Annotated in this window: 37 protein-coding genes, 1 tRNA gene and 1 pseudogene (1 of these 39 cut by a window edge); 31 read left to right on the top strand and 8 right to left on the bottom strand. The window is 71.6% G+C overall.

The features are described from left to right. Positions 1–393: 393 nt before the first annotated feature. Together GA0070561_RS34840 and GA0070561_RS28430 are read left to right on the top strand one after the other, a co-directional pair. Positions 394–1,446 (top strand): tetratricopeptide repeat protein, encoded by a 1,053-nt coding sequence (locus GA0070561_RS34840; protein WP_244166473.1) that lies wholly within the window; start codon positions 394–396, stop codon positions 1,444–1,446. Beyond that, positions 1,443–2,474, top strand: coding sequence for an HAD-IIA family hydrolase (locus GA0070561_RS28430; RefSeq protein WP_091407291.1), 1,032 nt, complete (start codon positions 1,443–1,445; stop codon positions 2,472–2,474). Before GA0070561_RS34840 ends, GA0070561_RS28430 begins: the two co-directional genes overlap by 4 nt. A 12-nt stretch (positions 2,475–2,486) precedes the next feature. On the opposite strand, the gene GA0070561_RS28425 is transcribed toward GA0070561_RS28430, so the two are convergent. Then, entirely contained in the window at positions 2,487–2,825 is a 339-nt protein-coding gene (locus tag GA0070561_RS28425; RefSeq protein ID WP_088947517.1) for an SCP2 sterol-binding domain-containing protein, read from the bottom strand. 111 nt (positions 2,826–2,936) lie between these two features. Between GA0070561_RS28425 and GA0070561_RS28420 the strand changes: the two genes are divergently transcribed. The 5 genes from GA0070561_RS28420 to GA0070561_RS28400 all read left to right on the top strand — a co-directional run bounded on the left by GA0070561_RS28420 (position 2,937) and on the right by GA0070561_RS28400 (position 9,641). Continuing rightward, complete coding sequence (locus tag GA0070561_RS28420; RefSeq protein ID WP_091407288.1) at positions 2,937–3,527, top strand: phasin family protein; 591 nt, start codon at positions 2,937–2,939, stop codon at positions 3,525–3,527. Continuing rightward, positions 3,524–3,871 carry a hypothetical protein gene (locus GA0070561_RS34805; protein ID WP_244166474.1) on the top strand — a complete coding sequence of 116 codons (348 nt, stop codon included), beginning with the start codon at positions 3,524–3,526 and terminating at the stop codon, positions 3,869–3,871. The genes GA0070561_RS28420 and GA0070561_RS34805 overlap by 4 nt, the downstream gene beginning before the upstream one ends. Before the next feature lie 38 nt (positions 3,872–3,909). Next, positions 3,910–4,770, top strand: a complete 861-nt coding sequence (locus GA0070561_RS28410; protein ID WP_091407285.1) for a TlyA family RNA methyltransferase — start codon at positions 3,910–3,912, stop codon at positions 4,768–4,770. A gap of 109 nt (positions 4,771–4,879) precedes the next feature. Continuing rightward, positions 4,880–5,764, top strand: coding sequence for an NAD kinase (locus GA0070561_RS28405; protein WP_091407282.1), 885 nt, complete (start codon positions 4,880–4,882; stop codon positions 5,762–5,764). A gap of 157 nt (positions 5,765–5,921) precedes the next feature. After that, positions 5,922–9,641: a S8 family serine peptidase gene (locus GA0070561_RS28400; protein ID WP_091407280.1), complete on the top strand. Its 3,720-nt coding sequence runs from the start codon at positions 5,922–5,924 to the stop codon at positions 9,639–9,641. Between the two features lie 78 nt (positions 9,642–9,719). Here the strand turns inward: GA0070561_RS28400 and GA0070561_RS28395 are convergent, their stop codons facing one another. Beyond that, positions 9,720–10,739 (bottom strand): helix-turn-helix domain-containing protein, encoded by a 1,020-nt coding sequence (locus tag GA0070561_RS28395; protein WP_091407277.1) that lies wholly within the window; start codon positions 10,737–10,739, stop codon positions 9,720–9,722. 89 nt (positions 10,740–10,828) lie between these two features. Here GA0070561_RS28395 and recN point away from each other — a divergent pair, with 89 nt between their 5' ends. The 9 genes from recN to GA0070561_RS28350 all read left to right on the top strand — a co-directional run bounded on the left by recN (position 10,829) and on the right by GA0070561_RS28350 (position 23,574). Then, on the top strand, positions 10,829–12,586 hold the full coding sequence (recN, locus tag GA0070561_RS28390; RefSeq protein WP_091407273.1) for a DNA repair protein RecN: 1,758 nt from the start codon (positions 10,829–10,831) through the stop codon (positions 12,584–12,586). A gap of 119 nt (positions 12,587–12,705) precedes the next feature. Then, a complete protein-coding gene (gene steA, locus GA0070561_RS28385; RefSeq protein ID WP_091407271.1) occupies positions 12,706–13,884 on the top strand; it encodes a putative cytokinetic ring protein SteA in 1,179 nt (392 codons plus the stop codon). Positions 13,885–13,911: 27 nt separating this feature from the next. Next, on the top strand, positions 13,912–14,853 hold the full coding sequence (locus GA0070561_RS28380; protein ID WP_091407269.1) for a copper transporter: 942 nt from the start codon (positions 13,912–13,914) through the stop codon (positions 14,851–14,853). A gap of 67 nt (positions 14,854–14,920) precedes the next feature. Next, the gene (locus tag GA0070561_RS28375) at positions 14,921–15,787 is read left to right on the top strand and encodes a hypothetical protein (protein ID WP_091407266.1); all 867 of its coding nucleotides are present in this window, start codon (positions 14,921–14,923) and stop codon (positions 15,785–15,787) included. A gap of 1 nt (position 15,788) precedes the next feature. Beyond that, positions 15,789–17,477, top strand: a complete 1,689-nt coding sequence (gene murJ, locus GA0070561_RS28370; RefSeq protein WP_091407263.1) for a murein biosynthesis integral membrane protein MurJ — start codon at positions 15,789–15,791, stop codon at positions 17,475–17,477. Then, positions 17,474–18,643, top strand: a complete 1,170-nt coding sequence (locus tag GA0070561_RS28365) for a glycosyltransferase family 4 protein (protein ID WP_091407261.1) — start codon at positions 17,474–17,476, stop codon at positions 18,641–18,643. Before murJ ends, GA0070561_RS28365 begins: the two co-directional genes overlap by 4 nt. Continuing rightward, complete coding sequence (locus GA0070561_RS28360) at positions 18,643–21,057, top strand: hypothetical protein (RefSeq protein WP_091407258.1); 2,415 nt, start codon at positions 18,643–18,645, stop codon at positions 21,055–21,057. The genes GA0070561_RS28365 and GA0070561_RS28360 overlap by 1 nt, the downstream gene beginning before the upstream one ends. Positions 21,058–21,220: 163 nt before the next feature. Continuing rightward, positions 21,221–22,972, top strand: a complete 1,752-nt coding sequence (locus GA0070561_RS28355; RefSeq protein ID WP_091407255.1) for a CTP synthase — start codon at positions 21,221–21,223, stop codon at positions 22,970–22,972. Further along, positions 22,969–23,574 (top strand): NUDIX domain-containing protein, encoded by a 606-nt coding sequence (locus tag GA0070561_RS28350; RefSeq protein ID WP_091407253.1) that lies wholly within the window; start codon positions 22,969–22,971, stop codon positions 23,572–23,574. The genes GA0070561_RS28355 and GA0070561_RS28350 overlap by 4 nt, the downstream gene beginning before the upstream one ends. 84 nt (positions 23,575–23,658) lie before the next feature. Here GA0070561_RS28350 and GA0070561_RS28345 read toward each other — a convergent pair whose 3' ends face one another. After that, entirely contained in the window at positions 23,659–23,934 is a 276-nt protein-coding gene (locus tag GA0070561_RS28345; protein ID WP_181539390.1) for a TM2 domain-containing protein, read from the bottom strand. Positions 23,935–24,226: 292 nt separating this feature from the next. On the opposite strand from GA0070561_RS28345, the gene ald reads away from it, so the two are divergent. From ald to GA0070561_RS28300, 9 genes are all read left to right on the top strand, one after another. Continuing rightward, positions 24,227–25,342, top strand: a complete 1,116-nt coding sequence (gene ald / locus GA0070561_RS28340; protein ID WP_091407248.1) for an alanine dehydrogenase — start codon at positions 24,227–24,229, stop codon at positions 25,340–25,342. A gap of 38 nt (positions 25,343–25,380) precedes the next feature. Then, positions 25,381–26,346, top strand: coding sequence for a site-specific tyrosine recombinase XerD (locus GA0070561_RS28335; protein WP_091407245.1), 966 nt, complete (start codon positions 25,381–25,383; stop codon positions 26,344–26,346). Positions 26,347–26,525: 179 nt separating this feature from the next. After that, positions 26,526–27,449 (top strand): ParA family protein, encoded by a 924-nt coding sequence (locus GA0070561_RS28330; RefSeq protein ID WP_030487987.1) that lies wholly within the window; start codon positions 26,526–26,528, stop codon positions 27,447–27,449. 41 nt (positions 27,450–27,490) lie between these two features. Next, positions 27,491–28,549 carry a segregation and condensation protein A gene (locus GA0070561_RS28325; RefSeq protein WP_425255914.1) on the top strand — a complete coding sequence of 353 codons (1,059 nt, stop codon included), beginning with the start codon at positions 27,491–27,493 and terminating at the stop codon, positions 28,547–28,549. Next, entirely contained in the window at positions 28,542–29,669 is a 1,128-nt protein-coding gene (gene scpB / locus GA0070561_RS28320) for an SMC-Scp complex subunit ScpB (protein ID WP_091407408.1), read from the top strand. The genes GA0070561_RS28325 and scpB overlap by 8 nt, the downstream gene beginning before the upstream one ends. After that, positions 29,656–30,426, top strand: a complete 771-nt coding sequence (locus tag GA0070561_RS28315) for a pseudouridine synthase (protein WP_091407240.1) — start codon at positions 29,656–29,658, stop codon at positions 30,424–30,426. Before scpB ends, GA0070561_RS28315 begins: the two co-directional genes overlap by 14 nt. 198 nt (positions 30,427–30,624) lie before the next feature. Then, a complete protein-coding gene (gene cmk, locus GA0070561_RS28310; RefSeq protein WP_091407238.1) occupies positions 30,625–31,305 on the top strand; it encodes a (d)CMP kinase in 681 nt (226 codons plus the stop codon). Next, a complete protein-coding gene (der, locus tag GA0070561_RS28305; RefSeq protein WP_091407237.1) occupies positions 31,302–32,708 on the top strand; it encodes a ribosome biogenesis GTPase Der in 1,407 nt (468 codons plus the stop codon). Before cmk ends, der begins: the two co-directional genes overlap by 4 nt. 244 nt (positions 32,709–32,952) lie before the next feature. After that, a tRNA-Pro gene (locus GA0070561_RS28300) sits at positions 32,953–33,026 on the top strand. Positions 33,027–33,095: 69 nt separating this feature from the next. Here the strand turns inward: GA0070561_RS28300 and GA0070561_RS28295 are convergent. Then, positions 33,096–34,172 (bottom strand): annotated as a pseudogene (locus GA0070561_RS28295) (site-specific integrase). Between the two features lie 390 nt (positions 34,173–34,562). Here GA0070561_RS28295 and GA0070561_RS28290 point away from each other — a divergent pair. The 3 genes from GA0070561_RS28290 to GA0070561_RS28280 all read left to right on the top strand — a co-directional run bounded on the left by GA0070561_RS28290 (position 34,563) and on the right by GA0070561_RS28280 (position 43,382). After that, positions 34,563–34,889, top strand: a complete 327-nt coding sequence (locus GA0070561_RS28290; protein WP_091407236.1) for a hypothetical protein — start codon at positions 34,563–34,565, stop codon at positions 34,887–34,889. Between the two features lie 451 nt (positions 34,890–35,340). Beyond that, positions 35,341–38,457 (top strand): hypothetical protein, encoded by a 3,117-nt coding sequence (locus GA0070561_RS28285; RefSeq protein ID WP_141710483.1) that lies wholly within the window; start codon positions 35,341–35,343, stop codon positions 38,455–38,457. Then, positions 38,454–43,382, top strand: a complete 4,929-nt coding sequence (locus GA0070561_RS28280; protein WP_091407233.1) for a DEAD/DEAH box helicase — start codon at positions 38,454–38,456, stop codon at positions 43,380–43,382. Before GA0070561_RS28285 ends, GA0070561_RS28280 begins: the two co-directional genes overlap by 4 nt. 259 nt (positions 43,383–43,641) lie before the next feature. On the opposite strand, the gene GA0070561_RS28275 is transcribed toward GA0070561_RS28280, so the two are convergent. The 3 genes from GA0070561_RS28275 to GA0070561_RS28265 are packed head-to-tail and all read right to left on the bottom strand — an operon-like array spanning position 43,642 to position 45,877. Then, positions 43,642–44,622, bottom strand: a complete 981-nt coding sequence (locus GA0070561_RS28275) for a hypothetical protein (RefSeq protein ID WP_244166470.1) — start codon at positions 44,620–44,622, stop codon at positions 43,642–43,644. A gap of 53 nt (positions 44,623–44,675) precedes the next feature. Next, a complete protein-coding gene (locus tag GA0070561_RS28270; RefSeq protein WP_091407228.1) occupies positions 44,676–45,452 on the bottom strand; it encodes an ATP-binding response regulator in 777 nt (258 codons plus the stop codon). Continuing rightward, positions 45,449–45,877, bottom strand: coding sequence for a hypothetical protein (locus GA0070561_RS28265; protein ID WP_091407225.1), 429 nt, complete (start codon positions 45,875–45,877; stop codon positions 45,449–45,451). Before GA0070561_RS28265 ends, GA0070561_RS28270 begins: the two co-directional genes overlap by 4 nt. A gap of 684 nt (positions 45,878–46,561) precedes the next feature. Between GA0070561_RS28265 and GA0070561_RS28260 the strand changes: the two genes are divergently transcribed. From GA0070561_RS28260 to GA0070561_RS28250, 3 genes are read left to right on the top strand one after another with little or no spacing between them, the layout of a single operon-like run. Beyond that, entirely contained in the window at positions 46,562–47,044 is a 483-nt protein-coding gene (locus tag GA0070561_RS28260) for a hypothetical protein (protein WP_091407223.1), read from the top strand. A gap of 60 nt (positions 47,045–47,104) precedes the next feature. Then, a complete protein-coding gene (locus tag GA0070561_RS34380; protein WP_091407221.1) occupies positions 47,105–47,587 on the top strand; it encodes a transposase in 483 nt (160 codons plus the stop codon). After that, the gene (locus tag GA0070561_RS28250; protein WP_091407218.1) at positions 47,548–49,854 is read left to right on the top strand and encodes a vWA domain-containing protein; all 2,307 of its coding nucleotides are present in this window, start codon (positions 47,548–47,550) and stop codon (positions 49,852–49,854) included. Before GA0070561_RS34380 ends, GA0070561_RS28250 begins: the two co-directional genes overlap by 40 nt. A gap of 354 nt (positions 49,855–50,208) precedes the next feature. Here GA0070561_RS28250 and GA0070561_RS28245 read toward each other — a convergent pair whose 3' ends face one another. Continuing rightward, positions 50,209–51,366: the 3' portion of a DUF262 and DUF1524 domain-containing protein gene (locus GA0070561_RS28245; protein ID WP_091407215.1), read on the bottom strand. 942 nt of this gene lie beyond the right edge of the window; the window shows 1,158 of its 2,100 coding nt (coding positions 943–2,100); the start codon falls outside the window, past its right edge; it ends in the stop codon at positions 50,209–50,211.

The raw sequence follows: 51,366 nt of genomic DNA, 5'->3' as shown, positions 1-51,366 counted from the left end.
CCCCGTGAGGGTGGCTTCCGGGGCGGCGACCGGGACGGTTCGCGCTCGGGCGCTCCCCGTGAGGGTGGCTTCCGGGGCGGCGACCGTCGCGAAGGTGGTTTCCGGGGCGGGGACCGTGATGGCTCGCGCTCGGGCGCCCCGCGTGAGGGTGGTTTCCGTGGCGGTGACCGCGAGGGCGGTTACCGGGGCGGAGAGCGTACCGGGGGTTTCCGGTCCGACGAGCGGCCGCGCCGCGACGGGGAGTTCCGTCGCGATGACCGCACGGGTGGCTCCGAGTCGTCCGAGGGTGGGCGTAGCTCGGCCCCGGCGCTGCCGGACGACATTGTCGCGACCGACCTCGACAAGGACGTCCGCGCTGAGTTGCTCTCGCTGAACAAGCCGGTCGCCGAGACGGTGGCCCGGCACCTGGTCGCCACCGGGCAGCTGATCGACGAGGACCCGGCCGAGGCGTTGGCGCACGCGCTGGCCGCCCGGCGGCTCGCGTCGCGCATCTCCGCTGTCCGTGAGGCGGTCGGCCTGGCCGCGTACCGCGCGGGGGAGTGGCAGTCGGCGATCGCCGAGCTGCGCACGTACCACCGGATGAGCGGATTGCAGAGCCACCTGGCCGTGCTCGCGGACTGCGAGCGGGCTCTCGGCCGGCCGGAGCGGGCCATTGACCTGTTCCGTGGCGCGGACCGGGAGAAGCTGGACCAGGCCGTGGCGATCGAACTGCTGATCGTCGCCGCCGGCGCGCGGGGTGACCTCGGGCAGAAGGACGCCGCGGTCGCGATGCTCCAGGTTCCGGACCTCACCAACGAGGCCACCGTGCCGTGGACGGCCCGGCTGCGGTACGCGTACGCCGACGCGCTGCTCGCTGTGGGCCGGCGCGAGGAGGCCCGCGAATGGTTCTCCCGCGCTGCCGACGTGGACACCGAGGGCGAGACCGACGCCGCCGAGCGGCTGCTCGAACTCGACGGCGTGGTCATCGAGGGTGACGAAGAGGACGAGGCCGCCGAGGAGATCGCCGCAGGCCCGGGCGCTCCCGGCGCGGTGCCGGCCCGACCCGACGCCGACCTGGCCGGCGAGGCGAACGACGACGACGATGACGACGACGACGACGATGACGACGACGACGACATCGACGACGACGATGACGACGACGACGACGACGATGACGACGTCGACGACGACGACGACGATGACGATCACGACGACATCGACGACGACGACGATGACGACGAGGACTTCGACGACGACGAGGAGGACGACGCTGTCGGCCGCCCCGCTGACGACGAAGGCTTCGACGACGAGGACGAGGACCGTCACCCCACCGAGAGCGGCAACGCCGACGCGGCCACCACTGGCGACAGCGGCGTGACGGACGGGGACGCGGCGAACGGGGACGCGGCGAACGCCGACGGGACCGTGCCGGCCCGGGACGACGAGTCGGGGTCGGCGCAGCGGTGAGCGCGGGCGTGGGGGAGCGGCTGGTCGACGGGTACACCCTGGTCGTCTTCGACCTGGACGGCGTGATCTACCTGATCGACCGGCCGATCCCCGGCGCCGTCGAGACGGTGGCCCGGCTGCACGCCGAGGGACGGGCGGTGGCGTACGCCACCAACAACGCGTCCCGCCGGTCCAGTGAGGTCGCCGACCTGCTGACCGGGATGGGCGTGCCGGCCCGGCCGGAGGAGGTCCTCACCTCCGCGGCCGCCTCGGCCGAGTTGTTGCGCGACCGGCTGCCCGCCGGCGCGTCGGTGCTGGTGGTCGGCGCGGAGGCGCTGCGCGCGGAGCTGCGCGCGGTTGGTCTGAACCCGGTCACCCAGGCCGATGAGAAGCCGGCCGCGGTGGTGCAGGGGTACGGCCCGCAGGTCGGCTGGGCCGAGTTGGCTGAAGCGTCGGTGGCGGTGCGGGCGGGTGCGATCTGGATCGCCACCAACACCGATCGGACCCTGCCCAGTGGGCGGGGACCACTGCCCGGCAATGGTTCGCTGGTCGCCGTGCTGCGTACGGCGCTGGAGCGGGACCCCGACGTGGTGGTCGGCAAGCCGGAGCCGGCGCTGTTCGAGACCGCCGCCAAGCGCAGCGGCGGTGGGCGGAGCCTGGTGGTGGGTGACCGGCTGGACACCGACATCGAGGGCGCCCGCCGGGCCGGGCTGGACAGCCTGCTCGTGCTCACCGGCGTCAGCGGCGTACCGGAGCTGCTGGCCGCCGAGCCGCGGCGACGTCCCACGTACGTCGCGAAAGACCTGGCGGGGCTCTTCGACCCGGCTGCCGCCGTGCGGGTCCCGGGCCCGGCGGACGCCGGCGGCTGGTCCGTGACCGACCGCGACGGCACGCTGGAGCTGACCGGGGCCGGTCAGCCCCTGGACGCCCTGGCGGCGCTCTGCGGGGTGGCCTGGTCGGCGTCGGTGCCGGCGCTGCCGAAGATCCGTCCGGTGGGCCCGGACGCGGTCCACGCGGTGGAGAGTTTCGGTCTGACCGCGGCGGCGTGAGCCGGGCGGCCGTCAGAGCAGCTTGCGCAGCTTGAGCAGGTCGAACGGGTTGGCCTTGATCGACACCCGGCGGGAGGTCACCGCGCTGGTGACGTCCAGGTCGCCCCGGACCAGGGCGAGCAGGTCGTCGCTGGACGTGCTCAGCGCGATCTTGGCCTTGGGGTCGTCGCCGTCGGTCAGCTCGACCAGTCGGCCGCCGGTGATCCGGCCATGGAACGCGGTGTCCAGGTCGGTGATCCGGCAGGCCAGCGTCCGGTCCAGGTCGATCCGTTCGCGTACCGTCTCGGCGTTGCGATCCAACCGGGCGGCCAGCTCCTGCAACGCCTGCCGGCACTCGTCCACGCTGGCCACATCTCCCCCTTGTGATCGCCACGCCGTCCTCGGCACCGTACCGCACGGGTCGGTCCGGGGTGCCCGGTAGCGTGACACCTGCACACCCCCGCCCCGTGGAAGGACTCAGGCATGCAGGACGCGTGGCGCGCCTACCTCGAGCTGGCCATGGGCCTTGCGGAGGCGCCCCGGAAGAAGGCCCAGGACGTGGCACGTCGCCTCGTCGGCTCCGGCGGCGCAACCGCCGCCCAACTCCAGGCCCTCGGCGAGGAACTGGTCACCACCGGCGCCGCCAACCGGGAGGCGCTGACCAAGCTGGTCCGCTTCGAGGTCGACCGGGCCCTCGGCGCGGTCGGTCTGGCCACCGCCGACGAGGTGGCCGAGCTGACCCGGCGGGTGCACGACCTGGAACGGCAGTTGCGGGAGGCGCGGTCCACCGAGCCGGCCGACGCGCCGAACGCCGGCCCAACGCCACAACCCGACCCGACCGTCGCCGCGCGGCCCGGCACCGGTCTCGTGCCGTCCGACGGCTCGGCCGGTGCCCCGGTCTCCGCGCCGGTGGCGAAGAAGGCCGTCGCGAAGAAGGCGGTCGCCAAGAAGGCCATCGCCAAGAAGCCGCCGGCGACGATCAGCCGGACGGCCGACGAGGACGTGCCGACGCCGGCCGTGATGCCCGCCAAGAAGGCGGCGGTTCGCCGGCAGCGGCCGGACGACGCCGAATGACCCGGCCCGGTCCACCGCCCGGCGGCTCGTTCTCGGCCCGGCCCGGCCCGCCGGCTGGCGGGTCCTTCTCGGCCCGGCCCGGCCCGCCGGCTGGCGGGTCCTTCTCGGCCCGGCCCGGTCCGCCGGCTGGTGGCTCGTTCCCGGCCCGGCCCGGTCCGCCGGTGGGTGCCCGCCCCGGGCCGCCGCCGGATCTCGGGGACGACGAGGCGCGGCACCCGGCGGTGGACGCCGCCGTGCGGGCCATCGCCAACGCGGCGACGCTCGCTCCCGCCGACCAGATCGCCCAGTACGAGGCGGCCTACGAGACGCTGCGGGAAACCCTCGCCACCATCGACCAGACCTGAGCGGGACGACCAGGCCTGAGCAGACCGGAGAACCACCCATGGCACGTCGTAACCGGCTGGACGCCGAACTCGTCCGCCGCGGTCTGGCCCGCTCCCGTGAGCAGGCCGCCGCGTTGGTGGAGGCCGGCCGGGTCCAACTGCGGGGCGTGGTCGCCCGCAAGGCGGCCGCGATGGTCGACCCCGCCGACCCGCTCCTGGTGACCGGTGCGGACCCCGCTGAGGAGTACGTCTCCCGAGGCGGGCACAAGCTCGCCGGCGCGCTGGCCGCGTTCGCCCCCGGTGGGCTGCACGTGGCCGGGCGGCGTTGCCTGGACGCGGGAGCGTCGACCGGTGGGTTCACCGACGTGCTGCTGCGCGCCGACGCGGCCGAGGTGGTGGCCGTGGACGTCGGCTACGGGCAGCTCGCCTGGCCGCTGCGTACCAACGAGCGGGTCCGCGTCCTGGAGCGCACGAATGTCCGTACCCTCGATGCTGACGCGATCGGCGGCCCGGTCGACCTCACGGTGGCCGACCTGTCGTTCATCTCGCTGCGACTGGTGTTGCCGGCGCTGGCCGGCTGCACCCGCGACGACGGTGACCTGGCACTGATGGTCAAGCCGCAGTTCGAGGTCGGCAAGGACCGGGTCGGCGCCGGCGGTGTGGTCCGCGATCCGGAGCTGCGCGCCGAAGCGGTGCTGGACGTGGCCGCGGCGGCCGCGAGGCTCGGCCTCGGACTGGCCGACGTGGCGGCCAGCCCGCTGCCCGGGCCGAGCGGCAACGTGGAGTTCTTCGTATGGTTGCGCCGGGGCGCACCAGCGGCCGACCCGGAGCGGGTGCGGGCCGTGGTGGCGGCCGGGCCGGACGGCTCGACGACGGCCGGCGGGGTGCCGGACGTGGCGGCGGAGGAGGTCGCAGGGTGAACGCGCGCAGTGAGGGAGCCGCAACGGGTCGCGCGGTGACACGCGGCCGTGCCGAGGCGACGGCGACGGTGGCGCGACGCCGCCCGGTCCGGCGTGGGCGGGCGGCCCGATGAGCCGGACCGCTCTGCTGGTGACCCACACCGGCCGTCGGCGCAGCACGGAGCACGCCCGGTCGGTCGCCGCCGACCTGATCGACGCCGGTTTCGAGGTACGGGTGGTCGCCGACGAGGCCGACGACCTCGACCTGCCCGGCGTGGTGCCGGTCGCCGGCCCGCAGGCCGCCGAGGGCGCCGAGATCGTCTTCGCGCTCGGTGGGGACGGCACGTTCCTGCGCGCCGCCGAGCTGGCCCGGCCCGCGAAGGCGCCGCTGCTCGGCATCAACCTCGGCAAGGTGGGCTTCCTGGCGGAGGCGGAGATCGACGACCTTGACACGGCTGTCCGGGACGTCGTCGGCCGCAACTACACGGTCGACGAGCGGCTGACCCTGGACGTCACGGCCGAGTTCGATGGTGGGCCGACCATCGAGTCCTGGGCGCTCAACGAGATCAGCATCGAGAAGGGCGAGCGGGCCCAGATGCTGGAGCTGCTCGTCGACGTGGACGGCCGCCCGCTGTCGCGTTACGGCTGCGACGGTGTCGTCTGCGCCACCCCCACCGGCTCCACCGCGTACGCGTTCTCCGGTGGCGGCCCGGTGGTGTGGCCGGAGGTGGAGGCGCTGCTGCTGGTGCCGATCAGCGCGCACGCGTTGTTCAGCCGCCCGTTGGTCACGGCCCCGACGTCCACCTTCGTGATCACCGTCGACCCGTTCACCACCCTCGCTGTGCTCTCCTGCGACGGCCGGCGCGTCTACGACCTGCCACCCGGCGCGCGGGTGACGGTGCGTCGGGGCGCCCTGCCGGTACGCATCGTGCGGCTGCGTCCCCGCCCGTTCACCGACCGGCTGGTGGCCAAGTTCGGCCTTCCCGTGCACGGTTGGCGTGGCAGCCGCCGGTGACCGTGGCGAACACGGTCGGTGGATGTCAGTTGTCCACCTGACGACATGTCGCCGCTGCGGCGGCGGGCGACTAGTGACCTGGTGACACGCTCCGACGCAGACTCCGATCGGCCCTCATCTACGGATGGCGGCCTGGAGGAGTAGAGGAGTCCATCGCATGCACTGGTCCCCACGCTGGCTAGCCGTCGGCGCGGTCGGCGCGTTGGTGGTCGGCGTCGCCGCACCGGCGTCCGCCGACCCGCCCGCCCGGCCCACCGGCCCGACGTCGGGCACGCCCGCCCAGCACGCACCCGTCCGCATCACCCTGATCACCGGCGACCAGGTCGAGCTCGCGCCCGCGGCGCCGGGCCGGGTCGCCGCCACTGTCCGCCCGGGACCCGGGCGCGAGCGCGTCATCTTCCAGACCCTGGAGGTCGACGGCCGGCTGCGGGTGCTGCCCAGCGACGCCCTGCCCTACGTTTCGAGCGGGGTCCTCGACGCCAACCTGTTCGACGTGCAGGAGTTGGCCGCCGACGGATACGGCGACGCCGCGCAGGGCGCGTTGCCACTGATCGTGCGCTACCAGGAGCAGGCGGCCGGGCGGGTCAAGCCGCTTGCCGGTGCCACCGACGCCCGGCCGCTGGAGAGCATCAACGGCGCGGCGCTGCGGGTCGGCAAGGGCGCCCTCGGCAACCTGTGGACCACGCTCGCCGGTACGCCGGCCAGCCGGACCACGACTGCCGCCGCGCCCCGGCTGGGTGCTGGCATCGCCCGTATCTGGCTGGACGGGCGAGTCCGTCCGGCGCTGGAGCACTCCGTGCCGCAGATCGGCGCCCCGACGGCCTGGGCGGCCGGGCGGGACGGTGCCGGCGTGAAGGTGGCGGTGCTCGACACCGGCGTCGACGCCACCCACCCCGACCTGGCCGGTCGGATCGCCGAGGCGCAGGACTTCTCCGGCAGCGGCAGCGCCCGCGACGGGCACGGCCACGGCACCCACGTGGCCGCGACCATCGCCGGCAGCGGTGCGGCGTCCGACGGGTTGCGCAAGGGCGTCGCCCCGGGTGCGCAGTTGCTGGTCGGCAAGGTGCTCGACGACGGTGGCTCCGGCTACAGCTCGTCCATCATCGCGGGCATGGAGTGGGCCGCCCACTCCGGCGCGAAGGTGGTCAGCATGAGCCTCGGTGGCGACCCCACCGACGGCACCGACCCGATGAGCCAGGCGGTGAACGACCTGACCGCTGAGACCGGCGCGCTGTTCGTGGTCGCCGCCGGCAACTCGGGCGCCGCGCGTACCGTCGGCGCGCCCGGCGCGGCCGCGGCGGCGCTCACCGTCGGCGCCGTCGACCGTGCCGACAACCTGGCGGAGTTCTCCAGCCGGGGCCCGCGCCTCGGCGACAACGGCCTCAAGCCCGAGATCACCGCGCCGGGCGTCGGCATCGTCGCCGCCCGGGCCGCCGGCACCACCATGGGTACGCCGGTGGACGACGCGTACACGACCGCGTCCGGCACCTCGATGGCCACTCCGCACGTGGCCGGAGCGGCGGCGATCCTCGCCCAGGAACACCCGGACTGGGCCGCCGCGAAGCTCAAGGACGCGCTGGTCAGCACCACGAAGGCGAACCCGGCGCTGACCGTCTTCGAGCAGGGTGGCGGTCGGGTCGACGTGGCGCGGGCGCTCGGTCAGCAGGTGTACGCCTCGGCCACCGCGGACTTCGGCCGGATCTCCACCGGCGGTGCGGCGGTCGAGCGGACCGTGACGTACACCAACGGCACGAAGACCGCGCAGACCCTGCGACCGGCCCTGGAACTGCGCAACCTGGACACCGGCGTGGCCGAGCCCGACGGGGTCACCGTGACCTCCGGCGAGGTGACAGTCCCGGCGGGCGGCAGCGTGGCCGTGCCGCTGCGCGCCGACCCGGCGAAGCTGGGCCGGGGCCCGCATGGTGGCTGGCTGGTGGCGACGGGCGCGGACGGCGTGGCGGTACGGACCCCGGTCGGGCTCACCGTCAGCGGTCCCGTGCACCACCTCACCATCAAGCTGCTGGACCGGCAGGGTCAGCCGGGCCTCTCGCCGGGGTTGACCGTCTTCGGTGAGCAGCCCGAGTCGGACTTCTGGGGCATGTGGGGTGGCGAGGGCACCCTGGAGGTCGAGGAGGGCACGTACGTGCTGACCGCGCTGATGACGCACGGCGTCCCCCTGGACGAGCAGATGACCCAGATCATCGAGCCGGAGGTGACAGTCGACCGGGACCTGACAGTGGTGCTCGACGCGCGCAAGGGCACGCCGGTGCGGATCGAGACGCCGAAGCCCAGCGAGCAGCGGGCCACGCTCAGCTACTACGTGCACCGGGTGCTGGGCAATGGCCGGCAGATCGACCACGGCGTGATGGCCTACAGCACCGTTCAGCAGGTCAACGTCACGCCGACCCGCCAGGTGCGCCAGGGCGAGTTCGAGTTCGCCTCGCGGTGGCAGCTCGTCGCGCCCATGGTGGACGCGACGATCAGCGGGGTGTCCGGTCCGTCGGACATCAACCTGCTGGGCACGTCGCCGGCGCCGACCGGTCGGCGGAAGCTGCCGCTGGTCTGGGCCGGCACCGGCACCCCCGCCGATCTGGCCCGGGTGCGGGGCACCGCCGTGCTGCTCGGCGCCGACCCGAACCGCTCGGAGGAGGAGCAGGTGGCCGCCGCCGCGGCAGCCGGCGCCGCCGCGGTGCTGATCGTCCGGCCGGAGGACCAGAGCGCGTGGACGGTCTGGCGGCCCACCGGAGAGCGGCTGCCGATCCCGTCGATGGTGGTCGCGTACGACGACGGGCAGCGGCTGATCGCGGCGGCGCGCAAGGGTCGGGCGACGCTGGACCTGACGCTGACCGTGGACAGCCCGTACCTGTACGACGTGTGGCAGGTGTCGAAGGGTCGGGTGCCGGAGCGTGTCGTGCACACGGTGACCGCCAGGAACACCGCCGAGGTGACAGCGAGCTACGGCGACATGGGTGCGGGCTGGGCCACCGAGGAGCGGTTCGGCTGGCGTCCGTGGCAGGAGTACGCCTGGAACGACGACCAGCGCATGGTCCGCAACGGCACCACCCGGCAGGAGTTCGTCAGCGCCGGGGACTCCTGGTGGCAGCAACGGGTGCTGCACAAGGAGATGTTCATGCAGTGGGGGCAGTTGGCCGGTGGCCTGACCCAGCAGCCCCGGCGTTACGCCGCCGACGACCGGGTGACCGAGACCTGGCACGCGCCGGTGCTCCGTCCGGCCGTCCCGGCCAGCGGGGCGCCGGTGCCCACCCGCACCGGTGACAACCTGGAGTTGCGGGTGCCCGAGTTCGTCGACGCGCAGGGGCACTACAGCGTGGCCGGCGAGAGCGAGGAGTCGGACATTGTCACGGCGCGGGTCAGCCGCAACGGGCAGCAGATCGCGGACCTCTCCGAGGGCTGGGCGTCGGTGCCCACGACCGCCGGGGCCGCCCGTTACCGCCTGGATGTGACCACCCAGCGGTCCTCGGCCGAGTGGCGTTACGGCACGCGGACCGACACGGCCTGGGAGTTCACCTCGGCCCGACCGGCGGGCGACGCCGCCAAGGCGTTGTCGCTGCTGCAGGTGGACTACCGGGTGCCGGCCGACCTGGGCGGCACGGTACGTGGCAACCGGCCGCACCAGCTGGGGTTGACCCTGCGGCAGCCGGCCGGGGTGCCGGCGCCGACCGGTGCCAGTGTCCGGGTGCAGGTCTCCTTCGACGGGGGCGTCACCTGGCGCAACGCGCCGACCACGGGGTCGGGCACCCGGTACACCGCGACCGTGCCGGCGGGGCGCGGAACGGTGTCGCTGCGGGTGCACGCCGCCGACCGGGCCGGGAACACCGTCGACCAGACGGTGCTCCAGGCGTACGGGCTGCGCTGATCGGGCGGGGCGGGGCGGCCTGGCCGTCCCGCCCTGCCGGTCGAGGGTCCGCCGTCGGTCGACGGCGGACCCTTCGCGTCAGAGCCAGCCGCGTCGGGCCACCTGGAACGCCAACCCGGGCCGGGTGTCCACGCCGGCGGCGGCCATCAGGTCGGCGATCCGCCGTTGCACGGTTCGTCGGCTCACCCCGAGCTGGGAGGCGATGGACTTGTCCGGTACGCCCGCCACGAACAGCGACAGCAACCGGGCCTCGTCGGCGTCGGGCTGGTACCCGTCGCCCGGCTGGTCGGTGGGCTCCGGCCGTCGAGTCTCGGGGGCCGTGACGGCGAGGGGGTCGTCGAGGCGCAGCCGGGTGGCCACCCGCCAGTGGCTCTCGAAGAGGGCGAGCAGCGCGTCGAGCAGTTGACTGCGGCCGATCACGGCGGCGCTCGGTTCGCCGCCGTCGCGGTCGGGCACCAACGGGCAGATGGCCGTGCGGGCGTCCACGATGGCCAGTCGCACCGGCAGCCGGTCCAGGACGCGGGCCTGCTCCCCGGCGGCGACCCCCTTGGCCAGGTCGGCCAACGCGCCCGGCTCCAGCAGCAGGTCACGTTCGTAGATGGCCCGGTAGCTCACCCCACGGGCCAGCGCGTCGAACTCCTCGACGTTCTCCGGGCCGGCCATGGCCAGGGGATTGGCCCGGCAGAACCAGAGCACCTCGGTACGCGCCGAGTTCTGCAGGTCGCGCAGGCGGTCGCGAAGCACCCGGGCGCCGGTGATCACCTCGACCAGGTGGTCGACGTGGTGTCGGCGCAGCCCGGAGCGGTACTCCTCGGCCAGTTGGGTGACCAGTCGGCGGGCCGACTCCAGGTCCTCCTGACGGCGCAGCAGCGTCCCGCCGAGGGCGACGTCCGGGGCGGTCGGGCGCAGCGGGGCGTCCGGGTCGTTGTCGCTGCGCTGCACGAGGCCCTTGCCGCGTAGTGCCTCGACCTGGGCGACGACCTGCTCACGGGGCCGGTGCAGGCGAGCGGCCAACTCGTCGATGCGGGCCGTGGTGAGCTGGAGCAGGCAGCGGTAGAGCTCCTCCTCAGCCGAGGTCAGGCCGATCACGTCCAACACGGGGCAGAACTGTACGTCGGCCGGGTACGAGCCGTACCCGGGCCCGTCGGCTGGTCAAGTGTCGGGCCTCGCGTCTACTGTCGGTGGCTGTGCTGGAAGAGCTGCGCATCACCGGACTGGGCGTCATCGAAGACACCACGCTGCCGTTGACCGGCGGCATGAACGTCATCACCGGCGAGACCGGTGCGGGCAAGACGATGGTGGTCACCGGCCTTGGCCTGCTCTTCGGCGGCCGGGCCGACGCGGGGCGGGTCCGCGCCCAACCCGGCCGTGCGGTGGTGGAGGGGCGGCTGCGGCTGCACGGGCGGGTCGCCGACGCCGTGCACGCGCGGATCATCGAGGCTGGCGGCGAGCCCGACGAGGACGGCTCGGTGCTGCTGAGCCGCACGGTGACGGTGGAGGGGCGCTCGCGCGCCCACGTCGGCGGTCGGAGCATGCCGGTGTCGATGCTCGGTGAGGTCGGCGAGCAGGCGGTTGCCGTGCACGGCCAGTCCGACCAGCTGCGGCTGCTGCGCCCGGCCGAGCAGCGGGCCGCACTGGACCGGTTCGCCGGCCCCGCGCACGAGAAGCTGCTCGACGCGCTGCGCGAGGCGTACACGGGGTGGCGTCGGGTCGTCGACGACCTGGCCGACCGTCGGCGCAACGCCCGCGAGCGCAACCAGGAGGCCGACCTGCTGCGGTTGGGCCTCGACGAGATCACCCGGGTCGATCCGCAGCCCGGTGAGGACGACGAGCTGAAGACTGAGGCGCAGCGGCTGGAGCACGCCGAGGGCCTGCGGACGGCCGCGCAGATCGCCCAGCAGTGCGTGGCCGGTGGCGCGGAGGCCGCCGAGGAGACGCCGGACGCGGCGGCGCTGCTCGGCACCGCCCGGCGGACCCTGGAGGCGCAGTCCGGCACCGATCCGGCGCTCGGTGAGCTGGCGGCCCGCCTGGAGGAGGCGGCCACCCTGGTCACCGACGTGTCCGCGGAGCTGTCGGCGTACCTGGCGACGCTGGACGCGGACCCGGCCCGGTTGCAGCACGTCTACGAGCGGCGGGCGGCGCTGCGCGCGTTGACCCGCAAGTACGCCGACGACGTCGACGGGGTGATCGCCTGGGCCGATCGGGCGCGCACCCGACTGTCCGACCTGGACATGTCCGACGACGTGCTCGACGAGTTGGAGCGGGAGGGCCAGCGGCTCGCCGTCGAGGTGGCCGACCTGGCCGGGCGGGTGTCCACCTCCCGGCAGGAGGCGGCGGTCCGCTTCGCCGACCAGGTCACCGTCGAGCTGGCCGGGCTGGCGATGCCGCACGCGCGGATCGAGGTGGCGGTGCTGCCCCGTCCGGCCGGGCGTGCCGAGCCGACGCTCGCGGTCAACGGCGTCGAGGTGGGTGTCGCGCCGGACGGTGGTGACGAGGTGGAGCTGCGGTTGCTGGCCCACCCGGGCGCGCCGTCGCTGCCGTTGCAGCGCGGTGCCTCCGGCGGTGAGCTGTCCCGGGTGATGCTCGCCATCGAGGTCGTGTTCGCCGGCTCCGGTGGCCCGCCGACGTTGGTCTTCGACGAGGTCGACGCGGGGGTCGGTGGGCAGGCGGCGGTGGAGATCGGCCGCCGGCTGGCCCGACTTGCCCGCAGTCACCAGGTGCTGGTGGTCACGCACCTGCCGCAGGTGGCCGCGTTCGCCGACCGGCACCTGGTGGTGGCGAAGGACACCGGCGGCGCGGTGACGACCAGTGGGGTGCGGGTGGTGGAGGACACCGAGCGGGCTCGGGAGTTGGCGCGCATGCTGGCGGGTTTGCCCGATTCAGATCTGGGTATCGCCCACGCCGAGGAGCTTTTGGCAGTGGCCGCCAAGGAAAGGCGGTTGTGACCCCGCGTATTGTGAGCGCAAGCACACCGGCTTGTGCCGGTGTGTGCTTCCCTGGGTAGGCGGCCCTGCTCAGGCATGTCGCGACAGAAAAGCCTGCCTCACATGCCAGGATGGTCACGATGCGTCTACCCACGTTGCGCCGGAACCGGAACTCCGAACCGGGCAGAGTCCTCGGCACCGCGCGCCTTGATCGCCGGACGAAACGCCTGGTCGGTCGGCTGCGCCCCGGTGACATCGCGGTCATCGACCACGTCGACCTGGACCGGGTGGCGGCCGACTCGCTCGTCGCCGTCGGCGTCGCGGCGGTGCTCAACGCCAAGCCCTCGGTCTCCGGCCGTTACCCGAACCTCGGCCCGGAGGTGTTGATCGCCGCCGGCATTCCGCTCCTCGACGACCTGGGGGAGGGCGTCTTCGAGCGCATCCGCGAGGGCGACCAGGTGCGCATCGAGGGCAACACGGTCTTCGCCGGTGACGAGCCGGTGGCCCACGGCAGCCTTCAGGACGCCGAGTCGGTCGGCAAGGCGATGGCCGACGCCCGGGAGGGTCTGTCGGTGCAGTTGGAGGCGTTCGCCGCCAACACGATGGACTACCTGCGTCAGGAACGCGACCTGCTGCTCGACGGTGTCGGAGTGCCGGACATCGAGACCCAGATGCAGGGTCGGCACTGCCTGATCGTGGTGCGCGGCTACGACTACAAGGCCGACCTGGACGTGCTGCGCCCGTACATCCGGGAGTTCAAGCCGGTGCTCATCGGCGTCGACGGCGGTGCGGACGCCCTGGTCGAGGCCGGCTACACCCCCGACATGATCATCGGCGACATGGATTCGGTCACCGACGACGTGCTGCGCTGCGGCGCCGAGGTGATCGTGCACGCGTACCCGGACGGGCGTGCGCCCGGTCTGCCCCGGGTCAACGGCCTCGGTGTGCCGGCGATCACCTTCCCGGCTGCGGCGACCAGCGAGGACCTGGCCATGCTGCTCGCCGACGAGAAGGGCGCCTCGCTGCTGGTCGCGGTCGGCACCCACGCCACCCTCGTCGAGTTCCTCGACAAGGGCCGCGGCGGGATGGCCTCGACGTTCCTGACCCGGCTGAAGGTCGGTGGCAAGCTGGTCGACGCCAAGGGGGTAAGCCGGCTCTACCGGCAGAGCATCTCCGGTTCGTCGCTGCTGCTGCTGGTGCTGTCGGCGATCGCGGCGATGGCGTCCGCGGTGGCCGTGTCGACAGTCGGGAAGGCGTACCTGGGCGTGGTCGCCGAGTGGTGGGACAATTTTGTGTTCCAGCTGTACCGGCTCTTTTAGTTCCCGACCGATCAAGAGGCTGCAAGCGTGATCAACTTCCGCTACCACGTGGTGTCCCTCACCGCGGTCTTCCTGGCTCTGGCGATCGGCCTGGTGGTCGGCACAGCCGCCCTCAACGGCCCGGTCGCCGACTCGCTCAAGGAGCAGGTCACCGGGCTGCGTAAGGACAACCAGCAGTGGCGCCAGACGGTCAGCAACATGGAGAAGCAACTCGCGCTGGAAGAGGAGTTCGCCGAGGAGATCTCCCAGGTCGTCCTGCCCGGCACCCTCTCCGGCCGTCGGGTCGTGGTGCTGAGCCTGCCCAACGGGCGTGACCACACCGAGGGCGTGCTCAAGAAGCTCCAGCAGGCCGGGGCCACCATCACCGGTCAGGTCGACCTGCAGGACAAGTTCATCAACCCGGACAACAACTCCAACCTGCTGGAGTTGGCCGTCACCGCCGCCCGCCCGACCGCGCAGACCACCGGCCTGCCGGGTAACGGGCACGGCGTGGAGACGTCCAGCGCGCTGCTGGCCAGCGTCCTGCTGGACCGTGCCCAGGGCGTCGCGCCGGTCAGTGACGCCGACCGGCGGGCGGTGCTCGCCGCCTACAACAACGCCGGTTACCTGACCACCGACAGCAACAAGGTCACCGCCTCGGCGGAGGCGGTCGTCGTGGTCAGCGGTCAGCCGTACGTCGACAAGGACTCCGACAAGCGGGACGAGTCGGTGGTCAAGATCGCCGAGCAGTTCGACCGGACCGGGGCGATCGTGGTGGGCGGCAACGGTTCCGTCGGTGGCAACCTGGTCGGCGTGGTGCGCGGCGACCCGGTGCTCGCGCAGACCATTTCCACGGTCGACAACGCCAACACCGTGCAGGGCCAGGTCGTCACCACCCTCGCCCTGGTGCAGCAACTCACCGAGAAGAAGGCCGGGCAGTACGGCGTCGGCGACAACGCCCCGTCGTTGCTGCCTAGACTGCCCCAGTGAGCGAACGACGTACCCCCGTGTCCGGATCCGACCACGTGGCGCGTGACCGAGCCGGCGAGGTGACGGCGTGAGCGCCCTGGGCCGGCTGCTGATCGCCGGCGCGGGCGCCGCGGCGGCCCGCTACGCGCTGCGTGAGGCGCGTACCTCGCCGGCCGGGCCCGCGTTGGAGCGCACCAACTTCCGTGGCCGCACGGTGAGCCTGGCCGCCGGGCCGGCGCTCGCCGCCGGCGCGGCCGCCGCAGGCGCGTTCGGTGCCACCGGCGGTGCCGCCGGTGGGGCCGCGCTGGTCGCCGGTCTCGGCGCGGGCGGCGTCGGGCTGTACGACGACGTGGTCGGCGCGCGGCCGGAGCAGAAGACGGCCAAGGGCTTCGCCGGGCACCTCGCCGCCCTGCGTGAGGGGCGGGTCACCGCCGGTCTGGTCAAGGTCGTCGGGGTGGGCGCCGCCGGGCTGGGCGCCGCCGCGCTGCTCGCCGCCGACCCCCGGGTCGCCGCGCACCCGCGCCGGCAGCGGCACGGTGCGTTCGGTCGGGGTGTCGACGTGCTGCTCGGCGCCGGCGTGATCGCCGGCACGGCCAACCTGCTCAACCTGCTCGACCTGCGGCCGGGCCGTGCCCTCAAGTCCGGGCTGCTGCTCGCGGCGCCGCTGACCGGCGGCCCGCAGGGCGGCATCGCCGCGGGCGCGGCCGGCGCCGCCGCCGGCCTGCTCCGCGACGACCTGGCCGAGGACGTGATGCTCGGCGACAGTGGCGCGAACGCGCTCGGGGCGGTGCTCGGCGTCGCGCTCGCCGCCCGTACCGGCCCGCTCGGCCGGGCCGGTCTGCTCGCCGTCCTCGCCGGGCTCACCGCTGCCAGCGAGAAGGTCAGCTTCACGGCGGTGATCCAGCGGACCCCGGGGCTACGCGAACTCGACGCACTGGGCCGACGCGCCGACTGACGTGACCAGACCGGCACCCCTCGCCGGCGCCGGCCGGCTGGCCGGGGCAGCCGCGCTCATCGCCGTCCTCACCGTGGCCAGCCGACTCGCCGGCTTCGGCCGCACCGCCGTGTTCACCTGGAGCTTGGCGCCCACCGACCTCGGCGGCACCTACGTGGTGGCCAACGCGGTGCCGAACTTCATCTTCGAGATCGTCGCCGGGGGAGCGCTGGCCAGCCTCGTCGTACCGCTGCTCGCCGGCGCGGTCGCGGCGGGCGACCGGACGGCCGTGGCCCGGACCACCGGTGCGCTGCTGACCTGGACGCTGGCCCTGCTGGTCCCGCTGGCGTTGCTCGTGGTGCTGCTCGCCGGCCCGGTGGTCGAGTCGCTGGGCCACCACCTGACCACCGCCCAGCAGCAGAGCGGCGTGCGGATGCTGCGGGTCTTCGCGCCGCAACTGCCGCTGTACGGGGTCGGCATCGTGCTCACCGGGGTGCTCCAGGCGCATCGCCGGTTCGCCTGGCCGGTGCTCGCCCCGTTGCTGTCCAGCCTCACCGTCATCCTCGTGTACCTGGGGTTCACCGTCACGCAGGGCCGGTACGCCACGGTCGGCGGGGTCAGCCCCGGCGGTGAGTTGCTGCTTTCCGGCGGCACCACCCTCGGCGTGGTGGTGCTGTCGTTGTCGTTGCTGATTCCGGTCCGCCGGTTGCGCCTCGGGCTGCGGCCCGGCTTCGGGTTTCCCACCGACGCGCGGGCCCGGGTCGGCGGGTTGGCGGTGGCCGGAGCGGTCACCGTCACCACCCAGCAGATCGCTCTGATCGTCAGCCTGAACCAGGTCACCGCCGGCGCGCGGAGCAACCCGGGCGTCTACAACCTGGCGCAGACCGTCTACCTGTTGCCGTGGGCGGTGCTGGCGGTGCCGCTGGCCATCGCCGCCTACCCGACCCTGGCGGCGGCGCGGGCCGCCGGGGACGAGCAGACCTACCGCACGACCCTGGCACCGGCCGTCCGCGGTGTGCTCCTGTTCAGTTGCCTCGGCACGGCCGCGTTGGTCGGGACCGCCGGGCCGGTCGGGCACTTCTTCTTCCCCTCGGACACCGCGTCGACCGCCGCCGCCGCGATCATCGGGTACGCCCCCGGCCTGGTCGGCTACGGCCTCTTCGCGGTGCTCACCCGGGCGCTCTACGCGCGGGGCGAGACCCGGGCGGCGACGCTCGCCACGGCGGTCGGCTTCCTGGTGGTGCCGGCCGTCGTCCTGCTGCTCGGCGCGGTGCTGCCGTTGCGGGACCGGGTGCTCGCGGTGACGTCCGCGAACTCGGTGGGGATGCTGGTGCTCGGCGCCCTGCTGCTCCTGGCGGTGCGGCGCAGCGCCGGCCGTCCCGCCCTCGCGGGAGCGGCACGGGCCGGAGCGGCCGGTGGCCTCGCCGGTGTGCTCGCCGGGCTCGCCGGGTGGGGCCTCAGCCGTTGGCTCGACCAGTCGGACGGCGGCACCCCGACGACGGCGGCGGCGTTCGGTCAGGGCATGCTGTCCGGGGTTCTGGTTGGGGTTGTGTTCCTCGCCGTGGTCTGGTTCGTCGACCGGCGGGACGTACAGCCACTGCTCGCCGGGGTGCTGCGGCGTCTGGGCCGGCGGGGGCCGTCCGGCGGTGCGCCGACACCGGGAGCGGGCTCCGCGGAGCGGGGCGACGGGAAGGAGACGGCGACGCGATGACTGAGCCAGCTCAGCCTGCCAACTGGTCGGGCACCGTCGCGTTGGTGCTCGCGTCCAGCACCGGCGGGGTCGGCCAGCACGTCCGTTCGGTGGCCCGGGGCCTCGTCGCGGGCGGCACGACCGTCCTGGTCTGCGGGCCCGCCGCCACTGAGGAGCAGTTCGACTTCACCGGTGTCGGTGCGCGGTTCGAGCCGGTGGAGATCCCGGCCAGCCCGACTCCGGCCGACGCGCGGGCGGTGCTCGCGCTGCGCCGGGCGCTCGCCGCCGCTCACGTCGACGTGGTGCACGCGCACGGCCTGCGGGCCGGGTTGGTGGCCGTGCTGGCCCGTCCGGCCGCCCCGCTGATCGTCACCTGGCACAACGCGGTGCTCGCGGGGGGACTGCGGGGCGGTGTGTCCCGGCTCGTCGAACGGGTGGTCGCCCGGGGCGTCCGGGTGGCGCTCGGCGCCTCCGAGGACCTGGTGCGACGGGCCGCCGAGGTGGGCGCCGCCGATGCCCGGCTCGCCCCGGTCGCCGCGCCGACGCTGCCCGCGCCGCGTCGACGCCCGGCGGCGGTACGCGCTGAGTTCGGCGTCCGCCCGGACCAGCCGTTGATCGTCTCGGTCGGTCGGTTGCACCCGCAGAAGCGCTACGACGTGCTGATCGACGCGGCGGCCCGCTGGCGTACGCGTACCCCGCCGCCGGTCGTGGTGATCGCGGGCAGCGGGCCGGCGTATCTGCCGCTCGCCGCGCGGACCTCCGCCGCCCGCGCCCCGGTGACCCTGCTGGGGCACCGCACCGACGTGGCCGATCTGCTCGCCGGCGCCGACCTGGCGGTGGTGACCAGCGACTGGGAGGCGCGACAGCTCTTCGCCCAGGAGGCGCTGCGCGCCGGCGTGCCGCTGGTGGCCACCGCTGTCGGCGGGCTCCCGGACCTGGTCGGCGACGCCGCCACGCTGGTTCCCGCCGGTGACGTGGACGCGGTCGACGCGGCCGTACGCGCGTTGCTGGACGACCCGGCGGCGCGGGCGGAGTTGGGCCGGCGTGGCGCCGAACGGGCGGCGACGTGGCCGACCGAGGCGGACACCGTCGCCACGCTTGCCGCCCTCTACGCCGAGCTGGCCGGGAATCCCGGCGGTCCGGCGGCCGCCCCGGGCTCCGACGCCCCGAGAACGGGACACCGGTGATGCTGCGCCGAATCGCCCCCGCCCTGTTGACAGTGCTCGTGGTGGCGCTGGGCGTCACCGCGCTCGCCGCCCGCCCACCCCAGGGCACCCCGCAACGCACCGCCGACTTCGTGGTGCTCGCCGGGATCGCCGGGCTGCGCTGGGAGGACGTGGATCCGCAGAGCACCCCGACGCTGTGGCGGATGGCCCAGGACGGCTCGATCGGCTCACTGTCGGTGCGTTCCGCGCACCGGCCCACCTGCCCGGTGGACGGCTGGCTGACCCTCGGCGCGGGCAGCTTCGCCGCGTGGAACGGCAGCCGGTCGGTCGACGGTTGCCCGTCGGCGGGGGTGACGGTGGAACAACCGGACGGCATCGGCGCGAACCTGCCGGACCAGGAGAGCGTGGTCCAGTACAACCAGCAGCGGCTGCCCTGGGGCGCCATGCCCGGCTCGTTGTCCGAGTCGGTGCGATGCTCCGTCGCCGTCGGCCCGGGCGCGGCCGTGGCCGCCGCCCGACCGTTCGGCCGCGTCGACCGGTACGCCTCGGGGCTGCCGGCCGACCCGCGGCCGCTGCTCGGCTCGTGTGTGCTGAGCATCGTCGACCTCGGCACGGTCGAGGGTGCCGACCCGGCCACCCGCGCCGAGGAGGCCCGCGCGGCGGACGCCGAGCTGGCCCGGGTGCTGGCGGCGCGACCCCCACGGTCGTTGGTGATGGTCGCGGGGATCTCCGACACCACTCAGCCGGCCCGGCTGCACGTGGCGGTCGCCGACGGGCCGGGCTGGGAGCGGGGGTGGCTCACCTCGGCCAGCACCGGCCGGGACGGGTACCTGCAACTTGTCGACCTCGCGCCGACCGCCCTCGCCGCGTTGGGCCGGCCCATGCCGGAGCGGCTCTTCCTCGGCCGCCCGGCGATCAGCACCGGCGACCGCCCCGCCGACCTGGCCGAGGCCATCAACGCGCCGGCGAACGCCGACCGGGAGGCGGCCGCCCAGCGCTCCGTCTCCGGGGCGTTCTTCGCGCTGCTCGCCGGGGCGCAGGTGCTGCTGGCGATCGCGATGCTGCCGCTGCTGCGCCGGGCCCGTCCGCACGCCGGCCCGGCCGGCCCGACGCCCGTCTCCGGGCGGATCGTGGCGGTGATGGAGCTGCTGCTGGTCGCCGTGGCGTTGACGGTGCCGGCGGCGCTGCTGGCCGACGCGGTGCCCTGGTGGCGCGGCGAGCACCCCGGGTGGATCTTCGCCGGGGTGACAGCGCTGCTGGTGGCCGCCGGCACCGCGGCGGTGCGGTTCGCCCCCGGGTACGCGAACACCCTCGGGCCGCTCGGAGCGGTGGCCGGCCTCACCACGCTCGTGGTCGGGCTGGACGTGCTCACCGGGGCCCGCCTCCAGCTCAACAGCGTGGTCGGCTACTCCGCGTTGCAGGGCGGCCGGTACGCCGGGCTGAGCACCGTGGGGTTGGGAGTGTTCCTCGCCGGTGCGCTGGTCACCGGCGGCTGGTTCGCCCAACGGGTGCACCGGGGCTGGCGGCCGGCGGTGATGGTCGCGGTGGGTGGCCTCGCCGTGGTGGTGGTCGGCAGCCCGTACCTGGGCGCCGACCCGGTCGGCGCGATCGCGCTCACCGCCGGGGTGAGCGTCGCCGCCGTGATCAGCGCCGGCGGCTGGTTGACGATCAGCCGGCTGGCCTGGGCCACCATGGCCGCGCTGGCGGTGGGTATCGGGTTCGCCGTGGTGGACCTGCGGCGTCCGCCGGGGGAGCGGGGCAGCCTGGGCCGGTTCCTCTCCGCGCTCGGTGACGGCACCGGCGGGTTCGCCGTGCACCGGTCCAGCACGGAGAACTTCGAGACGTTGGTCAACAGCCCGCTGACGGTGCTGGCGCTGGCCGGCGGGTTGCTGGTGTGGTTCGCCCTGTTGCAGCCGTGGGGTGGGCTGATGCGGCTGTTCGGCATCTACCCGGCGGTCCGGGCCGCGCTGGCCGGCACTGTGGTCGCCGCGGTGCTCGGTGGTGTGCTCGACGGCGCGGCCCTGGACGTGATGGGCGCTGCCGCCGCCCTGGTGGTGCCGATGGCGGCCCTGGCGTCGCTCCGGGTGCTCGGGCACGCCGCGGACCGGACCCGCCCGGCAGCGGGCCGCTCCCGCGCCAACGGCGCCGACGACGACTCGGGGTCCGGCGGGGTCGGCCCGGTCGGTGGGGGTGACGGTCCGACCGGCGGCGGTGGGCCGCTGGGTGCCGTGCATCCCCGTCCGATCGCCGGCCCGCCCCCGAGCGCACCGGCGAAGGTCGCCCAACCGGCGTCGGACACTGCGGGCGAGCGCCGCGGGGACGCCGACGAACCGGCCGAGCCGACCGCGAGCGGGTCGACGCCGGACGCCGATCCGACGGTGCCCGTAGCGCCCCGGCAGGTCTCCCGGTCATCGACGGAGGTTGCCGCGTCCTGAGCGCCGGGCCTCGTCCGGATGGCCCGGAGGTGTCGCAGCCGGGGTGCGGCCTGCGAGTACCCGCCCGGGAGGTGTTACCGTCGAATCCCGTGGATCGCGTGATCACTTTGCTGATCAAGCACGGCGGTCTGCATGACCGCGACAGACGACACGGGAGCAGGCCTTGGCCCCATCAGCACGGACGACCAGGCACATTTTCGTCACCGGGGGCGTCGCCTCCTCGCTGGGTAAGGGCCTCACCGCCTCCAGCCTCGGCAACCTGCTGACCGCGCGCGGGCTGCGCGTGGTGATGCAGAAGCTCGACCCCTACCTGAACGTCGACCCGGGGACGATGAACCCGTTCCAGCACGGTGAGGTCTTCGTCACCGAGGACGGCGCCGAGACCGACCTCGACGTCGGGCACTACGAGCGGTTCCTCGACCGGGCGCTGTCCGGCAAGGCGAACGTCACCACCGGCCAGATCTACTCCGACGTGATCGCCAAGGAGCGGCGCGGCGAGTACCTGGGCGACACCGTCCAGGTCATCCCGCACATCACCAACGAGATCAAGTCCCGGATCCTGGCGATGGCGGACCCGGACGAGGACGGCCAGGTCCCCGACGTGGTGATCACCGAGGTCGGTGGCACGGTCGGCGACATCGAGTCGCTGCCGTTCCTGGAGGCGATCCGTCAGGTCCGCCACGACCTGGGCCGCGACAACTGCTTCTACCTGCACGTCTCGCTGGTGCCGTACCTGGCGCCCTCGGGTGAGCTGAAGACCAAGCCGACCCAGCACTCGGTGGCGCAGCTGCGCAACATCGGTATCCAGCCGGACGCGATAGTGCTCCGCTGCGACCGGGAGATCCCGGTGAAGCTCAAGGAGAAGCTGTCGCTCTACTGCGACGTGGACGCCGAGGCGGTCGTCGCCGCCCCGGACGCCCCGAGCATCTACGACATCCCGAAGGTGCTGCACCGGGAGGGGCTCGACGCGTACGTGGTGCGCCGGCTCGGCCTCTCCTTCCGGGACGTGGACTGGGCCAGCTGGGACGACCTGCTGGAGCGGGTGCACCGCCCCCGGCACACCGTCACCGTCGCGGTGGTCGGCAAGTACGTCGACCTGCCCGACGCGTACCTGTCGGTGAGTGAGGCGATCCGGGCGGCGGGCTTCGGCCACCGGGCCCGGGTGCAGCTGCGCTGGGTGCCCAGCGACGAGTGCGTCACCCCGGCCGGCGCCGCCGCGGCGTTGGCCGGCGTGGACGGCATCCTCATCCCCGGCGGCTTCGGTGTACGCGGCATCGAGGGCAAGATCGGCACCGCCCGGTACGCCCGCGAGGCCGGCATCCCGCTGCTCGGCCTCTGCCTCGGCCTGCAGTGCATGACCATCGAGGTGGCCCGGCACCTGGCCGACCTGGACGGCGCCAACTCGTTGGAGTTCGACGAGCAGGCGGCCCACCCGGTCATCGCCACGATGGCCGACCAGGAGGACATCGTCGCCGGTCGGGGCGACCTGGGCGGCACCATGCGGCTGGGCGCGTACCCGGCGACGTTGACCGAGGGCTCGATCGTCGCCGAGGCGTACGGCAGCACCGAGATCAGCGAGCGGCACCGGCACCGGTACGAGGTGAACAACGCCTACCGGGACGCGCTGACCAAGGCGGGCCTGCACATCTCCGGCACCTCGCCGGACGGCCGGCTGGTCGAGTTCATCGAACTGGACCGGAGCCTGCACCCGTTCTTCGTGGCCACCCAGGCGCACCCCGAGTTGAAGAGCCGCCCGACCCGCCCGCACCCGCTGTTCGCCTCGTTCGTCAAGGCCGCGGTGGCGTACTCGCAGGCCGACCAGCTTCCGGTCGACCTGGACGCGGCAGCGGAGGCCCCGACGACGCGCAAGGCCGCCCGCAACGGCGCCGCGACGAAGGCGTCGTCGGCCTCGTGAGCAACCTTGAGCACCGCTACGAGGTGCGCTCCCGGGAGGAGCGGTACCGGGGGCGGATCTTCGACGTGGTCACCGAGGAGGTGACCATGCCGGGCGGTGGGACCGGGCTGCGGGACCTCGTCCGGCACGTCGGTGCGGTGGCCGTGGTGGCGCTCGACGACGCCGGCCAGGTGGTGCTGATCCGGCAGTACCGGCACCCGGTCGGGCGGCACCTGTGGGAGCTGCCCGCCGGTCTGATGGACGTCTCCGGCGAGGAGTTGCCGGCGGCCGCGCTGCGGGAGCTGGCCGAGGAGGCCGACCTCACCGCCGGGCGGGTCGACGTGCTTGTCGACCTGCACAGCTCCCCGGGGTTCACCAACGAGATCGTCCGGGTGTTCCTGGCCCGCGACCTCGGCGACGTGCCGGCCGACGAGCGGCACGAGCGCCGCGACGAGGAGGCCGACCTCCAGGTCGTCCGGATCGACCTGGACGAGGCGGTCGCCATGGTCCTGGCCGGTGAGATCACCAACGCGTCCGCGGTGGCCGGGCTGCTGGCCGCGGCCCGCGCCCGGGACACCGGCTTCACGCAGCTGCGCCGGGCGGACGCGCCGCTGCCGCGCTGAGCGTCGCCGCCGGTCCAGCCCGGTGGGGGAGTACGCGCCAAAGGGGCCCCGCGGTCAGCCGCGGGGCCCCTTTCACTGGTTGGTCTAGGAGTCGCGCAACGGACGGCCCTGCGCGTCCGTGCCGCCGTTGACCAGGATGAGGATGCCGTCGACGACGCCCCAGAGAGCGCCGACGCCGCAGGTCACCAGGCTCACGACGAGCTGGAGAACGGCGATCTTGGTGTGTCCGGTGTAGAACCGACCGGCACCGAAGGTGCCGAGCAGGATGCCGAGGATGCCCGCGACGATCTTGCTCTTGTCGGAGACGCCCTGGGGATACCCCGGCTGGGGGTACCCGGGCTGGTAAGGAGGAGTGGTCATGGGCGGACACATTAGTGATCCACTCGCCGGCTGTCCGCACCGGCGCCCGGCAGATGGGACGATAATGGTGAAACACTGTCCTGTTGGCTGAGGTGACGGTCGACCGCCGAATCCCGGCGGTGCCCTGACACTTCGTCAGGACACCCGGGCACCAGGTGGCACTGTGCTGGCTCGCGGCGGCACCGGGCGCGCCTAGACTGCCGCCGCAGGACCGGTGTACCGCGATGGCAAAGGGGCCGTCGTGGCACCGAGCAGTCGGGGGAGAGCAGCCCCGAAGAGAGGTGTCTGCATCGTGAAGGTCGGAATCCCACGCGAGGTCAAGAACCACGAGTACCGCGTGGCGATCACGCCAGCGGGTGTCAACGAGTTCACCCGCATCGGCCACCAGGTCTTCGTCGAGTCCGGCGCCGGGGTTGGCTCCAGCATCACCGACGAGGAGTTCGCCGCCGCCGGCGCGAAGATCCTCGCCACCGCCGACGAGGTGTGGGAGACCGCCGAGCTCGTGCTCAAGGTCAAGGAGCCGATCGCCGAGGAGTACCACCGGATGCGCGAGGGGCAGGTGCTCTTCACCTACCTGCACCTGGCCGCCTCCAAGGAGTGCACCGACGCGCTGATCGACCGCCGGGTCACCGGCATCGCGTACGAGACCGTCGAGCTGCCCGACCGGTCGCTGCCGCTGCTCGCCCCGATGTCCGAGGTGGCCGGCCGGCTCGCCCCGCAGGTGGGCGCCTTCTACATGATGCGTACCGGTGGTGGGCGCGGTGTGCTGCCCGGCGGTGTCTCCGGCGTGTACGCGGCCAAGACCGTGGTCATCGGCGCCGGCGTCTCCGGCATGAACGCCGCCGCGATCGCGCTGGGTCTGCAGTCCGAGGTGCTGCTGCTGGACAAGAACGTCGCCCGGCTGCGGCAGGCCGACGCCATCTACCGGGGCCACCTGCAGACCGTCGCCTCCAACGCCTACGAGGTGGAGCGCGCCGTGCTCGACGCCGACCTGGTCATCGGCGCGGTGCTGGTGCCCGGCGCGAAGGCCCCGACGTTGATCTCCAACGAGCTGGTCTCCCGCATGAAGCCGGGCAGCGTGCTGGTCGACATCGCCATCGACCAGGGCGGCTGCTTCGAGGACTCGCGCCCCACCACGCACGCCGACCCGGTCTACAAGGTGCACGAGTCGATCTTCTACTGCGTCGCGAACATGCCCGGCGCGGTGCCGAACACCAGCACCTACGCCCTGACCAACGTCACCCTGCCGTACGCCCTGGAGCTGGCCAACCAGGGCTGGCGCGAGGCGCTGCGCAACGACCCGGCGCTGGCGCTGGGCCTCAACACCCACGCCGGGCAGGTCACCTACGGCCCGGTCGCCGAGGCGCACGGCATGGACGTGCTCCCGTTGGCCGACGCGCTGGCCTGAACGGTGGCGGGCTGACCGGCGGCACGGACTCCGCCGGCGTGGGAACACCACCCACGCCGGCGCTGCGCCGTGCCGTTCGCGGTTACCTCGACCACCTGACCGTCGAACGTGGCCTCTCCGCGAACACGCTCGCCTCGTACCGTCGGGATCTGGACCGCTATCTCGCCACCCTGGCCGATGCCGGCGTCACCGACCTCGCGTCGGTCGGCGCCGGCCTCGTCGAGTCGCACCTGGCGCGACTGCGCGCCGGCGACGACGCGCACCCGCCCCTCGCCGTCTCCTCCGCCGCCCGCGCGGCCAGCGCGGTACGCGGCCTGCACCGCTTCGCGCTGCGCGAGGGCCTGGCCGGCGCCGACCCGAGCCGCGACGTCCGCCCGCCCACGCCGCCCCGCCGGCTGCCCCGGGCGCTACCTGTCGACGACGTGGTCCGGCTGCTGGAGACCGCCGGCCCGATCACCGCGACCGGCGACGACGCGCCCCTCGCGCTGCGCGACAGGGCGCTGCTGGAGTTCCTGTACGGCACCGGCGCGCGCATCTCCGAAGCGGTCGGCGCCGCCGTGGACGACCTCGACACCGACGACGGCACGGTGCTGCTGCGCGGCAAGGGCGGCCGGGTGCGACTGGTGCCCATCGGCGGGTACGCCGTCGACGCCGTCCGCGCCTACCTGGTCCGGGCCCGCCCCGGGCTGGCCGCCGCCGGCCGGGGCACCCCGGCGGTGTTCCTCAACGCCCGCGGCGGCGCGCTGTCCCGCCAGGGAGCCTGGGGCATCCTGCGCCGCGCCGCCGACCGCGCCGGGCTGCCCGTCGACGGGCCGGCCGCGGTCTCCCCGCACACCCTGCGCCACTCCTACGCCACCCATCTGCTCGACGGCGGCGCCGACGTCCGGGTGGTCCAGGAGCTGCTCGGCCACGCCTCGGTGACCACCACCCAGGTCTACACGTTGGTCACCGTGGAGCGGCTGCGCGAGGTGTACGCCACCGCCCATCCGCGCGCCCAGGGCTGAACCGGTCGCTGTCGACGCCGACACGCCGGGCCGGTGCCGAACCCCCTGCTGGTCGGTGGCGTACAGTCGGCATCGGCGCGGACCTCCTGGAGCGACACGACCGGGGTGCGCAGCGGCGCCGCGAAGGACGTCGGACGGCTCCGACGCCGGGTGGGTCGTCGGGAGGGGGCAACGAGCACATGGCTGGCAACGGTGACCGTGCCGAGACCTGGACGTCGGAGCTCCGCGAGCAGCAGGCGACGCTCGGCGCGGACCTGGGTCCTGCGGACCCGGCTGCCTACACGATGCGCAAGCCCATTCCCGAGCCGATGCCCACCGACCGGCACGGCCCCGCGCGCATCATCGCGATGGCCAACCAGAAGGGTGGCGTGGGCAAGACCACGACCACCATCAACCTGGGCGCGGCCCTCGCCGAGTACGGCCGCAAGGTGCTGCTCGTCGACTTCGACCCGCAGGGCGCCCTCTCGGTGGGCCTGGGCGTCAACCCGCACAACCTCGACCTGTCCATCTACAACCTGCTCATGCAGGACGACATCATCGCCGAGGACGTCGTCATCAAGACCGACGTCGCGGGGCTGCACCTGCTGCCGGCCAACATCGACCTCTCCGCCGCCGAGATCCAGCTCGTCAACGAGGTCGCCCGGGAGATGGCCCTGGCCCGGGTCCTGCGCACGGTCCGCAAGGAGTACGACTACATCCTGATCGACTGCCAGCCGTCACTCGGCCTGCTGGCGATCAACGCGTTGACCGTCGCGCACGGCGTGCTCATCCCGCTGGAGTGCGAGTTCTTCAGCCTGCGGGGTGTGGCACTGCTGCTGGACACCATCGACAAGGTTCGCGAGCGACTCAACTTCGACCTGGAGCTCGAAGGCATCCTCGCCACCATGTACGACAGCCGCACCACGCACTGCCGCCAGGTCCTGCAGCGGGTGGTGGAGGCGTTCGGCGACAAGGTCTACCAGACGGTCATCACCAAGACGGTGAAGTTCCCCGAGTCCACCGTGGCCGGTGCCCCCATCACGACGATGGACCCGGCCTCCTCCGGGGCACGTAACTACCGTCAGCTGGCCCGCGAGGTGATCGCCGCCCAGTCGGAGCGGTAGCCGGAACGCCCGGTGCCCGCCTCGTGGACTACGGTCGTCCGGTGACCGCGCCACCCCTCGACCCACCCGAGACCGCCACTGCGGCCGTGGTCGACGGTGTGCAGCCCGCCGGGTTCACGGTTCGGCTGGCCAACTTCACCGGCCCGTTCGACCTGCTGCTGCAACTGATCGGCAAGCACAAACTCGACGTCACCGAGGTGGCCCTGCACACGGTCACCGACGAGTTCATCGCCTACATCAGGGCGATGGGCGACAACTGGGACCTGGACGAGGCCAGCGAGTTCCTGCTCATCGCCGCGACCCTGCTCGACCTGAAGGCGGCCCGGCTGCTGCCCGCCGCCGAAGTGGAGGACGAGGCCGACCTCGCCCTGCTGGAGGCCCGGGACCTGCTCTTCGCCCGGCTGTTGCAGTACAAGGCGTACAAGGAGGCGGCGGCGCACATCGCCGAGCTGGAGGCCGTCGGCGGCCGACGCTATCCGCGCGCGGTCAGCCTGGAGGCCCGCTACGCCGAGGCGCTGCCCGACCTGGTGCTCGGCATCGGCCCCCAGCGGCTGCTGAAGCTGGCCGTGAAGGCGATGACCCCGAAACCGGTGCCGGAGGTCTCCATCGCCCACGTGCACATGGTCCGGGTCAGTGTCCGGGAGCACGCGGCGATCCTCGCGGCCCGGCTGCGCCGGGCCGGCACCGCCACGTTCTCGCTGCTCTGCGCCGACTGCGAGGCCACCCTGGAGGTGGTGGCCCGGTTCCTCGCGCTGCTGGAGCTGTACCGGGAGGGCCTGGTGTCCTTCGTGCAGGAGCAGGCCCTGGAGGAGCTGACAGTGCGCTGGACCGGCCCGACCGACGGTGACACCGAGCTGCACGTCGACGAGTACGCCGGCACCCCGGCCGACCCGGAGTCGCCTGAGCTTGAACTGGCGGGGGCTGTGCTTGAGCCGGTGGGGTCTGTGCTTGAGCCGGTGGGGTCTGAGCTTGAGCCGGTGGGGTCTGAGCTTGAGCCGGTGGGGGCTGGGCCTGAGCTGGCGGGGGCTGACCCTGTGCCGACGGGGGAGGCCGGCGGGCCGGACGGGACGGGAACGACGGAGGGTGCGCGGGATGAGTGACGAGCAACGTCGGGACTCGCTGGCCGACCAGGCCGCCGCCTGGGTTCCCCCGTGGGACCGCCCCCGCCCGCCCGCCGCCGACACCCCCACGCCGCCGGACGACTCAGCCGCACCACCGGACACCGAAGAGCCGGCCGAGCCGACCACCGATCGGGCCGCGTTGGCCGAGGCGCTGCCCGAAGCGGCGGCGCGCCGACCGGAACCCGACGCCGCCGATTCCGCCGAGCCGGACGTGGTCGCGTCGGGCTCCGCGCAGGTTGACCCGGATGGGCCGGTCCCCGGCGACGCGGGCCTGGGTGGGCCAGGCCCTGTCGAGGTGGCCGCGGGTGGGCCAGGCCCTGTCGAGGTCGGCCCGGGTGGGCCCGATCCCCTTGAGGTGGCCTCGGACGAGGCGGGCCCGGGTGAGCCAGACCGCGTTGAGGCGGCCCCGGACGAGGTGGGCTCGGCGGGGCCGGACCTCGGTGCGGTGACGCAGGCCACGGCGGGGGAGTCGGGTGGGGCTGAGGACGTACCCCGGCGGCAGCTGGCGGGGCGGCGGCGGGCGACGGTCGCCCCGGAGCCCGCGCCCGAGCTGTCCGACCCTGAGCTGCGCGGCGCGTTGGAGGCGATCCTGCTGGTCGTCGACGAGCCGGTCAGCGAGCTGGTGCTGGCCCAGGTGCTGGAGCAGCCCGCCGAACGGGTCGGGCCGATGCTCGACGAGATCGCCGCCGGTTACACGGCGGCCGGGCACGGGTTCGAGCTGCGCCGGGCGGCCGGCGGGTGGCGGCTGTACACCCGCCCGGAATACGCTACGTACGTTGAGCGGTTCGTGTTGGACGGGCAGTCCGTGCGGCTGACCCAGGCGGCGCTGGAGACGCTCGCCGTGGTCGCCTACAAGCAGCCGGTGACCCGTTCACGAATCTCAGCCATCCGGGGTGTGAACTGCGACGGGGTCATCCGTACGCTGGTCACCCGCGGCCTCATCGAGGAGTGCGGCACCGAAACGGACAGCGGGGCGTTCCTCTACCGGACCACCACGTTGTTCCTGGAGAAGCTCGGGCTGAACACCGTCGACGAGCTGCCGCCCCTCGCACCCTTCCTGCCCGACGACGTAGAAGAGCTTGCTGATGCGACCCGATAACCGTTCGCCGAAACCCGACGCGCCCGTCTACGAGGGGGCTGAGCGCCTGCAGAAGGTGCTCGCCGCCGCCGGCGTGGGTTCCCGGCGTGCCTGCGAAGACCTGATCTTCCGCCGCCGGGTCACGGTGGACGGGCGGGTCGCCAAGCTCGGCGACAAGGTCGACCCGGCCACCTCCGTGATCCACGTGGACGGGGAGCGCCTGCAGGTCGACATTCGCCTGGTCTACGTGGCGATGAACAAGCCGCGTGGGGTGGTTACCACCATGGCGGACGAAAAGGGACGCAACGAGCTGGCCGACTTCATCGGCGCCCGGCTGGAGCAGCGGGTCTACCACGTCGGGCGGCTCGACGCGGACAGCGAGGGCCTGCTGCTGCTCACCAACGACGGCACCCTCGCGCACAAGCTCATGCACCCCTCGTACCAGGTGCTGAAGACCTACCTCGCCGAGGTGGTCGGGCCGATCCCGCGCAGCCTGAGCAAGCGGCTGCTGGCCGGTGTCGAGCTGGAGGACGGGCCGGTCAAGGTCGACTCGTTCAAGGTGGTGGACACTCTCGGCAAATCCGCCCAGGTGGAGCTGAGCCTGCACGAGGGCCGCAAGCACATCGTCCGGCGGCTGATGGATGAGGTCGGTCACCCGGTCACCCGGCTGGTGCGTACCTCGATCGGGCCGATCCGGCTCGGTGACCTGCGGACCGGGCGTATCCGGCGGTTGACCAACGCCGAGGTCGCCGCCCTGTTCAACGTGGTGGGTGACTGACCCCCGAGTTCGGGGTACGGCAGCCGGTAGGCTCCACCGATGGCCGGGACGCGGCCGCCCGGGTGGTGGCGTGGGTCGCCTCCGGCGGCGTCGCGCGCGGGTTCGTTAACGCACCCGGGCATGATTGATGACGATTGACAACCGCTTGCGGCGCCAGATCACCGGGCGATCCGTGAGGTACGGGCTGAGGAGGACACGGTGGAGGAAAACGTACGGACCGGGCGATGTGTGGTCGCTGTGGACGGGCCGTCCGGTTCGGGTAAGTCCACCGTGTCGCGGCGGCTCGCCGCGAGCATCGGTGCGCGCTACCTGGACACCGGGGCGATGTACCGGGCGATCACGTGGGCCGTGCTGCGCTCCGGCGTGGATCTCACCGACACCGCGTCGGTGGCCAAGGTCGCCGGCGAGGTCAACCTGCGCATCGGCACCCACCCGCAGGGGTACGCCGTGACCATCGACGGGGTGGGCGTGGACGCCGACATCCGGGGCGCCGAGGTGACCGGCGCGGTTTCCGCCGTCGCCGCGATTCCCGCGGTCCGCGAGCTGCTCGTCGCCCGCCAACGCGAGATGATCGCCAACGTTGGTCGGATGGTGGTCGAGGGTCGCGACATCGGCTCGGTCGTGGCGCCGGACGCCGACCTGAAGGTCTTCCTGACCGCCTCCGAGGCGGCCCGTGCCGCCCGGCGCAGCGCCGAGGACGCCGCCGACGTGGCGGCCACGGCCGCCGATCTGGCCCGGCGGGACCGTCTCGACTCGACCCGCAAGGTCAACCCGCTGGCCCAGGCGCCCGACGCGGTGGTGCTGGACACCACCGAGCTGGGCATCGACGAGGTCGTGGCGCGGCTGCGCGACCTGCTCACCGAGCGAGGTGTGGCATGAGTAGCGATGGTGGTGGCTGGGTCGAGCTGCGTGAGCCCGACGTCGCCGTCGAGGAACCGACCGGCCCGCAGCCGGTGGTGGCCGTGGTCGGCCGCCCCAACGTGGGCAAGTCGACGTTGGTCAACCGGATCATCGGCCGCCGGCAGGCGGTCGTCGAGGACGTCCCTGGCGTGACCCGCGACCGGGTCCCGTACGACGCGCAGTGGAACGGCCGGGCGTTCACAGTGGTGGACACCGGCGGCTGGGAACCGGACGCGAAGGACCGGGCCGCGGCCATCGCGGCGCAGGCCGAGACGGCGGTCGTCACCGCCGACGTGGTGCTCTTCGTGGTCGACGCGATGGTGGGCTCCACCGACGTGGACGAGGCCGCGGTGAAGATGCTGCGGCGCAGCGCCAAGCCGGTGATCCTGGTGGCCAACAAGGCCGACAACAACTCCATCGAGATGGAGGCCACCTCGCTGTGGTCACTCGGTCTCGGTGAGCCGTTCCCGGTGTCCGCGCTGCACGGACGCGGCTCCGGCGACCTGTTGGACGCCATCCTCGCCGCGCTGCCGGAGGCACCGGCGATCGTGGAGAACCGTCCGCGCGGACCGCGTCGGGTGGCGCTGGTCGGCCGGCCGAACGTCGGCAAGTCCAGCCTGCTCAACCGGTTCTCCGGCGAGGAGCGGGCGGTCGTCGACTCGGTGGCGGGCACCACTGTGGACCCGGTGGACAGCCTGGTCGAGATCGGTGGTCAGACCTGGCAGCTGGTCGACACGGCCGGGCTGCGCAAGCGGGTCGGCAAGGCCAGCGGCACCGAGTACTACGCGAGCCTGCGTACCGCCGGCGCGATCGAGGCCGCCGAGGTGGCCGTGGTGCTGCTGGACTCCAGCGAACCGATCAGCGAGCAGGACCAGCGGATCCTGTCGATGGTGACCGAGTCGGGTCGGGCGTTGGTCATCGCGTTCAACAAGTGGGACCTGGTCGACGCTGACCGTCGGTACTACCTGGACAAGGAGATCGACCGGGAGTTGCGCCGCATCCCCTGGGCGATCCGGCTGAACCTGTCGGCGATGACCGGCCGCGCCGTGGACAAGCTGGCCCCGGCCTTGAACAAGGCGCTGGCCAGCTGGGAGACCCGCGTGCCGACCGCGCACCTCAACCAGTGGCTGACCGCGCTGGTGCAGGCAACCCCGCACCCGGTGCGTGGTGGGCGGGCACCGCGGATCCTGTTCGCGACGCAGGCCGGTGTGGCACCGCCACGGTTCGTGCTGTTCACCACCGGCCCGCTGGACGCCGGCTACCAGCGCTTCGTCGAGCGCAAGCTCCGCGAGGAATTCGGGTACGAGGGCAGCCCGATCGAGATCTCGGTCCGCCCGCGCAAGAAGCTCGGCCCCGGCGGCCGAGGCAAGGCGCACGGCTGACGCGGTCCAGTTCTGCCGAATGCCGGATGGGCGATCCTGCCCATCCGGCATTTCCCTATCCAACCCCACCCTCCTAGGACGCTCTAGGGGTTGTGCGGTGGCTCCTTATGGGTCGCCGGTGTCGTCGATGGGGGTTGCTCGCTGGGTGGTTCGGCTACGTCGCGACGCCGGTGGGGCCTGTGCGGACGACTCGGAGCTGCTGCGCTAAGCTGTACCGGCTGCCGCGGGGGAAACCACGCGGGGGCGGGACGTGGCGCAGCTTGGTAGCGCACTTGACTGGGGGTCAAGGGGTCGTCGGTTCGAATCCGGCCGTCCCGACGCAGGTGAGGGGCCATCTCGGAAGATCGAGACGGCCCCTTTGTCGTACCTGGGTGACTAACTGAGTGACTACGCCTCACCGTCGAAGATCCGGTCCATGGCGACGGCACCGCCCAGGAGCACCGGCCGTAGTTGGTGCCGGTAGACGCTCTCGGTGACCGTCGTACCGGAATGGCCGCAGAGGTCCGCGATCTGTTCAAGGCTCATGCCGCTGTCCGACAGCAGGGACACGAAGCTGTGCCGCAGCTCGCGAGGAGTCCAATCGCGCGGGTCTAGGCCCGCTTTGGCGACGACAGGGCGGAAGGCCCGAAGCACGTTGTGCCGATCGAGGGCCGTGCCAGCGGCAGAGGCGAAGACGAGGCGGTCAGCGGTGGGCTGGCCTTGGCGCTCGTGGTGGGTGGCGAGCGCGGTGACGCACCGGGCCGGCAGAGCCAGGGTGCGACGCGACTTCTTGGTCTTGGTGTCTCCATCGGCGCGGACCGAGCGCCAGACCTGAATGGATGGCGGCACCGGGGGATCGTTGTCCGGCTTGCCGGCGAGGTCGACGTGTGACCAGGTGAGGGCTCGCAGTTCCTCGGTGCGAGCGCCGGTCAGCAGTGAGACGACGATGTAGGCGTGCAACGAGCTGCTCTCGGCAGCGATGAGAAGCGCCTTGGCATGGCCGAGCGTCAACGACTTCGAGGGACGGCCGCCGCGACCTGTGGGCACTTCGCAGAGTGCCACAACGTTGCGCTTGACCCTGTCTCGCGCCATGGCCCGATTGACCGCGCGGTTGAGCAGCGAGTGCAGGAGCCTCAGGGTGCGGGTGCTCAGTCGTTGGGCTTTGCCCATGAGCCAGCGGTCGACATCGGTCGCGCTGAGATCCCGCAACTTCCTCGCGCCGAGGTCACTGATGATGTGGGAACGCACAAGGGTGGTGTAGTTGGCCTTCGTGCTCTCGGACTGGTTGCTCAGACCGTAGGTGAGCCAGTCGGTGAGAGCGTCGGCCACGGTGTGTCCGTCTTAGACCCGAGCGAGGCCGTCTTCGTAGTCGCGGATATTCTCCCGCAGTTTGGTGCGGGCTTCGGTCTTGGTTTTGCCGCTGCCTTTGCGCACGAACCCGGCATGTCTAGTCCCACCACATGCTTGACAGATCCGTCCCAGCACATGCTTGCCAGATGGCCTAGTTGCCGGCCGGCAGAATCTTCGCGGTCAGTCTCCGTTGAACAGGAGTTGTTGGTGGTGGGGGCGTCGAGGCGCGATCTCTAGGAGCGATGCGAGCTGAAGTATCGCCTGGGCGCTGCTCGCACTCTGTCGTCCTTGGATCGCTCGGTGATCGATTGAAGTTCGGTTGCCAGCCTGGCCGTCTGGCGGCTGTTCAACCAGGTGTCGTCGTAGGGATCGACTCCGGAAAGCAACGGGTAAAGGGACGGCTCCGATGCAGCCAAGGAGCAGAGAGACGCGATGGCCGCGGCATCCGTAAGTTGCTTTACAACGACACCGCTGTACTCCCGGACCTGCACACTCATTCCCACCGCCTCATCGTGCCGGACCCGGGTGATCGCCGTCTGCCTGACCCGCCTCGCCCTCGAACAGGGGCTGCGGCACTACTGGGACCAGGTCGCCCCCTCCGTCGTCGACCGCTCCATGCGCAACCAACTGCTCGTCCTGCCTACCTTCGCTGGTGCCGAGGCAGCCTCGACGGCGCGCACCGCCTGGCACGGCCTGTCCCGCGCGATGCACCACCACACCTACGAACTCGCACCCACGGTCGCGGAGCTCCGCGGCTGGCACCAGGACGTCACCGCACTGCTACCCCAACTCGAGCTGGCGGGCCCCGCCGACCCGAAGGCGTCACGGCCTGACGCGCCCGCCATCCAGTGATCCGCGTGCCGGGCCGGCCATTTGCCCGCCAGGTGACCGGCCCGCCAGGCGGGCGGAGTCAACGCCGCCACTTCTCGCTCCCCTGAGTGGGGCGGCGTCTTATCTGACCTGTCCACCGCCGCCGCCGACCGGTTCCACCTCAGTGACCGATCGGGCACGGTGGACGCCGAGGCGATGGTTTGGTCTTGATCACGCCTTGGCTTGCTTGCATAGTCGCCGTACCGCGCTGACCACCCCAATCCACAAGAGGGAGACCGTGTCACACGCAACCAAGATACTTCGGCTCCGGGAAGACGAGTGGGCGCCAGCCCTGCGCGCGGTGTCGCTGGTCGCCGAGATTGACGCACCGGAGGACCACGCCAAAGAGGTCATCCGCGCCCTGGGACGAGTCTTTTGGCTCAGTGCCCCCCTCGACAGACAGCGGCTGCTCACCCGTCATTACCCCGCGTGCTTGGTCGTCGGCCTGGCCGGGATCGGTGCCGTCGGGTACGAGCACGGCGACTACTGGAGCGCCGTCCACAACGAAGCGCCGGGCCAGATCGACCAGACGTTCTGGGGGAGGGCCTTCCGCGGCAACCTCGACTACTTCCGGCTGGCCCGGTTCCCTGGTCTGCCGCAGGTCTACGTCGGTGAGATCCTCATGCATGCCGGGGTCCCCGCGTACTGCCTCGGTGACCTGTTGAATCTCCTCCTGCACCGCCAGGCCCGCGAGCCCGGACTCACTGGCGAGAGCTTCCTCGCCTGGGCGCTCGCGCCGGGCCGTGAGTCGCGGCTGAACGGGACCGACAAGCCGGTGCAGCGGTTCATCCAGCGCGGCGAGGACTACGCCGCGGACCTTGTCGACCGCTGCCTCGACCTGTTGGAACGGCTGCGGCAGCCGGGGTTCACCGCCGACGGACTCGGACTCTCCCCACACCTGATCGAAAGAGCTCAGGCGCTCGCGGAGACGGAGCAGCTCGACTGGACAGGCAGCTCGGAGCGCGGCGGCTCGGCCGCGCAGGCGGCGCCGCAGCGCCCCCACCTGGAGTTGGAGCCGTTCGGCCGAGGCCTGATGGTGTGGCTGCCGCCGGTCCACGACGCACCGGACGGTCGCGTCATGTGGCAGTTGCGCTTCGATGGCGAGGTCGAGTCGGTCGTCAGCCAGTCCCGCTGGCCCGGCACCAGCGAGACGGCACCCGCAACGGCGGTAGCCATCGCACGCCCCGCCCGCCAGGTGACGGTGGAGTTGGCCGGCTACGACCAGGAGTACGAGCTGGATGTTGTTGATCCGCGAGATCCCCTGCTGGTCTTCACCGAGGACGGCCGACGGGTGCCGGCAACCACCGGCCTCCCGCCCGAGCCGGTCTGGCTGCTGTACCCGCAAGAGAGCGACGGCGGCGGGCCGCTCGAGCTGCAGGTGGATGGCGACCTGGTCGACACGTACGACGTCCCGGCCCCCTACGGCTGGCTCGGCTGGACGCTGCGCCGCGCCGACCTTCGTCAGGTGTCGCAGCTACGGCTTGGCGGCGGAGTACCGCGCCGGGTCAAGGGTGCCCGCCGTGCCCAACTGCAACTCGCCCAGCCATTGCCCGGAGTGAGCAGCCTCGCCGGAGCACCGGTGATCGCGACGGCCCCACGGCTGACCCTGCCGACCGAGCCCGGCGTGAGCACCGACTGGTCAATCCGAATCCGCCGACCCGGCTCCAGTCAGCTCCTGCACACCGAGAGCCTCTCCTCCAACCACGACACGACGGTCGACCCGTGGCGAGACCTTGCCCGCCCCTTGGTCGGCCCCTACGAGATCACCGTTCGAGGTCCGCTCGGCCGCGGCCTGGCCCGCACGCTGGAGTTCGCCGAAGGGTTGTCCGTCATCTCCCACCCCGCCTGGCGAGAGATCACGGCGGACGGGCTGGAACCGGCCACCGTAGGAGCCGACGCCACCCTGCCCGACCTATCGGTCACGCCCCCAATGACCCACCTGGGCCCCGCCGACACCGCTGTCGAGCTGCAGCTCGACAGCCCGGGCGGCGCAACCACCGTACGGGCCACGCCCGCCCACATGGCGCTCCAACGGCTGGGCGGCGGTAGCCGCGGCGAATGGTCCCTGCAACCACTGCGTCTGGACACCGAGACGATCGGAGAGGGTGAACTGCTGGTGCGGCTGCCGCGGGCGGCGGACGCACGGTTGATCGTCCGCTCCGGGGGCCGCGAGCTGCAAACCGTTCCGTCCGGAGAGACCTACGGGCAGCCGATGGCCCGGTTTGGGCTCGCGGCCATCGCCGACACGGTCGGCGCCCACGGGCTCGCTCAGCTTGACGTCCGCTTTGACGGGCAGGACTTCCCGGCAGCGCGCTGCGTACCCCGACGCCTCGCCAGCGCGGTGCACCTCGAGGACGACCGGCTGGTGCTAGTCGACGGCGTGCGGGCCGAAGGGCTGACGGCCGCGCTGTACCAGGTGTACGCGCCGTGGGAGCCGCCGTACTTCGCACGCCTCGGCGCGGACCTGGTCAGCGACCCACTGCCCACGTGGGTCACCACGGCGGGGCCCCTCGTGGCGCTGCTGCGTATCGAGGATCCGTGGTTGCCGTCGGACTGGCCGGAGTGGCCCGGCCGCGACAACGCCTTCGACCTCGCCGAGCTGACGTGGCAGCCGACCGGCCAGGACCCGGCGGGTGAGGCGGTATCGGCGTACCTGGCCGGAGCAGGTGCCCTGCCCGACGTACCGAACATCGCGCCGCTGCTGTTCGACCTTTACCCGCGCGCGGACGACCTCCGTGTCCGAGGTGTCACGGCCAACATCCGGGGCGCTGCGGCGCTCCTGCGCCCGCATCCCGCCGCCGCGCTGGCCGCGCTCACCAAGCACCGCGCCTCGGCCGACCAGGTGGTTGCGCCTCTGGTGCACTCCGGTCTGATTGCCCTGCCTCCCGACGGGTACGTCAGTGCGGCCGACGAGGCGCGGCTATGGACGACGAGCCCGCTGGCCGCGATGCTCGCCTCGGCCCATCGGCTGCCTGACATCGCCTCTCACGCCGATCTGGGCGAACAGATCGCCGCGGTGTGCGGGGAAGTGGCAGCGCACCTGCTCGCCGGCGGCCCCGATCCGTACGAGACGGTCGGCAGGTTCGACCAGTCGGCCGAGGTGTTTGCGTTGCTGCCGGCTGCGGAACGCGACCGGGTGTGGCGGGCGATGCGCGTCGTTCCCGGCGGCCTGCTCGACGCCGACGAACGGATGGTTGCGGCCCGCCACCTGTTCGAGGTACGGGTGCGGCCCGGCCTGGGGCGGCTCTCCAGCAACGCGGAGGGTCTGCTGCGCGCCTTGCAAAAGCCCTTGGCCGAGTGCGGTGGGCCGCGGGCGGCGGCCGCGTTGCAAGCCCGCAACCCGACTCGAGGGTGGCTCGCTCTCCCCGCGCTGTCGCTGGCGTTCGCCTTCGTGGCGCGGCTGGCTGCCCGAGGGCACGCGGCCCCGGCCGGGCTACTGCCACGAATCCTTCCCTTACACGCGACGCTCGCCCGCAGCGCGCCGCGTCTCGTCGCCATCGATCTTCTCCTCGCGGAGTTTCTCCTGACCCGAGCCGGAGCAGCCGAATGATCCTCGACCCCCTCGCCACCAGCGACGCGATCGTCTCCACCTACCGGCGCTATCTTCGTTCCCTCGTGGAGCCGAAGGACCCCCGGCTCGCGAGCGCGCTCGAAACTGCGATCGGTGACGCGATCAACCAGGAGATCACCAAGGGGCCCCTGCTCGAGGCGACCCCGCCCTACGTCACCAGTGCCACACCCCGGCAGCTCATCGACGCAGGCGTGCTCGATCCCGGCATCGCCAGCCTCGGTGCCGGGCTGGCCATGGACCGTCCGCTCTACCAGCACCAGGAGCGGGCGATCCGGAAGGCAACCGCAGGGCGCAACATCGTCGTCGCTACCGGCACCGGATCCGGCAAGACCGAGAGCTTCCTCATCCCCATCCTGAACCGGCTGATGGCCGAACGTGCGGCGGGCACCCTCGGGCCTGGCGTTCGGGCGCTGCTGCTGTACCCGATGAACGCGCTGGCCAACGATCAGATGAAGCGGCTGCGGGGCCTGCTGGCCGAGGCGCCGGACATCACCTTTGGCCGGTACACGGGCGAGACCCGCCGCAGTCGCCGGGAGGCCGTGGAGGTCTTCGAGCAGCAGAACCCTGGCGAGCAGCCGCTGCCCAACGAACTGCTCAGCCGGGAGGAGATGCAGCAGCGACCGCCGCACCTCCTGCTGACCAACTACGCCATGCTCGAATACCTGCTGCTGCGGCCCTTGGACATGGACCTGTTCGAGGGTAAGCACGCCGGGCACTGGCAGTTCATTGTCGTCGACGAAGCGCACGTCTACGACGGGGCTCGCGGGGCCGAGCTCGCGATGCTGCTGCGCCGACTCGCCGATCGGGTGGATTCGGGCCGGCCGGTGCAGTGCATCGCGACGAGCGCGACCGTCGGTAGCGACATGTCAGCCGTGGTCGACTTCGCTGCCTCCCTCTTCCCCGTCCCCTTCGAGTACGACCCCGCCGATGACGCGAGGCAGGACGTCATCACCGCCGACCGGGTCCAGCTGCCACCCGGGCCCGAGTGGGGACCCCTGCCCGCCGCGGCGTACGAGAAGCTGCTTAACGCGCCGGATCCCGCCGGCGCCGTCGTGGCCCACGCCCGCGAGCACGGGTACGCCGGGGACGACCCCGCCGAGGCGCTGGCGTACGAGCAGCGCGTTCGCCGGCTCAAGGCGCTACTCGCCCACGGGCCGATACCGCTGCACGAGGTCGCCCAGGCCCTGTTCCCCGGTAGCGGCGCGTCCGAGACCGCCTCGATGGTCGCCCTGGCCAACAGCGTGCACGACAAGGACGGCACCCCGGTGCTCTCCGCCCGCTACCACCTCTTCGCACGCGCGACGGAAGGAGCATTCGCCTGCCTCGGAGCCAACGGACCGCACGTCAGTCTGACCCGGCACGAGCGCTGCGGACGATGCGGCGACGCCGCCTTCGAATTCGGCACCTGCCGCCGCTGCGGCACCGTCTACCTCATGGGCACACTGGAGCGGGTCGGCACCTTCACCGTGTTCCGGTCCCGCCGCTCCCGCGACGAGCAGCAGGTGTGGATGGCGCTGGTCGACGACGTGGCGACCGACGAGGACGAGGAGATGTTCAGCGGTGCCGCCCAGGCGGCCGGCGAGCTGGGCGCGCTGTGCACCCGCTGCGGGGTGTTCCAGATCGGTAAGGCGGCCAACTGCCCGCGCTGCCCGGACGGCGCCATGCGGGCCGTGCGTTTCCTACGGCAGCGCAGCGACGAGCTCACCGCATGCCTCTCGTGCGGCGGACGCGGAGCCGGCCTGATCCGACTCTTCGCCAGCGGCAACGAAGCCTCCGCCTCGGTCCTGGCGACCGCCCTCTATCAGAAGCTGCCAGTGGCCTCCGACCCCATCCAGCAGGGCCTACGAGGCGGCGGGCGCAAGCTGCTGCTGTTCAGCGACAGCCGGCAGTCGGCGGCCTACTTCGCGCCGTACCTCGAAGACTCCTACGAGCGGGTGCAGCGCCGGCGGCTGCTCCACGAGGGTGCCGTCGCCGCTGCGGCCGCCGACGACGAGGTTCGCCTCACCGACGTCGTCTACCACACCTCCCGAGTAGCCGACCGATACGGCATCTTCGAACGGCGGCAGAGCCGACAGACCCGGGAGAGGCAAGTCGCCCTCTGGGCACAGATCGAGGCCGTCGGCGTCGACGAACGCAACTCCCTGGAGGGCAGGGGACTCGTCGCCTGGGACATGTCCCGCGACCCCGCCTGGCTACCACCCCAGCCGCTGCTCGCCCTCGGCCTCAGCGACGAAGAGGTCTGGGCGTTGCTCTCCGAGTTGATTCGATCGATTCGGCTCCAGGGCGCCGTCGGTGCCCTCGACGGCGTGGACCCCCGTGACGAGGCGTTCCAGCCGCGGCTCGGCCCGATCTACGTACGCGGCATCGGCTCCGACGCGCGCCGCAAGGTCCTCAGCTGGCTGCCGACCAAGGGGACCAACCGGCGGGCCGACTTCGTGACCCGCGTGCTTGCTCGGCTCGACCGGCAGGCGGACCCGATCCAGCTGCTGGAGGGCGTGTGGCGCCTGCTGACCAAGGGGCCACAGGCCGAGTGGCTGATCGCCAGCACCGAAGCCGGCATCGGCCAGGTCCACCAGCTCGACTCCGCCCTGATCACCTGCACGCCGACGGCCGGCGGCCTGACCATGTGGCAGTGCAGCAGGTGCCGAAAGCTCACCCCGTTCAACGTGCGCGCCACCTGCCCCACCATGGCCTGCACCGGCGACCTCGAACCATGGACGCTCCCTGCTGCGGACACCGACCCGGACCACTACCGCAACGTCTACCGGGACATGAACCCAGTGCCGCTGCGCGTACTCGAACACACCGCCCAGTGGACCAGCGAACGAGCCGCCGAAATCCAGCAGCAATTCGTCCGCGGCGAAGTCAACGCCCTCTCCTGCTCCACCACGTTCGAACTCGGCGTCGACGTCGGCGAGCTGCAAGCCGTCATGCTGCGCAACATGCCTCCGACCACCGCGAACTACGTCCAGCGGGCCGGTCGGGCCGGCCGCCGAACCGATTCAGCCGCGCTCGTGCTCACCTATGCCCAGCGCCGCTCGCATGACCTATCCCGTTTCGCCGAGCCCGACCGGATGATCGCCGGCGAGGTCCGGGCGCCGTACGTGCCCCTGACCAACGTGCGCATCGATAGGCGGCACGCCCACTCCGTCGCGCTCGCCGCGTTCTTCCGGCACCAATTTCGGATCCACGGCACCATCTGGCGTACGGCAGGGGAGTTCTTCCTGCCAGGTGAAAACGGGATCGCCCCGGTCACGTTGGTTCGCGACTTCCTCACACCGGTGCCGCCGCAGGTCACCGACTCGCTGCGGCAGGTGCTGCCGGCCGAGGTGCGCGACATCATCGGCGTCGACTCCCAAGAGTGGGTTGAGCAGCTGGTCGACCTGCTGGAGTCGGTCCGGGCCGAGCTGCAGCAGGATGTCGACACGTACGAGCAGAAGCGGCAGGAGGCCTTCACCGCCCGCCAGGACGACAAGGCCGCGCGGTACGGCCGCGTGATGAACACGATCACTCGCCGCGAACTGCTCGGGCTGCTCGCCAACCGAAACGTCCTGCCAAAGTACGGATTTCCCGTCGACACCGTCGAGCTGCGGCTGGCTTTCGCGGACGCCCCCATCGCCAAGCAACTGGAACTTTCCCGAGACCTCTCGTCGGCCATCTACGAGTACGCACCCGGCGCGGAGGTCGTCGCTGGGGGACTGGTTTGGCAGTCGGCCGGCCTGTACCGGCTGCCCGGACGAGACCTTGAGCGACGCTACTACGCGGTGTGCGACGGATGCGGCCACTACCGCGACTCGATCGACCGCCTCGACCAGGAATGCCCGGCCTGCGGCTCCGCCCTCGTCGGCGTACCCCGTCAGTACGCCATTCCCGTCTTCGGGTTCGTCGCGGCACGCGGCACCGGCCGGCGACCCACCAGTGCGCCGCGACGAGCCTGGCACGGCGCAACCCACGTCGTTTCGCCCGGTGCCGAGCTGTACGCGGACAAGTTGGACCTCGCCGGAGGCGCGATCACCATCCGGGCCGGTGCCCGAGGCGAGCTGGTAGCAATCAGCGACGGCGCGATGGGACGCGGCTTCCTCGTCTGCGCGACCTGCGGCTTCGCCGGCCGGGCCATCGATGGTCGGGTCGACCACCAGAGTCCACTCAGCGGCCGCGAGTGCCGTGGCCGCATGGAGAACCTGTCGCTGGCCCACAAATATCAGACGGACGTCCTCGACCTGAACTTCGACGGTGCGGTCGTGATCGGAGTCGAGGACAACGCCTGGCGATCGGTCGCGTACGCATTGGTGGAGGGGGCGGTGCGCGCGCTCGAGATCTCCCGCGACGATATCGATGCGACGGTCTACCGAACCGAAGCTGGCCGCAGCGTGATCATGCTCTACGACACCGTGCCCGGAGGAGCCGGCCACGTCCGGCGCATCGCTGAGCGGCTGCGGGACGTACTCGACCAGGCCCTGCAGCGGGTCCGCGACTGTGAATGCGGCCCGGAGACCAGCTGCTACCGCTGCCTGCGGGTGTTCCGCAACGAGCGCTACCACGAGCAGCTACGTCGCGGCGTGGCGGCGGACGTGCTCAGCCGCCTCCTCGGCAAGCAAGACCAGGAGCCCGTCGGGGCGCTGCGGGTCTCGCTCTCGGACGTCGGGCCTGCGCTCGGCGCGACTCGCCGATTCCTGGTGACGGAGGCGCCCGGCGAGGTCTTCCAGCCCGTCACCTCCGGGCAACTCGACCTCTACGAAGGTCGTGTCGTCCTCGCCCGCCGTGACGGCGACGCCGCGGTGGGGCGGCTATGGCTCCGGCGCGATGCCGACGGTGTGGTCGGGGCGGGCCTGCAGGCGATAGCCGGAGCGCCGTTGGATGACGGTGCAGACGATCTCATGCTGATTGGCGTTGCTGTGTGGTGATGTCGAGCTGGCCTCGGTTTCGCATACCCACTCCTGGTCACCGGCATGGGCCGTGAGTCCTGCGGAGCATGATGACTTCGGTAGTCGACAGGTGCGTTTAAAGAGGTGGTCGAGTTCGAGCCGGCGTCGGGCAGCTGTCAGCCGTATGGTTGGCGGACCGCCTGGTTGACCCTTTCCTTTGGGCGGTGTCTGGTGTGGCCGTGACTGCCAGTCCTGATCGCGGCGCTCCCGTCGGGGGCGCGGTTTCGATTCGGTATCCCTAGCGGGCCGTCGACCGACGGATCAGTTGATCGGTGTCCTCGTCAGCTTCCGTCTCCCATTTATCGCCTTCACCGAAGGGTTGGTAGGCCAGCTTCGCCGGCCGGCCCCGGGACCCCTGGGTGACACCGTCGATGACCGAGACCTGCCACTCGCCCCGGCCCTTACCGGGTCGGGCCGTCATCCACGGGCCGATCGGGATCCAGGAGTCGACGCCAGTCCGGTATAGGCCGACCGAATGCTCCTTGGGAGAAATGCTGCTGGTCAACTTGGCACTTGGCAGAACCGGACCAGTGCCGGTCATCCGGAACGCGGCAACCACATATCGTTTTGAATTGAGTCGCAGGGTATCGGCGATCATCACGGTGCGGCCCGGGATGTGACGCAGGGCTGCGGCGAACTGCTCCAACAGCGGGTCGACCTCGTCGATCATGCGGGCCACCTCGTCGTTGGGGCGCTCAGAGCGGTGGCTGACCACGTTGCGGCCGGCCTTCACGACGGCGAGCGCGTCCAGGTCGAGACTGCGGATGACCTGTCCCGCATACGAGTCCTGCGTTAGCCGCGTGCCGAGCGCCTTCAGCAGATCAACCCATTTACCGAGCATCATGTGTGGCGCCAGCACCGGCCGAGGCACCCGCGCCTCCGGGTCGCCGCTCAAGAGTTCGCCGAGCCCGACCGCGCCGATGAACCGGAGGGCGTCTTCCATGGCCGCATGGCCGGCACGTAGTCGCAGGTTGGCCACCGTCTCCGACTCGTATCGCTGCAGGCCGAGCGCCACCGGCAGCGGCAGGTGCTGCAGATCGCTGCGGCTTCGCTGACGTAGATCGGCCAAGACCTCCTCGACTACGGCGGCGAGTTTCTCTGCAGCGATCGCCTTGGTCACGTACTTGGCGGCGCCCGCGTTAGTCGCGTCCATCGCCTGATCGAGGCTTCCCTCGCCGGAAAGCACCACCACCGGCACCCGGTGGCCTTCCTCCTGCATGCGCCTCAGCAGCCATAACCCACCCCAGGTATCGGGCGGCATCTGTAGATCGGTTACCCGACGTCGTAATGTCCGGTACCAAGCCTGGTCAGCGCGCTTTCGCCGTCGTGAGCGATCTCGATCTGAGCGGCAATCGGCTCGAGGTGTCCGGCCATCGTACGGGCGACATTCTCTTGGTCGTCCACGAGCAACACCCGGACTGTGCGTCGGGGACCCGCCCCCACTAGCGGCACCAGGGTCGGGCTCGGTTTGCGATCGGGCGCATCGGAATCTGTCACGTCCTCGCATGGCAGGTCGATGATCCAGCGCTGGCCGGCGGCTCCGGGGTCATCGGAGATCGTGGCACCCAGCCGGCGCAGGTCCGTGCGTACCAGCCACAACCCCATGCCCGAGCCGTGCAACTTGTTGCTCGTCACAGTCTCGTCCCGCCAGAACCCCTCGCGGATCTCGTCGGACAGCCCTGGGCCGTCGTCGTGCACGACGAGGAACAGATGGCCTGGCTCGTTGTACCAGTCGACAATGATCCGGCCGCCGTTCGGCATCGCCTCGACTGCGTTCTTGATGAGGTTGTCCAGAACTCCCCGCAGCAACGACGGCGAGAGGGTGACCTCACAATGGCCGGACTCAGCGGGCGTGATCAGGCGTATGTTCTCCATCTCTTTGATCTCCAGGACCTTGGCGGCGCAGTACTCATCGATCCAGCGGCCGAACTGCACCGCCTCTTTGTCGGCATCCGCCAGCGCGCGGTTGGTGTGGTCCAGATGGTCGGCCAGGCGGACTGCGGCGTCGTGGTGTCGTGCGGCATCGGCGAGCCGGTGGAAGCGTGTCACCCGGTCGCGGGTGCCGGACCTGGACGCCGCCCTGCACTGGGGTCGCCGTCCGCCACCCGCCGGGCGACGCGCCCGGGCATGTGCGCAATGAGCTGGTTCTGTTTGCTGACCTTGTCTGGACGAGTGCGCTCCACGACTAGGTCGGCCACTGCGAGCACCAGATGGGTGGCGCCCACCTTGCCCAGTGCCGCCAGCGCGGCGGCCGAGATCGGCGTCCGGCCAATCTCGTAAAGGAAAGTGGAGTGACACGCCGCAAGCCGCAACCAGCGCGCCCGCAGCGGGTCGTCGTCAACCCGCCAACCTCGCCTGCCGAGCTCGGCGACTAGCGAGTCACTGAGCGGCACATCATCCGCCGCCAGGGCCGGGTCGGGAAGAGAGACGAGGGCAGGTCGGGACATGCCGGCGGTGTCCTCCAGGTAGCGCAAGGGTCGGGCAACTCTACCCCTTCTCCTTCGGCCGACCCGTTTCGCGATCTTGCGGCCCCTTTGACCACTGCCCGGACGGCGTAGGCACGAGGTGCCTTTAAGGCTTCCGACCGGCGAAAGAGCTTCTCCTGCCGGCTCCGCTGAAAACCGACCATGTGGTTCCGGCTGACAGCAAGGTGGGTCGGAGGGTGGACGATCGGCGACGTGTGCTCCGCTCGTGTCAGCGGCTCACTGTCAGGCCAAGCCCTGCCTGATGTGGGATCCAGGAAGGTCATCGAGTTTGATCTCCGTCGAGGAATTGCGCTAGGGCCAGCAATAGCGCGACAGTGCCGCCGAAGGCGCCGCCGCCAGCGATGATCGCTAGGGGCACCGGCATCCCGCCGGCGACTGACAACAAGCCGGTGGCGGAGCCGACGGGTATCGCGGCGAGCAGGATGATGGCGGTCCAGATGGCGCGCGACGGGTCGGGAGGCCCGGACCGCTGTGTGGACGGCGTAGAGGCGTCTGGAACTGTCGAAGTCTGCTGGGGCGAGGTTGTTTTACTCGACACACGGCCAACGTTCACCGACCTCAAGCGATGGGGCAACGTTGGTGGACGCGTTCCGACCTCCGTATCTCGTCCGAGCGGCTGACCAGCGAGAACTCAAGATTTCCCGGTCAGGAAAAACCTGACAACATCAGAGCATGGCGCGGACGTACAGAAATACCTTGAAGGCGCACGCGTATGCGCTGTCCTGCCTCGGCGCAGCGTTGACCGATCTTGCTCACGAGCACCGAGTCGCTGCGAGTGCGATGGAGCGGCAGCCGTCGCAGGGCCCACGGGGAGACAGCGAATTCGCCGACTGGATCGCGGCCGCAGCCGAAATTTCGGCTGCGGCCGAGCGGCTACTTGAGTTGGAGGTCGAGTTGGCCCGCCGCCATGGCATGACCTGGGAACAGGTTGCCGATGCCCTCGGGGTCAGTCGCCAGTCCGCCTGGGAACGGTTCCGCACCCACTCGCGTTGGGATCGTACCCACCGGCTTTCGCGGCTGCGGCGTGTACGCCGTGCCGCGATGTTCCGGCGGATGGCGCTCAGCCAGAGCGAGGAGTTCGTAGCCGTCCTGCGACAGATGATGCGGGCCGGTCACGCCTCATCCGAGCGCCGGCCGCCCTATGACGATCGGTGACGCCGGAACTTCGGGCATCGGCAAATTGAGCACTGTGGCAATCGGTACTCGGTCCTGCGGATGATGTCGGAAGTTGACGTCCAGGGTCATCATTGGACCACCGGTCCTCAAGCCACCGCCCGGGCGCACGTCACCGCTGCGTTGGTGGCCGGGCTCACCGCCCTGCGGGAGCAGATCAGCGCGCTGGAGGAGCAGATTGAGATCCAGTTGCTGCAGCATCCCGACGCGGGAGTGTTCACGTCCCTGCCCCATGCGGGGATCGTCCGCGCGGCCCGCGTTCTGGGTGAGATCGGCGACGCCTGCGGCCGCTTCCCGACGCCGGAGGCACTCACCTGCCTGGCCGGGGCCGCGCCCTCGACGAGGCAGTCTGGGAAGGTGAAATCGTCGGCTTCCGCTGGGCCGTCGACATTCAACTCCGTGGAGCAGTCATCGACTTCGCCGGCGACTCCCCGGGGGCTGAAACGGCGTAGCCGGACGACCGGCGGTCGTGAAGGATGTTTGTCATGGCGAACATCGTTCCACGCCGCGATCTTGCGACGCTGATCGTTGACGGACTCGAGATCGGCACCGGGAAGCAGGATTCGGGAGCAATTGGTGAGATCTTTGGCGCCTTCGACATCGACCTCGACGCGATCGCTTGGCCGTTACGGGGAAAGGTCGACGAGAAGCGGCTGATCCGCCGCGAGGCCGCCAGGCAGCTCGCCGAGTCGGCACCGTCGCTGTCCGCCCTCGTTAGCGAGCTTCTGCGATGCGGCGGCCGGTATACGGCCATGGTCCGCGACATCTACGCGCGGCTGGCGAAGCACGCCGTCACGACCGGGGGACCGCGAACGTTCAGGATTTCGCGCGACGGCTTGGACGTAGCCGGGCTGACCATTAGTGAGGCCTTCATCGAACGGATCCGGTCGTTGGAGCGGACGGTTCGCGCCGTAGAGACCGGAACGATCGACGAGGATGCAGTCCGGTCGTTTGTCCTGTGGGACGGCGGTGGCCTCTACGGAACCTGGCCGGTCGATTCCGCGGACGGTTTCCGGCTGCCCGACGCGCTGCTGCACCTGGCGTGGCTCCGGCCTGCGTTGCAGGCGCGTGCGGAACACGAACCTGCTTGGTCCGGGCCACTGGCCGTCATCGGGGCGGCGGAGAATGCCGGCAAGGCGCTCGTCGCGGCCGGTGAGCGGCTCGTCCGCGCTCACCTGGCGAACCTCGACCGCGCACCCGTCTTCCGCCTGACCGATGTCGACCCGCAGCTTCACGAGTGGCCAAAACAGGTCGCGACCGCCGAACCCGCGGGGCGTCCCGGGCAGCGTGTTCTCGTTGCCACGGCCACGCCGGAGCATCTGCACGGCGTCAACGAACCGAGCGACATCGGGCTGGACGAGCACCTCGATGCCGTTGTTCTGCCCGGCAGCGGTCGTGGGCGACAATCAAACTTGGAGGAACTGGCCGGCTTCATCGCCATGTGGCGCCTTGGTCACTGGCCCACCGCCAGGCGCGCGGACCTGGAACTCCGGCTGTTCGCGACGCCCGACACGCTCGCCACGTGGCTTAACCAGCTGCGGACCGCCTGCGACGAGGCCAGCGAATGGTTGCAACGGCGGGTCTTCCGCAAGACCGGCTCGATGAGCGTCGAGGTCCTCCACCGGGCCGTCCAGGAGTACCTCAACCTGCCACTGTGGCAAAACCGGAGCTTGCTGTACGAGGTTTGGGTGCTGTGCGCCACGCTCGATGCGGCCGAGCACGCCGGCTGGATCGTCGAGCTGCCGGGACTGCTTCAGGACGGCGACGTATGGCGCCTGTCCGAGGGCCGAACAGATCGCCCCGTCGGCATGCTGCGGCATGGCGCGACGCCGGCCGCGCATTTGGAGGTGTGGCGAGAACCTGCCCGCGTGGCCGGCGGCGTGGAGCTGACGCCTGACGTCGCCGTTTCGACCCCCGGCGACCACCGGCGCGACCTTCTCGTCGTCGAAGCGAAAGACCAGTACGAGATGCGGCTCGGCCGGGTCCGTCCCCTGTCGGACGGCATGCCGGACCCGAATGACAAGACGCCGATCGGCGTGGCGCTGCGATACGCCAACGGCCTTCGACCGAGGGCTACGTGGGTGTGCAACCACTGTGACATCAAGCCCCGGCAGCAGCCGGAGGTGAATCGCGGTGATTTCTGGACCCGGATGCATCTGGCCGGTCAGTTCCGGCCGGGCAATGTGCCGCCGGAGTTCGGTGCGTCGGTCAGTTGGGCGCTGTCACCGGGCGCCGCCGAGCACCGGGTGGCCGCGCCGCCTGAACCGCGCGGACTCGTGCTAGTGATCGATGTGACAGCCAGCATGCACACGTACCTGACCGCGGCGCTGGCGCGGCTCGGAGCCGCCGAGTGGTCGTCGTTCGACCAGATCCGAGCCGTGCTGTACAGCGATCACGGCTACCCCGAGCCCTTCCTGGTTCGCAAGTTCGGGCCCGCCCCGACGATGGCGGCGTTGCTTGAGGCCGTGGCGGTGGCGCCATCCGGCCACGGGGGCGACGTGGAGGAGGCGCTGGAGGACGCGATGCAGCGGTGCCGGGAGTTGGTCGACGATCTGGGACCTCAGGTCATCCTCGTCCTTACGGACGCACCCGCCCACACGGCCGATCGGTGCCCGTACGGGATCGACGTCCAGGTCGAGACCCGCGCGCTGCTGCGGGCCGGGTGCCGCGTGTATGTGGCGAGCGATCATCAGCCAGCGCGCGATGCGACGTGGGCAGCGTTCGCCGGCCATCCTGGATTCCGAAAGGCGCCGCTGAGTGAGTTCATGGGCCGCGAGGGAGCCCGCGGCTGACCGCAGATGAAACGGACGCGCATCAGCTTGCCGCGCCGAGGAAGTCAAGCAGGGCCGTGGGTGTAGGCGGGGGCAAGCGCCGCGAAGTGGCCGCCCGCTGACCACATGCCAGTGGGCGTCCGGGATGGCGGCGGCCACCACCTGTTGGCGAGTGGCCAGGGGTCGCTTGCGCCAACCAGGACGAGGGCTGGCGCGTTGAGCCCCTGCTTCGCGAGCTCGTAGGCTTTCGCGCCTCGCACAACACATCGGCCCACAGCCGAGCGAACTCTGCGACTGGGGACCCACCTATCCGACGAGGGGAAACCCTGCCCTTCTCAGCAGCAGCCCCTCAGGCCAACTAGCTGACCGAACCGCTCACTCCGCGATCTGGTACTCGTAGGCCTGACGCACCAGGCCCATGATGTAGGTGAAATCGCTGCTCTCGTCGAGGCCGGCCTCGACGTTGCCGTTGCCCCAGTGGCCCCGTCCGGTGACGTCCCAAGCGAGGTCACGCTCGTCGTGGAGGGATTCGAACGGCAGGTTGAGGCTGAGCCTGAGCCTGGCGACCTGCGGGACGACGTCGACGAAGTTGGTCTCCACCTTGTAGGCCACATACAGTTTGAGGAACTGCTCGGTTACGGTGGGATCGAGCGCCAGTACCTCGGACCGGAACTTGTCGAATAGCGCCCGACGAGCCGGCGGGAGCAGGTTCGGGTGGTCCTCGATGGAGAACGCCGTCTCGGCACGCGGCTGCTGGAACTCCGCCATTACTTGGGGGGGCAGCTCGGGCATCTGCCAGATGTCGAGCGCGGCATCAGCCAGGCGTGCCGCGCGGGACTGGATCGTGTCTGCGTTCCAGGTGTCGAGCTGGCCGAGCCCTTGGTTCAGCCGCAGAGGGCTGTGCTTAAATCCCCCATTCATGTCGCGCTTGACCGTGAAGGGATGGTCGCTGTACTCGGAGTTGTATCCGGTGAGGGTCAGGTTGCCGAGGGTGTGCAGGTAGCGGGCCTGGATCTCGCCCCAGTTGTCGCCGAGGGCGTCACGCCACTCTTGTGAGAGCTTCTCGTTCTGCGGCAGGATGTGCTCGATCGTGTAGTCCTCGATCGTCACGACCTCCTTGCGGTTGTGGTTCTCCAGGCGCCGCAGGAAGTAGGAGCGGCGTTTGAAGTGGTAGAGGTCCGCGGTCTTCAGGGCTTCGGCGAACTCGGGGTCGGTGGGGAAGGCGCGGTAGCTCTTCATCGACAGGAAGCGCGCCTTCACACTGTCGAGGTAGCGCTCCTTCCGTAGCCCCTTGCCGAACGTGGCGAATGTCGTGTTGAGCGAGTTGGTGGGGACGCGGCAGACGGCCCGACGGAAAATGTAGGACGTCAACAGGTCGACGATTTCGGCCACCTCTCCGGTGGTGAGGGTGCCGAGTTCATAGTCGGTGTAGACCTCAAGCAGGAGCGGATAGACCACGTCGGCCTTGATCTCGCGGAGGTCCTGGAAGGCAGCGGCGAGGCGCTTGTCCTTTTCCTGCCCGAGCGCCACCGC

The organism is Micromonospora saelicesensis, assembly GCF_900091575.1.
In the GTDB taxonomy this organism is placed as follows: Bacteria; Actinomycetota; Actinomycetes; order Mycobacteriales; family Micromonosporaceae; genus Micromonospora; species Micromonospora saelicesensis.
Note: the sequence above shows the minus strand (reverse complement) of the source record. Positions and strands in the feature narration are given on the sequence as shown.

Coding starts and splice junctions, on each gene's coding strand:
- GA0070561_RS28280 (WP_091407233.1), top strand. CDS start 38,454: ATGATCCTCGACCCCCTCGCCACCAGCGACGCGATCGTCTCCACCTAC.
- GA0070561_RS28315 (WP_091407240.1), top strand. CDS start 29,656: ATGCGACCCGATAACCGTTCGCCGAAACCCGACGCGCCCGTCTACGAG.
- GA0070561_RS28420 (WP_091407288.1), top strand. CDS start 2,937: ATGCAGGACGCGTGGCGCGCCTACCTCGAGCTGGCCATGGGCCTTGCG.
- GA0070561_RS28410 (WP_091407285.1), top strand. CDS start 3,910: ATGGCACGTCGTAACCGGCTGGACGCCGAACTCGTCCGCCGCGGTCTG.
- GA0070561_RS28275 (WP_244166470.1), bottom strand. CDS start 44,622: ATGCAGGAGGAAGGCCACCGGGTGCCGGTGGTGGTGCTTTCCGGCGAG.
- GA0070561_RS28345 (WP_181539390.1), bottom strand. CDS start 23,934: ATGACCACTCCTCCTTACCAGCCCGGGTACCCCCAGCCGGGGTATCCC.
- GA0070561_RS28365 (WP_091407261.1), top strand. CDS start 17,474: ATGACTGAGCCAGCTCAGCCTGCCAACTGGTCGGGCACCGTCGCGTTG.
- GA0070561_RS28260 (WP_091407223.1), top strand. CDS start 46,562: ATGGCGCGGACGTACAGAAATACCTTGAAGGCGCACGCGTATGCGCTG.
- GA0070561_RS28360 (WP_091407258.1), top strand. CDS start 18,643: ATGCTGCGCCGAATCGCCCCCGCCCTGTTGACAGTGCTCGTGGTGGCG.
- GA0070561_RS34805 (WP_244166474.1), top strand. CDS start 3,524: ATGACCCGGCCCGGTCCACCGCCCGGCGGCTCGTTCTCGGCCCGGCCC.
- GA0070561_RS28330 (WP_030487987.1), top strand. CDS start 26,526: ATGGCTGGCAACGGTGACCGTGCCGAGACCTGGACGTCGGAGCTCCGC.
- der (WP_091407237.1), top strand. CDS start 31,302: ATGAGTAGCGATGGTGGTGGCTGGGTCGAGCTGCGTGAGCCCGACGTC.
- scpB (WP_091407408.1), top strand. CDS start 28,542: ATGAGTGACGAGCAACGTCGGGACTCGCTGGCCGACCAGGCCGCCGCC.
- steA (WP_091407271.1), top strand. CDS start 12,706: ATGCGTCTACCCACGTTGCGCCGGAACCGGAACTCCGAACCGGGCAGA.
- GA0070561_RS28400 (WP_091407280.1), top strand. CDS start 5,922: ATGCACTGGTCCCCACGCTGGCTAGCCGTCGGCGCGGTCGGCGCGTTG.
- GA0070561_RS34380 (WP_091407221.1), top strand. CDS start 47,105: ATGATGTCGGAAGTTGACGTCCAGGGTCATCATTGGACCACCGGTCCT.
- GA0070561_RS28250 (WP_091407218.1), top strand. CDS start 47,548: ATGGCGAACATCGTTCCACGCCGCGATCTTGCGACGCTGATCGTTGAC.
- GA0070561_RS28405 (WP_091407282.1), top strand. CDS start 4,880: ATGAGCCGGACCGCTCTGCTGGTGACCCACACCGGCCGTCGGCGCAGC.